The sequence below is a fragment of the Methylorubrum suomiense genome (assembly GCF_022179765.1).
Lineage (GTDB): Bacteria > Pseudomonadota > Alphaproteobacteria > Rhizobiales > Beijerinckiaceae > Methylobacterium > Methylobacterium suomiense.
Map to the genome: position 1 here is coordinate 1 of NZ_BPRE01000024.1, position 57,671 is coordinate 57,671.

A 57,671-nucleotide genomic window follows, 5' to 3' on the forward strand; every position below is an offset into this window, starting at 1 on the left:
TCTGGCGGGCAGCCACGAGGTTCTGGTGACGGTGGAGGAGGGCTCGGTCGGCGGGTTCGGGGCGATGGTCCTGCATCTCCTGGCCGAGCGGGGCGTGCTGGATGGGGGCGGTGTCCGGGTTCGGACGCTGACGCTGCCGGACAGCTACCAGGACCACGACAAGCCGGAGAAGATGTACGCCGAGGCCGGCCTCGACGCCGAAGGCATCCTCAAGGCGGTGCGCGCCGCGTTGCCGACGGGCGAGGTTGCGGCGCCCCGCGAGAGCACGGTCGTGACGCTCAAGCGCTGAGCCGCGCCGCGAACCCTCCCCCACCCAAGTCGGGCAAGCCCGACTTGAGAAAGCCCGAGATCGGAAGGGGGAGGGACGGCGTCGATCCCCTTACTTGATCACCGCGCAGGCGATGCGCGGACCCGCGCCGCCGATCGGCTGGGTGGTGTGGTCGTCCTCGTTGGCATGGACGATCAGCGCCGACCCGTCGCCGTCGCGCAGGCCGCCCTCGCCGGTCAGCGGGGTCTCGCTCGACACTTCCGCGTTCACCGAGCCGTCGGCGGCGGCGTAGACGTTGGGCAGATCGCCCTCGTCCGGACCGTCCGGATTGAGCAGGCCGTGCTTGCTCTGGTCGTGGTTCACGTGGGCCTTCGACTTCTCGAACTTCTCCGTGTCCGAGCAATCGCCGACCGCGTGGAAATGGATGCCGTGCCAGCCCGGAGGCAGGCCGCCGGCCTGGACCATCACGCGCATGACGAGGGAATTCGCCCCGTCGCGGATCATGATCTTGCCGATGGTCTCGCCCTTGCCATTGGTGATCGCGCTCTCGTAGGTCTGCGGGGCGGAGGCCTCCTCCTTAGGGGCATCCTTCGGAGCCTCCTTCGGGGCTTCCTTGGGTGCCTGCGCGAGGGCGGGCACGCACAGGGCCGCGAGCACGGAGGCGGCCAGCGGGATCCGGCGGCTGGCCCGCGCGGTGGCACACGTCTTGGGACCGCTCATCTTACCTCGCATGGGTCGTTCGTCTCCCTGGAGCGCTTTCCCACGATGGGGTCGCCGGTTTGGCGAAGGAAAGCGCGTACGATAACGATGGAGAGACGCCGATCCGAGCGTATCGGAGCCTCCCGTCGGCCGGCGCACGCGGCGCGGCCGCTTGTGACCTCGGGGGAACCGGATTATCCGGCCCCGATGCGGGCGGCGGGCCGCACCGCGTGATCGGCCCGTTCCAAGGTAAGGCGGCCGGGCCCGAGCGACAGGGGCGCGCCGACAACCGCCCTGACGATCCGCCCATCACGAAACTGCGGGGCCGCGAGAGGACGACGATGACGGGCGAACGTCTCCGCGCCGATCGGGTGCTGGTGGAGCGCGGCCATTTCCGCAGCCGGGCGCAGGCGCGGGCCGCGATCGAGGCGGGCCTCGTCTTCGTCGACGGCTGCCCGGTGACGCGCCCCTCCGCCCCGATCGGCGAGGGCGCGCGGATCGAGGCCGCTCCCGCCCACCCCTACGTCTCCCGCGGCGGCCTCAAGCTCGCCGCCGCCCTCGACGCGTTCGGGATCGACCCCGCCGGCCTGCCCTGCCTCGATGTCGGCGCCTCCACCGGCGGCTTCACCGACGTGCTGCTGCGCCGCGGCGCGGCCCATATCCATGCGGTCGATGTCGGGCGCGACCAGTTCGACGCCGCCCTGCGCGGCGATCCGCGGGTGAGCCTGCGCGAGGGGACCGACATCCGGGCGCTGGCGGCGGACGCGCTGGACCCCGCCCCGCTTCTCGCCGTCATCGACGTGAGCTTCATCGGCCTGCGCCTCGTCCTGCCGCCCGTGACCGGCCTCCTGACCGGCGCGGCGGCGCTGGTGGCGCTGATCAAGCCGCAATTCGAGGCCGGGCGCGAACGGGTCGGGCGCGGCGGCATCGTGCGCGATGCAAGCGTGCATGCGGAGGTCTGCGAGGCGGTGCGAACCACCCTCACCGATCTCGGTTTCACGATCCTCGGCCTGATCCCCTCCCCGGTCGAGGGCGGGGACGGCAACCGCGAATTTCTCATAGGCGCCCGGCGACCGCGTGATGTCTGAGACGGAAGAGACCCTGACGATCGCCCGGCTCGGTGCCCGCGGCGACGGAATCGCCGAGGACGGCCTGCTTGTGCCCGGCGCCCTGCCCGGCGAGCGGGTGCGGGTGCGCCGCGAGGCCCGGCACGGCGTCCTCGTCGCGGTCGAGACGCCCTCGCCCGACCGGATCGACCCGTTCTGCCCTTATTACGCGGCCTGCGGTGGCTGCGCCGTGCAGCATCTCGCCCCCGAGCCCTACGCGGCGTGGAAGCGCGGCATCGTCACCGGGGCGCTGGCCCAAGCACGGATCGAGACCGAGGTGGCGCCCCTGCTCGACGCCCATGGCGAGGGCCGGCGCCGGATCGTCCTGCATGTCCGCGAGATCGAGGGACGGGCGCGCGCCGGGCTGATGGCGGCCCGCAGCCACGCGCTGGTGCCCCTCGACCATTGCCCGATCACCGTGCCGGGTCTGCACCGGGCGCCCGCCGTGGCCGAAGCGCTGGCCGCGCCCCTCGGCCACGGGCGCAAGCCCCTCGACATGGCCGCCACGGCCACGGGGGCGGGGCTCGACGTGGACATCCGTGGCCACGGGCCGGTGAGCGAGGGCGTGCGCGGTGTCCTCACCCGCCTCGCGACCGAGCTCGATCTCGCCCGCCTGTCCCTCCATGGCGACGTGGTGGTGGAACGCCGCCTGCCCGCTCTCGGCGAGGGCCCCGCCCGGCGGGTGCCTCCGCCCGGCGGCTTCCTCCAGGCGACGGCGGCGGGCGAGGCGGCGCTCACCGCCCTGAGCCTCGCGCCGATGGGCAAGGCCAAGCGCGTCGCCGACCTGTTCTGCGGCAGCGGCCCCTTCGCCCTGGCGCTCGCGGCGAGCGGGCGGGAGGTCCACGCGGCCGAGGGTGAGGCGGCCTCGATCCAGGCCCTCATCCGCGCCTACCGGGCCGGGGCCGGCCTGTCGCAGATCACGGCGGAGGCCCGCGACCTGTTCCGCCGCCCCCTGCTCGGGCCGGAGCTCGACCGCCTCGACGCCATCGTGTTCGATCCGCCGCGGGCCGGGGCGGAGGCGCAGGCGAAGCGGATCGCCGAATCGAAGGTGCCGCTCGTCGTCGGCGTCGCCTGCGACGCCGGCACCTTCGCCCGCGACGCCGCCGTGCTGATCGGCGGCGGCTACCGGCTGGAGCGGGTGACGCCGGTCGATCAATTCGCCTGGTCGGGCCATGTCGAGCTGGTCGGCATCTTCCGCAAGGACGCGCGCAAGCCCCGCGGCCGGCTGCGCTGAGCGCTCAGCCGGGGGGGACAACTCGATCCGCTCGACCGTTCGAAGGTCCGCTTGGGTAGCCGCCGGACCTTAGTCTCTCGCCGCGAAGCGGACGTTCAGCCTGCGACACGATCCGGCCGTTTCAAGTTCCTGAAGGCGATGCCGCCCCAAGGGCGGACGTCGCTGCATCGGTCGCTTTTGACGCAAGCCCCATCGCAGCCCGGACTTGCTACGCGGGAAAGCAGGGTGAGGCCGGCGGTGAACAGCGAGCCCCGGATCCGCCTTTAGACCGATGGCTTCGAGGCTCGCGGCTCCTTCGCGCTCTGAGTGAGAGCGGCTCGGACCGACATACCCAAGGATTCTCCGATGCTCGCCTCCTGGTCGCTGCCGATGCTGCTTGTGCTGTTCGCGGGGGCGGCGGGCATCATCTGGTATGCCGGCATCAAGCTTTCGGACACCACCGACGTGCTGGCCAAGCGCCTCGGGCTCGGCGAGGCGCTTGGCGGGCTGATCCTGCTCGCCATCGCCACCAACCTGCCCGAGATCGCCATCACGGTGAGCGCCGCATGGCGGGGCAACCTCGGTATCGCGATCGGTAACCTGCTCGGCGGCATCGGCGTGCAAACCCTGGTGCTCGTGGCGCTCGATGCGTTCAGCGGGCGGGGCCGACGCCCACTCACCTACCGGGCCGCGAGCCTCTCGCTCGCGCTCGAAGGCACGCTGGTCGTGGCGGTGCTGATCATGGCCATCATGGCCAGCCGCCTGCCCGAGAGCTTGATCGTGCTACGGGTCGCGCCGGGCGGTCTCGCGATCGCGCTCGTATGGGTGCTGGGCATCTGGCTGATCGGGCGGACGCGCGGCGACCTCCCCTGGCATGCCCGGAATACGGCGGCGGAGGTGCAGAGCCGCCCGCAGGGCCATAGCCGAGCCCGGAAGTCGCAGCAGGCCGGAGCCGGGGGCCTGACGACGGCGCGCGCTGCCGCGGTCTTCGCGTTCGCAGCCCTGGCTACCCTGATCTGCGGCGTGGCCCTGGAGATGAGCGGTGATGCCATCGCAGACCGGATCGGGATGAGCGGCGTCCTGTTCGGCGCGACCGTGCTGGCGGCCGCGACCTCCCTGCCGGAACTCTCGACCGGACTCGCATCGGTGCGGCTCGGCGATGATAGGCTCGCGATCAGCGATATTTTCGGCGGAAACGCATTCCTGCCGGTGCTCTTCCTGCTGGCGACGGTGATCTCCGGTCGCGCCGCGCTGCCGCAGGCGCAAGACACCGACGTCTACCTCGCCGGCCTCGGCGTCTTGCTCACCTGCGTCTACATCGCCGGGCTGATCTTCCGTCCGCAGCGACGCGTGCTGGGCATGGGCATCGACTCGCTCGCGGTCCTCACCCTTTACATGATCGGCATCGCTGGCCTCTTCGCCATCGCGATGGCGCCCAGCCACTGATCACGCGCCGAGCGCGTGGAAGAGTGCATCAAGACACTGACGCTCTGGCTCGCCAGCGGCACGGAGCCTCTGCGGCGCTGATTATCGGCTCGGGTGCAAGGGTCCTTGGGCAGCGGATCGTCGCACATCCACCCGGCCCGGTCGTACATCTCCTTCCACCATTGGCCGGGACGCGGACCATCCAAACGTCCGCAACGGGTCGAAAGCGGGCCGGCGCATGGCCGAGCTGATTGGATTTCGATCTCAGGCCGGTGCCCGGCGGGCGCCCGGATCCCCCGCCTCCGCCAGGGCCGCCGCGAGATCGGCCGGATCGATCGTGAAGTCCTGCAGGAATTCCGGCGACCCGGAGGGCACCCGCGGGCCGTACACCGCGTGGTAGGCGAGCCCGTTGGCGACCGCGATCTCCCAGTAGAACGGATCCTCCCAGCCCTCCGGCACGAGGTGGATCACCGGGGTGCCCGGAGCGCAGAACACGGTGTTGGCCATGCCGGCCCCGGCGATGCCGACGACGATCTCGGCTTCGGCGAAGCGGATCGCCTGCTGGCGCGGGCTCAGCGATTCGGGGTCGATCACCGTGAAGCCGCGGCGGGCCAGCAGCGCGAGCACGCCGTCCCGCGAGACGAGCGCCCGGCCGCGACCCGGATGCCGGTCGACGAACAGACGTCGCCCAGGGGGCTGCCCGAGGCCCCGCCATCGCTGCCACAGGCGCGGCAGCAGCGTGCGGCGGCGGCCCTGCCGGCGCAGGAAGTGCAGGGAGTCCGGCGACTTGCGCTCGCAGGGCAGGGCGGAGGGCGTGGCGTGGTGGAGCCGGGCGAAATGGTAGCTCTTCGTCCAGTCGAGGAGGCGCAGGGTGAGGCCGGGCATGGTGCCGAGCACCAGCTTGACCGAGCGCGCCCGCGCGACGTCGATATGCGGCACGTAGGCGACGAGGGCGACCGTGATCGGCAGGCCGGGATGGCGCGCCCGCAGCATCGCCACGGCGCGCAGGCGCGGCACGTCGTCGATGAGCCAGTGGCCGTAATTGAACGAGCTGCCCGCGTTGAGGAGGAAGGTCAGCCCGTCCGCCCCGATGCTCTCGTCGCAGGGGTCCGCAACCGGCCCCGGCCCCGGGGCGACGTGGCGCTCCTGCGGGCGGGTGGTCTCGAACAGCACCCGCTTCCGCCCCTCTTCGAGGGTGAACAGCGCGTTGCCCGCGAGCCGGATGTCACGGGATTCCAGCAGCAGCGTCGGCGGCACCGGCGGGAAGCGCGCGGCGAGCCGCGCCCGCTGCGCCTCGCGGAAATCCGCGCCGCCGCCATGCAGGTGCGGCATGCCGGGATCGCGGGCGGGGCAGCCGGGGAACACCGTGCCGAGGACGCGGGTCCGGGCCGCGACCCGCCCCGACAGGCGCGCGAGGAGGTCCGCATCGCCGGCAAACCCGCCCTCGCCGTAGAGGAGCGAGGCATCGCAGGAGAGGACGAGATCGTCCTCGGTCAGGCCGGTCGGCGCCGCGGCCTGACCGGCCGGTTCCTCCGCCGCTCCCGTCCCCGCGATGCCCTGCATGCCGTCCCCTCGTCCGCGACGGCTCCGATAGCACGAAGCGGGACCGCGAAGCGCGTGGGGGTGGGTTGCCGGCTCAGAACAGCTCGCCCTGAACGGCCGCCGCCGGGGCGGCCGGCGCCGCGCGGCCTCGCCCGGCCGGCTCGATCAGCGCCGGGTCGTCGTGGCGGGTGCTGTTGACGCGCTCGTCCACGGGGTCGAGCCGCAGCCATTCGTCGGGGCAGGGCCGGCAGAGGCGGGCCGCCTCGGCGGCGTCGATCGCGGGGTCGAGCCAGGCATCGACCATCCCGGGCGCGAGGATCGTGGGCATGCGCTCGTGGATCGCGCTCAGGGTCCCGTTGGCCGAGCAGGTGACGATGGCCGCCGTATCGACCTCCGAGCCGTCGGCTCCGAGCCAGGGCTCCCACAAGCCGGCGAGCGCCATCGGCGCCCCGTCGGCCCGGCGCACGGCGAAAGGCTGCTTGAGCGCCTGCCGGCCGGTGCCCTCCCGGCGCCACTCGTAGAAGCCGTCGGCGAGGAAGACGCAGCGGCGATAGCGCAACGCGCCGCGAAAGGCCGGCTTCTCGCCCGCGGATTCGATGCGGGCGTTGAACAGCACCGGAAAGCCGTTGGGATCCTTGAGCCAGGACGGCCACAGCCCCCAGCGCATGAGCCGGAAATGCCGGGCACCGCGCTCGGCCAGGACCACCGGCACGGGCTGAGTCGGGGCGACGTTGAAGCGGCCGGGAAAATTCGGCGTCTCCGGATAGCCGTAGGCCGCGCGATAGACCTCCGGGGGCTGGCCGATGAAGAAGCGTCCGCACATGCGCCGATCTGGGGCGCGCAGGGGTCGCGGATCAAGGTGTGCCGCACCGTGCCTCACAGGAAGCCGCGCCGGAACCGGACCGACCATATGTCCCGTTGCGCCGCGCCGCCGCGGCGCTAGGTTGGCGGCCATGACATCCCCCGCGACGGCGACCGGCTCAGAGCCCGCCCTGCACGTGCGGGCCGTGCCGGGTCTTGCCCGGTTCGACGCCGCCGAGTGGGACGCCTGTGCCACCTCCCCCGAGACCCTCTCGGCCGGTGACGAGACCTTCAACCCGTTCGTCTCCCACGCCTTCCTCTCGGCGTTGGAGGAATCGGGCTGCGTCTCCCGCCGCACCGGCTGGCTGCCGCTGCATGTGCGCGTCGAGCGCGACGGCCGCCTCGTCGGCGCGGCGCCCTGCTATCTGAAATCCCACAGCCAGGGCGAATACGTGTTCGACCACGGCTGGGCCGACGCCTACCAGCGGGCCGGGGGCAGCTACTATCCCAAGCTCCAGGTCAGCGTGCCCTTCACCCCCGTGACCGGCCCGCGCTTCCTGATCGCGCCGGGCGAGGACCCCGATACCGCTGCCGCCGCCATCGTCGCGGGCCTGCGGGCCCTGCGCGAGGAGACGCAGGCCTCCTCGGTCCACGCCACCTTCCTGCGCGCGCGCGAATCGGAACAGGCCGAAGCTCTGGGCATGCTGCCGCGCCTCGACCAGCAGTTCCACTGGCTCAACGAGGGCTACGCGACCTTCGACGACTTCCTCTCGGCGCTGGCCTCGCGCAAGCGCAAGGCGATCAAGCGCGAGCGGCGCGACGCCCTGGCCTCCGGCATCACCATCGCGCACCGGACCGGCGCCGATATCACGGAGGCCGATTGGGACGCCTTCTACGCGTTCTACCAGGACACCGGCGCCCGCAAATGGGGCCGGCCCTATCTCAACCGGCGCTTCTTCTCGCTGATCGGCGAAAGGATGGCCGAACGCATCCTGCTCGTCATCGCCTCGCAGGGCGGGCGGCCGATCGCCGGGGCGATCAACTTCATCGGCGACACGGCCCTCTACGGGCGCAACTGGGGCTGCCTCGAGGACCATCCGTTCCTGCATTTCGAGGTCTGCTACTATCAGGCGATCGATTTCGCGCTCGCCCGCGGCCTCAAGCGGGTCGAGGCCGGCGCCCAGGGCGAGCACAAGCTCGCCCGCGGCTATCGCCCGGTGCCGATGCATTCCGCCCACGATTTCGCCGATGCGGGCCTCGGCCGCGCCGTCGGCGACTATCTGGAGCGGGAGCGCCGCGCCGTGCGCGAGGCCATCGACGAATATGCGCAGATGTCGCCGTTCCGCCGTGGCGGACCGGAGGGCGAGGACATAGGAGCATGAGCGCGGGAATGAGCCCGATCGACCGCATCCGCAGCTACGCGGACGAACTGACCGCCCTCCGGCGCGATCTCCACGCCCATCCCGAGATCGGCTTCGAGGAGGTGCGGACCTCGGGCATCGTCGCCGCGCATCTCGAACGCTTCGGCATCGAGGTCCATCGGGGCCTCGGCAAGACCGGCGTCGTCGGCATCCTTCAGGGACGGCCGGGTCCGCGCCGGATCGGGCTGCGCGCCGACATGGACGCCCTGCCGATCACCGAGGAGACCAACCTCCCCTACCGCTCGACGATCCCCGGAAAGATGCATGCCTGCGGGCATGACGGGCACACGACCATGCTGGTCGGCGCCGCCCGCTACCTCGCCGAGACCCGCGATTTCGACGGCACCGCCGTGTTCGTGTTTCAGCCGGCGGAGGAAGGTCTGGGCGGGGCCCGCGCGATGATCGCCGACGGGCTCTTCGAGAAATTCCCCGTCGACGAGATCTACGCGCTCCACAATGCGCCGCAGGGGCCGCACGGGGTGTTCCAGACCCGAACCGGGCCGATGATGGCGGCGGCCGATTTCTTCGACATCCGCATCACCGGACGCGGGGCGCATGCGGCGATGCCGCAGCAGGGCATCGACCCGATCGTCGTCGCGACCGGGCTCGCCCAGGCGATGCAGTCGATCGTCAGCCGCAACAGCGATCCGCTCAAGGCCGCGGTGGTCTCGATCACGCAGATCCATGCGGGCGCGGCCTACAATGTCATCCCCGAGAGCGCGCATCTCGCCGGCACCGTGCGCACCTTCGATGCCGGTCTGCGCAAGCTCGTGGGCCAGCGCATCCGCGAATTGGCCGAAGGATTCGCCGCCGCCTACGGCGCCACCATCGCGGTGGATCTGCGCGACGTGTTCTCCGTGCTCGACAACAGTGCCGAGCAGGCGAAGGCGGCGGCTGAGATCGCCGCCGAGCTGTTCGGCGCCGACAAGGTCGATGCCAATACGGTGCCCCGCATGGGCAGCGAGGATTTCGCCGACATGGTCGCCGCCGTGCCCGGCGCCTATGCTTGGCTCGGCGCAACCCCGGGCCCCGGCCTGCACAATGCGAGCTTCGATTTCGACGACAGCCTGATCCCGATGGGCGCGGCGTATCTGGCGCGGGTGGTGGAGCGGCGGGCGCGGCTGTGAGCCGCGCGCGCCTCGACCGAACGAGGCGCCCTTCCCCATCTTTGGGCAATCGGAGGTGGGGCGGATGAGGCGGATGGCCGTGCCTCCGCCCGTCCCTCGATCCTTTGAGCTGTCCGATCGGGAGCCGGAACGCGTGCCCTTCCCGGCTCCGTCGGAGCGATACCGGCGTCTGAAGCCGGCCGTCGCTTTCCGAGCTTGAGACGGAGGCGCCGTGCCCGGGGGGGTCAGGCCGGCACGGCCGAGCCGGGCGGAGCCGCCTCCGGGCCGGTCGGCGCGGGCGCCTTTCCTGCCACCGGCGTCACGGGATTCTTCGTCGAATCCTTGTCCGCAGTTTTGGTCGCATCCTTGTCCGCATCCGAGGGCGCCATCGTCGACGCGTGCGCCTTGCGGTCCTGGATCTCGATGAACACCCGTTTCACGTCCGGGCTCTTCGCCTTGATGCGCTGCTCCAGCCGCGCCACCGTCTGCTCGACCTCGCCCGCGGGGATCTCGTCGGCGAAATCGAGGCTGAGATTCACGAGGATGTCGGAGGGGCCGAGATGCTGCGTCAGGACTTCGTTGACGTGGCGCACCGCCCGCTCCTCGCGCACCGCCGCGTCGATGGCGCGGACCACCTCCGGGTCGGCGGCCTCGCCGATCAGCAGGCCGTGGGTTTCGAGCATCAGGAAGATCGACATGCCGATCAGCACGACGCCGATGCCGATCGAGGCCCAGCCGTCGAGCACGGGCATGTCGAGGACATGCGCGGCGACCACGCCCGCCATGGCGATGACGAGGCCGATCAAAGCCGCCACGTCCTCGACCAGGATGGTGTAGAGCGACGGGTCCTTGCTGCGCTGAATTGCGGTGATCGCGGCGCGGTTGCCCTTCTCGGCCCAGAACGCCTTCACTGCCACGAAGCAGGAATACCCCTCGGCCAGGATCGCGAAGCCGAGGATCGAGACGTTCACCCAGAAGCCCGACAGGGGAATGCCGAACAGGCTCGCATCGGCGGCGGGTTCGGGATGCTGGATCTTGTGAGCGCCCTCGTAGATCGCGAAGATGCCGCCGCCGAGGAAGATGAACAGGGCGACGATGAAGGCGTAGAAATAGACCTCGCGCCCGTAGCCGAACGGATGCTTGGCATCCGCCGGCTTGTTCGCCCGCTTGAGGCCGACCAGCAGCAGGATCTGGTTGGCGGTGTCGACCAGCGAATGCGCGCCCTCCGCCAGCATCGCGGTCGAGCCGGTGAGGAAGGCGCCGACGAATTTCGCCGCCGCGATGGCGAGGTTGGCCCCCGCCGCCGTGTAGATCGCACTCGTGCTCTCGGCCATGCTCGCGCTCCCGTTCGGCGCACCGGAAGCGTCGCCGTCGTCACGGGGCACTCAACGCGCGCATCGGCCGCAAGGTTCGCCGCACAATTTTCGGGATGATTTTTCGCAGTCGACGCAGCGGGCCCGCCCGTGCAACGTGGTCAGCGAATTAAGGCCGCGCGCGGAGCATGCCGCGCGAAGCCTCGAGCCCGCGGAGGCGGGCGCCGGCGCGGCAAGGCCCGGCACAAACCCGAGGAGCCCGATGACGCCGTCCTACGACCCCGACAACATCTTCGCCAAGATCCTGCGGGGCGAGATCCCCGCCCACAAGGTCTACGAGGACGAGCATACCCTGGCCTTCATGGACGTGATGCCCCAGGGCGAGGGTCACACCCTGGTGATCCCCAAGGCGCCGAGCCGCGGCCTGCTCGATGCCGAGCCGGCGACGCTCGCCGCGCTCATTGCGAGCGTGCAACGGGTCGGGCGCGCGGTGAAGAAGGCCTTCCAGGCCGACGGACTCACCGTGTTCCAGTACAACGAGCCGGCGGGTGGGCAGACGGTGTTCCATCTGCATGTCCACCTCATCCCGCGCCGCGAGGGCGTGCCGCTGAAGCGGCACGAGGGCGGCATGGCCGACAACGCCGTCCTGGCCGAGCATGCCGCGCGCATCCGCGCCGCTCTGGACGCGGCGGTCTGAGGCCGAGACTCTCGACCCGGCGGGGCACGCCCGAGCGGCCTGCGGCGGGGATCATCCCGGAGCCCCGCCGGGTGAGGCTTCCTCCGAACGCTTGCAGGCCGGAAAACCGGCGGTGACCGATCCGCGGCGGAAGACGTCAGGCCGCGCTGGCGGTCTGATCTCCCCCGGCCTTGGATGCGCCCACCGTCCCGAGGAGCGAGCGGAGGGTCGCGTTCTCGGATTCCAGCTCGGCGATCCGGCGCAGCAGGAGGTTGATGGAGGCGTCGGGCAGGGGAGCCGCTGCCTCGGGGGGCGCGACCGGCTTGCGCTGGTCGGCGAAGGCGATCCCCACCGAGTTGTCGCGCCGCCAGCGCAGGGTCGCGCGGAAGGTCTCTTCCTTCTGCGCGATGTAGAGGTCGAACACCTCGGGCAGGGTGCTGGTTTCGCTCAGCTCCAGCCGTGCGCCGGCCTCCGACAGGTCGCGGATCAGGCAGTCCATCGAGGCTGCGCCCTTGTTGAAGAGAATACGCCCTTTCAAGAACGTGCGCTTGCGGACGTCGTGGCGCTGTTCACTCGTCATCCTGTCGGCCTCCGGCCCCGACTGTTCCGGAGAGCGTAGTCCGGCAGCTCTTAAGGAAAGCTCGACGGAATAGGCGACTCGGGCGGGCCTCGCCGCACGGGGCCCGATGCCGGGGCAGGGGCGTCCCGCGTCAGGACGCCCGCTCGTCGAGGGACTGGAACAGGTAGAAGCCGTTGAAGCGCACGGCGGTGGCGGCGGCGCGGTCGTCGAAGCCGGGCGGGGCATCTTTTGCCGCTTCGATCTTGCCGCCGAAGGTCCAGCGGCGCCCGCCGACGAAACGCGGCACGGCATGGCTCTCCGGCACGGCGCAGCAGAGAGCCTCGCCACCCTTCCGCCGGAACACGTTGTAGCTGCGCATCGGGTGAGCCTCCGCTTCGCCGCATCGGACGGTTGCGATAGCCAGTCAATCGGACTGGTTTGTGTCCGCAATCTCACTTCGGATGCGGCGGAGACCGGTGCGTGCGCGGGCGCACGGGGCGAGCGCCCGGTGGAACCCTGTGCGGCCATCCTTTGCGCGGTGTCCGAGGAGGGGCGGGATCCATTCGGTTTCCCGCGTCCGTGTCAGGCCATGTCCGTGCCGATCAGGTCCGAGGGCGGCCTCCGTCTCACGCCGTCGGAACGTTCCGCTCCAACTCGTCGAGCCACGCCCGCGCGCTCGAATCGGAGGGCGCGCGCCAGTCGCCCCGCGGGGAGAGGGCGCCGCCCGCCGAGACCTTCGGGCCGTTGGGCAGCGCCGAGCGCTTGAACTGGCTGAAGCGGAAGAAGCGGTCGAGGAACACGCCGAGCCAGCGCCGGATCACCGGCAGGTCGTAGGCCACGCGCTTGGCCTCCGGGAAATCCGGCGGCCAGTCGCCGGCGGCGGCGTCCCCCCAGGCATGCAGCGCCAGGAAGGCGATCTTCGACGGCGCGAAACCGTGGCGCAGGGTGAACCAGAGATTGAAGTCCTGGAGCGCGTAGGGGCCGATCTTGGCTTCGGTGCTCTGGGGGCCCTCGCCTTCCGAGGCCGGCACCAGTTCCGGCGAAATCTCGGTGTCGAGCACGGCCCGCAACGTGCGGTTCTCCTCCGCGCCGAACTGGCCGGAGGCGATGACCCAGCGGATCAGGTGCTGGATCAGCGTCTTGGGCACGCCCGCATTGACGCCGTAATGGCTCATCTGGTCGCCAACGCCGTAGGTGCTCCAGCCGAGCGCCAGCTCCGACAGGTCGCCCGTGCCGATGACGATGCCGCCGTGCTGGTTGGCGAGCCGGAACAGGTAGTCGGTGCGCAGACCCGCCTGCACGTTCTCGAAGGTGACGTCGTAGACCGCTTCGCCCCGGCCGTAGGGATGGCCCATATCGGTCAGCATCTGCCGGGCGGCGGGGCGGATGTCGATTTCCGCGAAGGTCGTGCCGAGCGCCCGCATCAGGGCGAAGGCGTTGGTCTTGGTCTCGTCCGAGGTGGCGAAGCCCGGCAGCGTGTAGGCCAGGATGTTGCTCCGCGGCAGGCCGAGCCTGTCGAAGGCTTTCGCCACCACGATCAGCGCGTGGGTCGAATCGAGCCCGCCCGAGACGCCGATCACCGCCCGCTCGGTGCCCGTGGCGGCCAGCCGCTGGGCAAGGCCCGCGACCTGGATGTTGTAGGCCTCGTAGCAATCCTGGGCGAGGCGGGCCGGATCGGAGGGCACGAAGGGGAAGCGCTCGACGCGCCGCCGCAATCCGAGATCGCCCGCGGGCGGTTCGAGCCGGAATGTGACGGTGCGGAACGGCGCCTCGGCCCGCGCCCGCGCATTGTCGTCGAGGCTGCCGGCTTGGCGCCGCTCCTGGGTCAGCAGGTCGAGGTCGATATCGGCGAGCGTCGCCACGGGGCCTTCGGCGAAGCGTGCGCCTTCCGCCAGCCGCACGCCGTTCTCGTCGATGCTGGTCTGCCCGTCCCAGGACAGGTCGGTGGTCGATTCGCCCGTGCCGGCGGCGGCGTAGACGTAGGCGCACAGGCCCCGCATCGAGGCGGCACGGGTGAGAAGCTCGCGGGAATCGGCCCGGCCCACGGTGATCGGGCTGCCCGAGGGGTTGGCGATGACGGTGGCGCCCGCCAGCACCGCCTCCATTCCGGGAGTCTGCGGCACCCACAGATCCTCGCAGATCTCGATTGCCAGCCGGAAGCCCGGCACGTCCTCGGCGGAGAACAGCAGGTCGGTGCCGAACGGCGCCTCGATTCCGGCGACCGGGATCATCTCGGCCCGAAGCCCCGCGCCGGAGGCGAAGTGGCGTTTCTCGTAGAACTCCCGGTAGTTCGGCAGGTAGCTCTTCGGCACGACGCCGAGCAGCCGTCCACCATGGATCGCCAGGGCGGTATTGTAGACCCGGTGGCGCCAGCGCAGGGGCGCGCCGACCACGAGGAGCGGAGTGAGCCCGGCGCTCGCCGCGACGAGGCGCGCGATGCCCGCCTCGACCGCGTCGAGGAGGGCGGTCTGCAGGAACAGGTCCTCGATGGCGTAGGACGACACGCAGAGTTCGGGGAAGACGGCGAGCGTCGCACCGGCGTCGTGACACTCCCCCGCCAGGGCCAGGATCGCCGCGACATTGGCCGCCGGATCGCCCGGATGGCTGCGCCCGGTGCAGGCCGCGACCCGGGCGAAGCCGTGGGCGTAGAGGGAGCGGAAGGTTTTGGGCTCGGGGCTCTGGCTCACCGGATCTCGACGCTCGCCTTGGGCTAGCGTCCGCCACAGCAAAGGGCGGAACGCATGCTGAAACAGGACCTTGGCTTCGTATCCTCAACCTTGCTGACAAGGCCGGAAGGCCGAGGGGCCGGCCGGGACAGACAGGGGCAGACTTCACCGCCAAGGGGCCAACCGTCCACGAGGATATCCGGTTCGGACGCCCCGTGCACCGCGCCTGCGGGACGGTGGTCGCGCGGGGAGGGCAAGCGTTCGTTAACGACGATCCGCCTAACTGGAGCCGAACCGCTCCAGGGGGAGCCGGACCTTGTTTCGAGTCATCTCACAGATCATGCGCGCTTCGGGACGGCCTCCGTATTCCCATCGAGATCCGTCGCGGCCGAGCCGCGGCGGCGACCGCCTGGACCTGTCGGCGGGCGGCCTCGCCCACCGGCTGATGAACCTGCGGGCCAACCTCGCCCGGCGCCTCGTCGGCGCGCCGCCGGCCCCGCCGCGGGCCTTGCCGCGGGCGCTGCCGCACCCGCTCGCTCCCTCGTCCGGCTATGGCGCCGATCCGGCCCTGCCCGGCCCGGACGGGTTCGAGGCCGGGGCGATGCCGAGCTGGCTCGTGCCGCCGGGGGCGATGCTCGGCCGCGCCACCGCCGCAGCGGCTTCCCCGCAGCCCGCACGGCAACCCTGGGACCAGCAGGCTGAGGCCACTTTCGACATGTCTGCACCGGCCCATTCCTACGAGCCCGACGCGCTCCACGCCGAGCCGGCCTTCGAGAGCCGGATCGATGCCCGCGCCTCCGGACCCGGCGTCCTCGTGCGCACGCCGCGGCGCCCCGCCGCGATCGCCCCCGAGGGGGCGGCGGTGCCGGCGGTCCACGCCCTGCAGCAGGGGCTCGCCCAGGCGATGCCGCAGCTGAACCCCGAACCCGCCGTACGGTTCACCCGCACCCCCGATCCGGTCCTGATGGAGCGTCGCCGCCGGGCGATGGAGGCCGAGCGCGAGGCGCAGGCCCGCGCCCAGGCCTTGCTCGATGCCCAGATCGCCGCCCAGGAGGCCGCCGAGGCCGCGGCGCGGGAGGCCGAGCAGGCGCATCTGGCCGCCATCGAGGCCGCCGAGCGCGAGGCGGCCGAGGCCACGGCGCGGGCGGAGGAATCCGCCCGGGCGCTCGCCGCGCAGACCGTGGACGCCGCCTCGGACCTGCCGAGCTGGCGCCGCCCGTTCGTGCCGCCGCCGGGTGTGCGCTTCTTCCGCACCCCCGACCGCCGCCCCAAACCCGCCGAGCCGGTTCCCGTCGCCGCCCCGATCGAGGCCGCCGAGATCGCGCCCGAGCCGGAGCCCGTGACGATCGAGATGTCGGCCGAGATTTCGGTGCTGTCCGCCGAGACCGCCTTCGACGCGCCCTTCATCCCGCCGGTCCCGGCCGAGCCGTCCGACTGGGCGGACGTGCCCGACTGGTCGGAGCTGCACGGCTGGTTCGGTCCGGGCGAGGCGTCTACCCCCGTCCAGCACACCGCCGAGCCGCAGGTGCTCGAGATTCCGGTCGTCGCGGCTCCGGTGGACGAGACGCCCGTCTTCGCCGCCCCGGTGGCCGAGGTTGCCGCTGCGTCCGCCGAGCGGCCCGCCTTCCTGGCCGCCCCGCGCCGCCGGCTCCACGCCATGGCGGCCCGCGCCGCGATCTTCCCCGCCGACGCGTTCGAGGCCTGGAGCGGCCCCGCCTTCGTGCCGGCCGAGGCGCCCGCCGCCCTCGCTGCGACTTCGTTCGCACCCGTCTCCTATGCATCCGCCTCGGCGCCGGTTGAGGCAGCCCCCTCCCCTGCTCCGCAGCCCGCAGCGGTCGCGGCGCCCGCTCCGCAGACGCCCGTCCAGCCGGCGGCAACGCTGCCGCCCCTGACGATCCCCGCCCGCCCGGTCCTGCTGCGCAGCAAGGCCGCGCCCGTCGCCGACGAGGCCGCCGAGGAGGCCGAGGCGATCGCGGAGGCCTTCGAGGCGCCCGCTCCGGAGGCGGCCCCCGAGCCGGTCTTCGAGGCGGCGGTTCTCGCCCCCCTGCCCTCCGCCGAGGGGGAGAACCGGCCGCGGGCGATCCTGCCCGAGCGTCCGACCCTGATTCCGGCGGGCCGGCATCTGGAGATGACCTTCGTCGGCAATGCCGACTACGCCCTGCCCTCGCTGGAGCTGCTCGCCGAGCCGCCGCTTCCCGACGGCGAGGAGGTCGATGCGGACGAACTCGAACAGAACGCCCTCAACCTCCAGCAGACCGTGCAGGATTTCGGCGTCCGCGGCGACATCCTCGCCGTCCGCCCCGGCCCGGTCGTCACCCTCTACGAACTGGAGCCCGCGCCCGGCACCAAATCGAGCCGCGTCATCGGCCTGTCGGACGACATCGCCCGCTCGATGTCCGCCGTCTCCGCCCGCGTCGCCGTCGTCCCCGGCCGCAACGTGATCGGCATCGAGCTGCCGAACCAAGTGCGCGAGACCGTGTATCTCCGCGAGCTCCTGGCCTCGGTCGATTTCGTCGACACTAAGCACAAGCTCGCCCTGTGCCTGGGCAAGAACATCGGCGGCGAGCCGATCATCGCCGACCTCGCCCGCATGCCGCACCTGCTGGTGGCCGGCACCACCGGCTCGGGCAAGTCGGTGGCCATCAACACCATGATCCTGTCGCTGCTCTATCGGCTGAAGCCGGAGGAGTGCCGCCTGATCATGGTCGATCCCAAGATGCTGGAACTGTCCGTCTATGACGGCATCCCGCACCTGCTCTCCCCCGTCGTCATCGACCCGAAGAAGGCGGTCATCGCCCTCAAATGGGCCGTGCGCGAGATGGAGGAGCGCTACAAGAAAATGTCGAAGATCAGCGTGCGCAACATCGACGGGTACAATGCCCGGATGAAGGAGGCGCGCGAGCGGGGCGAGATCATCACCCGCACGGTCCAGACCGGCTTCGACCGCACCACCGGCGAGGCGGTGTTCGAGGAGCAGGAGATGGACCTCTCCGCCCTCCCCTACATCGTGATCGTGGTCGACGAGATGGCCGACCTGATGATGGTGGCGGGCAAGGACATCGAGGGGGCGATCCAGCGTCTGGCGCAGATGGCGCGGGCGGCGGGCATCCACCTGATCATGGCGACGCAGCGTCCGAGCGTGGACGTGATCACCGGCACGATCAAGGCGAACTTCCCGACCCGGATCTCCTTCCAGGTGACGAGCAAGATCGACAGCCGCACGATCCTGGGCGAGATGGGCGCGGAGCAGCTGCTGGGCCAGGGCGACATGCTGTTCATGGCCGGCGGTGGGCGCACGACCCGCGTGCACGGGCCGTTCTGCTCGGACAGCGAGGTCGAGACGGTGGTGGCGCATCTGAAGCGCCAGGGCCGGCCTTCCTACCTCGAGGCCGTCACCGCCGATGACGGCTCGTCCGACCAGCCGGAGAAGCCCGCCAAGGGCTCGAAGGCGGCCAAGGTCGAGAAGGACGATTTCGCCGAAGTCGAGGAGGCCGAGGCTCCGGTCTTCGACATCAGCGCCTTCGCGGCGAGCGCGGGGGCCGAGGGTGGCGAGCTCTACGAGCAGGCCATCGCCGTGGTCCTGCGCGACCGCAAGGCCTCGACGAGCTACATCCAGCGCCGCCTCCAGATCGGCTACAACCGCGCCGCTTCGATCATGGAGCGGATGGAGATCGAGGGGATCGTCGGGCCGGCCAACCATGCGGGCAAGCGCGAGATCCTGGTCGAGGGCCTCGCCGGGGCGCCGTCCGGCGGCTACGACGACGAGTGACATCCGACAGCCCGCCCCGGTCCGACGGTATCGGATCGGGGCGGGCTCCCGGTCTTTGACGGGCCGCGCATTCCCTCGACGCACCGGTCCCGCTTCGTCGGAATGCGCGCCTGAACCCGGCCCCCGTCGCATATTCGCCACAGGGGCCGGCTCTATCGCAGATCAGGATTTTCGGAGGCGCCGCCAGGCCGACGCCTCCGCACCGGGACGGCCCACACCGCGCGCGCCCGCAGCTTTCGGAGATGCCCACACGATGACTGGCCGACGCTTCCGCCCCGCCGCCGGTCCGCTGCTCGTGATGGCTGCTCTGGCGCTTCCGCCGCAGCCGGCCCACGCGCAGGTCTCGTCCTTCCTCGACGGCCTGTTCGGCCGCAAGGAGGAGCCGCCGGCCCCGCCCGCAGCCCCCGCACCCGAGCCGGAGCCCGCTCCCGCGGCGCCGGCCAAGAAAGCGGACAAGGCGGCCAAGCCCGCCAAGGACACCGCAAAGGACAAGGCGGCGACGACCGACAAGGCCCAGGAGAAGACCGGCAGCATCAAGGCGACGGCGACCAAGCCCGGCGCGCCCGCGGCGGCGGCGCCCGCCGGCACCCGCGTCGCGGCGGTCGGCGCGCCGAATCTCGGTGCCAGCCTGCAGGACGCCGACCCGGCCCAGATCGTGGCCGGGGCCAACGCCTACTTCAACAGCTTCCAGACGCTGACCGGCTCGTTCATCCAGATCGGCGCCGACGGGCGGCGCATCGGCGGCAAGCTCTCCCTGGTCAAGCCCGGGCGCCTGCGCTTCGAGTACGATCAGCCCTCGCCGCTCGAAGTGGTGGCCGACGGCACGTCGGTCGCGGTGCGCGATCGCAAGCTCAACACCCAGGATCTCTACTTCATCTCGCAGACGCCGCTGAAATTCCTGCTGCGCGAGAAGATGGACCTCGCCCGCGACCTCACGGTCACGGAGGTGACGAACGATCCGGGCGGCGTGCGGATCGCGCTGGAGGACCGCTCGACGCTCGGCGGCACCTCGAAGATCCAGCTCTATTTCGACGCCGAGATGAAGACCCTGTCGCAGTGGCGGATCACCGATCCGCAGGGCTACCTCACCACGGTGCAGCTTTCCAATCTTCAGAAGGGCAAATCGGTCGACCCGTCCTTGTTCTTCATCAATTACGGCCGTTCCGAAGACAAGGCGATCCAGCGTCAGATCCAGGGGCAGAATCCCTGACGATTCTGGGGCGGCCGTGGCATTGGCCGCTCATAACATGTGCTGTCTTCTATTTGGGATGTCACATAGGTTGGTTTAAAGCGCTTGCCCGCGTGCCGAAAACTTCGGATGGCGTCGCTCTCTGCTGAGTTGAAGCGCAGGACTTAACACTCCATTCGCATCTTGGCCGCCCAATGGGGTCGCCGCCCCTTCAGGCGGCCTCATCGAGATGCGATCTGGCCGCATGCCCGCTTCCTCCGCCGCGACGATTCCCGCCCTCGGTCCGTTCGAGGCGGCCCTGGCCGAGATGGCCACCCCCCTGCTCCTGCTCGACGCGGGCGGGACCGTCACCTTCGCCAATGATCACGCCGCAATCCTGTTCGCGGGCGCCGTCACGGTGGGTTCCAGCCTCGCCACTCTGCTCGCCGCGCCCGAGGTGGGGACGGATCGCGGTGCCGAACGGCTGGGGCGGAGCGCCTTGACCGAGGCCCTGACCGCCCGTCGTCCGACCCGGGAGCGACTCGCTCTCGAAGGCGGGCGCCTCGTCGAGGCGGCGCTCGCTCCCCTCTCCACCGGCGGCTTCGCCCTCACCTTCGACGACGTCACCGAGCATCTGCGCAGCGCGGCCCTGGCCCGGCTGGAGCCGCTCACCGGTCTGTGCAACCGCGTCGAGCTGCACGACCGCCTGAGCGCCGCGGTCGCGGCGGCCGAGGAGGCCGGCGCGCCGCTGGCCGTGCTGATGCTCGATCTCGATCGGTTCAAGGCGGTCAACGACACCCTCGGTCATCCGGTCGGCGACGCGCTCCTGCGCAAGGTCGCCGAGCGCCTGCGCAACGCCGCCCGCCGGGACGACGTGATCGCCCGCCTCGGCGGCGACGAATTCGCCATCCTGCAGGTCGGTCAGGTCGGGGCCGACCAGCCGCTGGCGGCCGAGGCCCTGGCCAATCGCCTCGTCGATCTCGTCGGGCGCACCTACGTCCTCGACGGTCAGATGCTCAATGTCGGCGTCAGCGTCGGCATCGCCCTGTTTCCCGACGACGGACGTCTCCCCGACGACCTCCTGAAGCATGCCGACCTCGCCCTCTACCGCGCCAAGGCGGACGGGCGCGGCACCTACCGCTTCTTCGAGCCGGCGATGAACGCGGCGGTGCAGGCGCGCCGCAGCCTGGAGATCGACCTGCGCCGGGCGCTCGCCCTCAAGCAATTCACCCTCGTCTTCCAGCCGCAGATCCGGCTGGAGACCGGCGAGGTCTCGGGCTTCGAGGCGCTGCTGCGCTGGCACCATCCGGAGCGGGGACTGATTTCGCCCGCCACCTTCATTCCGCTCGCCGAGGAGATCGGCGTCATCGTCGGCATCGGCGAATGGGCCCTGCGCACCGCCTGCCGCGAGGCGGCGCGCTGGGCGCAGCCGGCCTCGATCGCCGTCAACCTGTCCCCGATCCAGTTCCGTGGCGGCAAGCTCGTCGAGACGGTGACGCTGGTGCTCGCCCAGACCGGCCTCGACCCCGCCCGCCTCGAACTGGAGATCACCGAGGGCGCCCTCCTCGACGACACGGACGGCGTGCTGACCGTGCTGAACGGCCTGCGCCATCTCGGCGTGCGGATCTCGATGGACGATTTCGGCACCGGCTACTCGTCGCTCAGCTATCTGCAGAAATTTCCCTTCGACAAGATCAAGATCGACCAGTCCTTCGTGCGCGGCATGGCGGGCAGCGCCGAGTGCGGCGCGATCGTGCGGGCCATCGCCCGGCTGGGCGCCAGCCTCGGCATGCGCACCACCGCCGAGGGCGTCGAGACCGCCGACCAGCTCGACGCGATCCGGGCGGAGGGCTGCACCGAAGTCCAGGGCTACCTCACCGGCCGGCCGATGCCGGCCTCCGAGGCGTTCGCCCTGCTCGGCGCGGGCGCGCACGTTTCCGATCCCCCCGTTTCCGACGTCGTTCCCGCTGAGGCCCTCGTCCCTGCTGCCTGATTCCGCCCCTCCGCCGATCCGATCCCGAGCTCCGAGCCCACCATGACCGACGATCTGCGCCGCCTCGTCTATTACAGCCGCAACCGCACTTCCGGTGCGTCCGGGGGGATGGACGGCACGATCCGTTCCATCCTCGCCGCGAGCCGGGTCAACAATGCCCGCGTCGGCGTCACCGGTGCGCTGATGTTCAATGCCGGCTGCTTCGCCCAGGTGCTGGAAGGACCGAGTGCGGCGGTGGAGGCCACCTTCGAGCGCATCCAGCAGGACGAGCGCCACGGCGAGGTCTCGCTCCTGGCCTACGACGCCGTCGAGGCGCGCCTCTTCACCGAGTGGTCGATGGCCTATGTCGGCGCGTCGAAGGCCGATGCCGACCGCTACGGCGACGTCGCCGATGCCAGCGGCTTCGATCTGTCCCGCATGACCGGCGACCGGCTCTGCGCCGTGCTCCACCGCCTCGCCCTGGAAGAGGAGGCGGCCGCGGCCTGACCGCGGCGGTTCCGGATTCGCCCGGGGTCGGCTATCGGAGCGGCTCCGATCCGCTCCTCAGGCAGTCCCCGTGCGCCTCACCGTCACGACCTGGAACATCAACTCGGTGCGGCTGCGCATCGAGTCCGTGCTGCGATTCCTTAAAACGGTGCAGCCCGACGTCCTGTGCCTCCAGGAGACGAAGTGTCCGGACGAGCTGTTCCCGCTCAAGGCGTTCGAGGGCAGCGGCTACGAGAACATCGTGTATGCCGGCCAGAAGGGCTATAACGGCGTCGCCATCCTCTCGCGCTTTCCCCTGCTGACCCGCGACGTGATGAGCTTCTGCGGCAAGCCGGATGCGCGCCACATCTGTGCGGCGCTCGGACCCGAGGCGGGACCGGCGGCGGGGTTCGTGCTGCACGATTTCTACGTGCCCGCCGGGGGCGACGTCCCCCATCGCGACCTGAACCCGAAATTCGCGCACAAGCTCGACTTCCTGCAGGAGCTGCGCGCCTGGGGCGGGCGCCGGGTGTCCGGCCCCGCGATCCTGGTCGGCGACCTCAACGTCGCGCCGCTGGAGCACGACGTGTGGTCGCACAAGCAGCTCCTCGACGTGGTGAGCCACACCCCCGTCGAGACCGAGGCGCTGGAGACCCTGCGGGGCGAGGCCGGCTGGATCGACGCCGCCCGCCTCCTCACGCCGGAACCGGAGAAGATCTACACGTGGTGGAGCTACCGCTCCCCCGATTGGGCCGCGGCCAACAAGGGCCGGCGCCTCGACCATGCCTGGGTCTCCCCCGATCTCGCCGGCACGGTGCGCCAAGTCGAGGTGTTTCGCGAGGCCAGGGGCTGGGACAAGCCCTCCGACCATGCGCCGGTGACGCTGACGCTCGCATTGTGACGGGGAACGCGGGGGGCCTCTCCGGCATTGGACCTGCAACCGAACAATCCGAACGGAGACAAGCCCCGCATGCGTGGCATCCTGCGCCAGATCCTCGTCGTCTTCCTGCTGCCCAAGGCCATCGCCTGGGTTCGCCGCCGCTACGGCGGGGGCCGCCATGCGGCGGGCCCGCATCACCGCTCCTACTGAGTGTCTCCGGCCCGGATCCCGCGATCCGGGCCGTTTCGATTCCGGCTCCGGCCGTAGCCGAACCAGATCGCCAGCCCCACGGCCAGCCAGCCCGCGAGCCGCAGCCACGTGTCGCCCGGCAGGCTCGCCATCAGGGCGAGGCAAGCGACCATTCCCAGCACGGGCACGATCGCACCGCCCGGCACCCGGAACGGCCGCGGGCGTTCCGGTTCGGTGCGGCGCAGGATCAGGACGCTGGCGCAGACCAGCATGAAGGCCAGCAGCGTGCCGATGCTGACGAGTTCGCCGAGCACGTCGATCGGCACCAGCGCCGCGACCAGCGCGGTGGCGAGCCCGATCAATCCCTGCGACGCCCAAGGCGTCCGCCAACGCGGATGCACGCGGGCAAACAAGTCGGGCAGCATGCGGTCGCGGGCCATGGCGTAGAAGATGCGGGCCTGCCCGTAGAGGGCGGTGAGCGTGGCGGTGGTCAGCCCCAGCAAGGCCCCGACCTTGATGGCGAGCGCGAAGCCGGTGAGTCCGGTGGCGTCGATCGCCTTGGCGATCGGATCCGGCACCGCGAGTTCCCGGTAGGGCACGAGGCCGGTCAGCACGCCCGCGACCGCGATGTAGAGCAGGCTCGTGACGACGAGCGCGCCGATGATGCCGATGGGTGCGTCGCGCTGCGGATTGCGGGTCTCGCCCGCGGCCGTGGCGATGGTCTCGAAGCCGACATAGGCGAAGAACACCACGCCGGCCCCCCGGAACACCCCGCTCCAGCCGAAGGTGCCGAACGCGCCCTCGTTCGGCGGCACCAGCGGCGACCAGAGTTCGGGCCGCAGATGCGCTGCGCCGATCCCGACGAAGGCCAGGATGATCGCCACCTTGAGGGCGACCAGGGCCGCATTGACCCGCGACGCACCGCGGTTGCCCGCGATCAGCAGCGCGGTGAGGGCCAGCACGATGCCCGCCGCGGGCAGGTTCACGATCCCGCCCTCCCCCGGCGCGGCGGCGAGCGCCGCCGGCAGGTGCAGGCCCGCATCCGCCGTCAGGCTCTGGGCGTAGCCCGACCAGCCGACCGCGACGGTGGCGGCGGCCAGCGCGAATTCGAGCACGAGGTCCCAGCCGACGATCCAGGCCGGCAGCGCCCCGAAGGTCGCCCGCGCGTAGGAATAGCTCGACCCTGCCACCGGCATCATCGCGGCCAGTTCCGCGTAGCAGAGGCCCACGAGCCCGCTGGCGATGCCGCCGAGCACGAAGGACAGCATCAGGCCGGGTCCGGCGTAATGGGCCGCCGCCGTCCCGGTCAGCACGAAGATGCCGGCGCCCACGGTCGCACCGACGCCGATGCAGACGAGGCCGAAGGCGGTGAGATTGCGGGCGAGGTCCGGCTCCTCGGACCGCGCCGCGGCGAGATCGGCGATGCGCGCGGGCGCGGTGGTGGGGGTGTCGGCCATACGGTCCGTCTGTTCCGCCTCGATGTCCCGCCTCACCAAGCAAATTCCGCGGCAGGGCGCATCGGCCATGGCCGGAACGCCGGACGCCTCTGGCGCTTCCCACGGTTTCGTGTATGGTCCGCCCCGCCTCGACCCGGCTGACGGGCGGGGCTTGTGCCGCTTGCGGCTGACCGTGCTGGACGACATCCCGGCACCGGCCCGACCGCGAGCTTCGAGCGCCTGAGTCCGTTGCGGGCGGCGTTCCCGACCAAATCCCACCTGAAAGGCAAGCCGATGTCGATCACGGCCGAGCGCAAGACCGCGCTCATCAAGGAATACGCCCAGGGCGGCAAGGACACCGGTTCGCCGGAGGTCCAGATCGCGCTGCTCACCGAGCGGATCACCAACCTGACCGCCCACTTCAAGACCCACGGCAAGGACAACCATTCCCGCCGCGGCCTCCTGAAGCTGGTCTCGCAGCGCCGCTCGCTGCTCGACTACCTCAAGCGCAAGGAAGAGGGCCGCTACCGCTCCCTCATCGAGCGCCTCGGCATCCGCCGCTAAGAGGTTCGACCCACACCGCGCGGCCCGATCGGGCCGCGTTTCACTTGGGACCGTCCGGGCATGGGGCTCGGCCGGTCCGCAAGGGCGGCTTCGAGGCGCGAGGCGCCAGGGCAGGATCGCCGGACGCTTTTTCTTTCGAGAAGAAGCGTCTCGCCGTCTTGCCACTGGCGGCGCCGGGCCGAGCCCCGCACGCATGAAGGCAGAAGCAACCATGTTCGACGTACAACGCGAAGAGCTGATCTGGGGCGACCGCAAGCTCGTCCTCGAGACCGGCAAGACCGCCCGGCAGGCCGATGGCGCCGTGGTCGCCACCTACGGCGAGACCACCGTGCTGGCGACCGTGGTCGCCGCCAAGGAGCCCAAGGCCGGCATCGATTTCATGCCGCTCACCGTGAACTACCAGGAGCGCGCCTACGCCGCCGGCCGCATCCCGGGCGGCTACTTCAAGCGCGAGGGCCGTCCCTCCGAGAAGGAGACCCTGGTCTCCCGCCTGATCGACCGCCCGATCCGTCCCCTCTTCGTCGAGGGCTGGCGCAACGACACGCAGGTCGTCGTCACCGTCCTCTCGCACGATCTCGAGAACGATCCGGACATCGTCTCGATGGTGGCGGCCTCCGCCGCCCTGACGCTGTCGGGCGTGCCGTTCACCGGCCCGATCGGCGCCGCCCGCGTCGGTTACCTCAACGGCGGCTACAAGCTGAACCCGCTGGTGACGGAAGTCGCCGAATCGACCCTCGATCTCGTCGTCGCCGGCACGCAGGACGCGGTGCTGATGGTCGAGTCCGAGGCCAAGGAACTGTCCGAGGACGTGATGCTCGGGGCCGTGATGTTCGGCCACAAGCACTTCCAGCCGGTGATCGAGGCGATCATCCGCCTCGCCGAGAAGGCCGCCAAGGAGCCGCGCGATTTCTCCCCGCCGGAGAACGCCGACGTCGAGAAGGCGGTGCTCGACATCGCCGAGACCGAGCTGCGCGACGCCTACAAGATCACGATCAAGCAGGACCGCTACAAGGCCGTCGACGCCGTGAAGGCGAAGGTGGTCGCCGCCCTCTGCCCGGCCGAGGGTGAGCAGAAGTTCTCCCCCGAGAAGGTCAAGGCCGCCTTCAAGGAAGCCCAGTCGAAGGTGGTCCGCTGGAACATCCTCGACACCGGCTCGCGCATCGACGGCCGCGACGTGAAGACCGTCCGCTCGATCGTCTCGGAAGTCGGCGTGCTGCCCCGCGCCCACGGCTCGGCGATGTTCACCCGCGGCGAGACGCAGGCCCTGGTGGTCGCGACGCTGGGCACCGGCGAGGACGAGCAGTTCATCGACGCCCTGGAAGGGACCTACAAGGAGCGCTTCCTGCTCCACTACAACTTCCCTCCCTATTCCGTCGGCGAGACCGGCCGCATGGGCTCGCCCGGCCGCCGCGAGATCGGCCACGGCAAGCTCGCCTGGCGCGCGATCCGTCCGGTTCTGCCGCCGGCCCACGAGTTCCCGTACACGATCCGCGTCGTGTCCGAGATCACCGAGTCGAACGGCTCCTCGTCGATGGCCTCCGTCTGCGGCGGCTCGCTGTCGCTGATGGATGCGGGCGTGCCCCTGCGCCGCCCGGTCGCCGGCATCGCCATGGGCCTCATCCTCGAGGGTGAGCGCTTCGCGGTCCTGTCCGACATCCTCGGCGACGAGGATCACCTCGGCGACATGGACTTCAAGGTGGCCGGCACGGACGAGGGCATCACCTCGCTCCAGATGGACATCAAGATCGCCGGTATCACCGAGGAGATCATGAAGATCGCCCTCGCCCAGGCGAAGGACGGCCGCGCCCACATCCTCGGCGAGATGGCCAACGCCCTCACCGCGGCCCGTCCGGAGCTCGGCGAGTACGCGCCGCGCATCGAGACGATGCAGATCCCCACCGACAAGATCCGCGACGTGATCGGCACCGGCGGCAAGATCATCCGCGAGATCGTCGAGAAGACCGGCGCCAAGATCAACATCGAGGATACCGGCGTCGTGAAGATCGCCTCCTCCGACGGCAAGGCGATCAAGGCGGCCTATAACTGGATCCGCTCCATCGTCGCCGAGCCGGAGGCCGGCACGATCTACGATGGCACGATCGTCAAGATCATGGAGTTCGGCGCCTTCGTGAACTTCTTCGGTGCCAAGGACGGCCTCGTCCACATCTCCGAGCTGGCCCCCCAGCGGGTCGCCAAGGTCGGCGACGTGGTCAAGGAAGGCCAGAAGGTCAAGGTGAAGTTCCTCGGCGCCGACGAGCGCGGCAAGATCCGCCTGTCGATGAAGGTCGTCGACCAGGAGACCGGCGAGGACATCACCGAGAAGCTGAAGGCCGAGCGCGCGGAGCGCGGCGAGCCGGAGCGCGAGGAGCGGGGCGACCGGGGTGATCGCGGCGACCGCGGCCCCCGCCGCGACCGCGGCGAGCGCCGCCGCGAGGCGGGCGAATAAGTCTCGCCCTACGCTACGCCAAACCATGAAGAAGGGCGCAGCCTCTCCCGAGGCTGCGCCCTTCTTCGTTTGCCGGGGCGCGTCAACAGCTACTCTCTCCGCGAGGTCCGTTGCGCCGACGCCTGGAAGTCGCCCTGCCATTGTCCGGTGAAGGTCGTGGGCGAGGTGAAGGCGACGGAAAACGTGCCCCTGCCCTTGAGGCCGGCGAAATCGCCCGTCGCCTTCGTCGTCGTGAAGGCCCCCTCGGCGGTCACCCGCCCCGATGCGTCCGTGGCCACGCGGCCGGTATAGGGACTCGTCGTGGAGCCGCTCGGCGTCACGAAGGTGATCGTGCCCTTGAGCGTGCCTTGGCCGTCCTTGAGAACGGCGACATCGCTGAAGCGCACCGTCGCACCGTCGAGCGGCGTGCCGGGACCGGTATTGGTCCCCGTGGCGGTCTTCGTGAGGCGGATCTGACCGCCCCTGCCGATCGGCTGGGCGGATTGGCCGTCGACTTGGGCCGTGAGGCTGCCCCCCATGGGCATGGCCTGTGCGGCCGGAATCGACGTGGCGGCAATGGCGGCGGCGAGGGCCGCACGGATCGTGTAGGACATCGGATGGAGCCTCCCTCTGGAATTTGCCTCGATCTCGGGGCGACGACGGCGCGGGTCCGTCGGTGCTCGTTTCGATACGATGCAGCTCAATCCCAGGTCTTGAAGCGCCGCTGAGCGGTTCTGAAGATTTTCCGAAATTTTCTGATATCGTCGCAAGGTCAGCTTCGGAGCGAATTCTTAGGACGATGGATCGCATCGACCTCGCCGACCTCGTTGTGGATTTTCGGCGGGAGCAGGTCGTCGCGCGGGACGGGCGGCGGTTGGGCCTGCGACCGCGCAGTTTCGCGGTGCTCCGTCACCTCGCGACCCGGGTGGGCGAGCTGGTCACCAAGGACGATCTGCTCGCGGCCTGCTGGCCGAACGTGGTGGTGACGGAGGATTCCCTCACACAATGCATCTCCGAGATCCGGCGGCTGCTGGGCGAGCAGGGCCGCGACCTCATCCGCACGGTCCCGCGCCGCGGCTATGTCCTCGCGCTTCCCGAGGCCGCCGCATCCGTTTCCACCGCCGGTCCGATCGATCCGGCCGGTCCGCCCCGGATGCGGGGGCTGTTCTGGCAGCCGATCGCCGTGCTGCCCTTCGACGAGTTCGGCACCCTCCACCCGGACTTCGCCGGGCTCGGGGCGGGCTTCGCCGAGGATCTGACCACGGAGCTTGCCCGTAACCGGCATATCGGCGTGGTCGCGCGGCAGAATGCCTTCGCGGTCCGCGCCCTCGCCGAGACCTCCGCCGAAATCGCCCTTATGCTCGGGGTCCGCTACGTCGTGGAGGGCAGCATCCGGCAGGCCGGAACGAACCTCATCGTCAACGTACAGCTCATCGATGGCCGCGACAGTCGGCATGTCTGGGCGGAGCGCTGCGTCGCTCCCACCGCGAGCTTCTTCGCGATGCAGGACGATCTGCTCGCACGCCTCGTCACCGGGCTGTTCGACGGCCTCTGCCAAGCCGAGCAGATCGCGCGGCTCGCCTGCGAGGCCTCCCCGTCGAATGCCTATGAACTCACGATGCAGGCCATCGCCCATCTCAATCAGTTCGGCCGCCGCGATCTCCTTCTGGCCCATGCTGCGCTGGAGCGCGCCCTCGAACTCGATCCCGCTTTCGCGACGGCCTACGGCCTGAAGGGCCTCGCGGCGGCGACCGATGCCGGCTTGGCGATTTCCGGCTCCTATGGTCCCGACGCGCTGCCGCAGGCCGAGGCGACGATCCGCAGGGGATTGGAGTTGAACCCGGCGAGCCCGGTGGGCTACCGCGCCCTGAGCTACGCCCTCGCCCTGCGGGGGGCCTACGAGGAGGGTTTGGCAGCGGCCGAGCACGGCCTCGCCCTAGCGCCCCACGACGCGGGCAGCCTCGCCTTCCTCTCCATGGCGCAGACGGCGGCGGCCCGTTACGGGCCCGCCCTGGCGAATGCCGAGCGGGCACGCGCGCAGAGCTCCGTTCCGCCCGCGACCTACGCCGCCGCCTCTGCGGCCGCGCTCTACGCCCTGAGTCGCTACGAAGAGGCGAGGCAGCGCGCCACGCTGGCGACGGAGCGCAGCCCCGGTTACACGATCGCCCACGCGATCGGCGCTGCCGCTGACATGGCCTGCGGCCGCTCCAACGAGGCCGAGGCGCGCATCCGGACGATCCTGCGCCTCAGTCCCGGCTTCGGTCTGCGTGCCCCGCGGGTACGGACGATCTACGGCAGCGACCGCGACCTGAGCGGTCGCTTCATCGAGGCGCTCGAAGGCTGCGGCCTGCCGGACCATGCGGACTCCGCTGCCGTCCTGCTCCTCGACGGGCTATGATGGTCCACGCCCGTGATCCGAGGCGCGGCGCAGAACAGCCTGCGTGAGGGACGCCCCGATGACCGATGAACTCGTGTTCTACACCGCGCCGATGTCCCGCGGCCGGATCGTGCGCTGGATGCTGGAGGAGGTGGGCGCGCCCTACCGCACCGAACTCGTCGGCTTTGGTCCGGCGATGAAGGGCGAAGGCTATCGGGCGATCAATCCGATGGGGAAGGTGCCGGCGCTCCGCCACGGCGGGACGGTGGTGACCGAATGTGCGGCGATCCTGGCCTATCTCGCCGATGCCTTTCCCGAGGCCGGGCTCGCGCCGGCGCCGACGACGTTGGCGCGGGGCGCCTATTACCGCTGGCTGTTCTTCTGCGCCGGCCCGGTCGAGGCGGCGACCACCAATACGGTGCTGGGCGTCACCGTGCCGGACGACCCGAGGATGCGCGGCATGGTCGGCTACGGCAGTCTGGATTCGGTGCTCGACACCCTCGAAGGCGCCGTGTCCGGCCGGGACTTCGTGGCGGGGGATCGCTTCAGCGCCGCCGACCTGTATCTCGCTGCCCATCTCGGCTGGGGCATGCAGTTCCGCACGATCCCGCGGCGCCCGGCCTTCGAAGCCTACGCCTCCCGCCACGCCGCCCGGCCCGCGGCCGTGCGGGCCCGGGAGATCGACGACGGGCTTCTCGCCCGGCAACAGGCCGCGTCATAGCAGTCCTGCCGGAACGCCCGCGCCTGCGCCGCGTTCGCCCCGCGAATCTGAGCCCATCGCAAGGACGCGGACCCACGATGAACGAGATGATCGAAGACATTTTCGGCGGCACGCAGAACCTGACCATGACCGAGCGGGCGGTCTCCGTCGCGCTCGGGCTCGGCATCGCGGCGGCGGCCGCCCAGCCGCGCCCGAACAAGCTCCTGAGCCTGGCCGCCCTGGTCGTCGGCGTCGGCCTCGCGGTGCGCGGCGCCACCGGCCATTGTGCCGTCAAGGCGCTCACCCAGAGCGATCACGACCGCCTCGCCTGATCCTCTATCCACACGGCGCAACGAGAAAGGGGCGCTCCTCGCGGAGCGCCCCTTTCTCGTTGTCGACGCTCGGGGGATCAGAGCGACGTGGTGCGGCTGCGGCCGGCGACGAAGCCGTAGATCGCCAGCACGACGCAGGCGCCGACGATGGAGGCGATGAAACCGGCCCCCTGGTTCGGCCCGTACCAGCCCAGCGCCTGGCCGAGGAAGGTGGCCACGAACGCGCCGACGATGCCGAGGATCGTGGTGAGGATGAAGCCGGACGGCTCGTTGTTGCCCGGCATGATGAACTTCGCGATCACGCCGGCGACGAAGCCGATGATGATGGTCCAGATGATGCCCATGTGCGACCTCTAAGAGCTTAGACGGCTTGCCGAATCGGGATTGAAGAGAGGCTCGGACGCGTTCCGCCCGAGCCTTGGCCGTTGTCGGTTGACAAACGCGCGAGCGAACCGCCCGGTTGCCTCCGCTGGGACGCGCAGGCGCGAAATTTGCCACGCGCCGTCCGGTCGTTGTCGGCTCTTTACGAGGAACCGTTCCCGGCGGCAGAAGGGTCCGGGCATTCCTCAACGTGCCCCCTTGCAGAGGCCATCATCGACCCATGACCATCGAGCGCTACGAGACCGGACCCCGCATGTGCCAGGCGGCCGCCCATGGCAGCCTCGTCTTCCTCGCGGGCCAAGTGGCCGCCGACCCGGTCGGCAACGGCGTCACCGTTCAGACCCAGGCCGTGCTGGAGCAGATCGACCGGCTGCTGGCGCAGGCCGGAAGCCACAAGTCCCGCATCCTGTCGACGACGATCTATCTCGCCGACATCTCCACCTTCGCCGAGATGAACTCCGCCTGGGATGCCTGGGTCGATCGCGAGAACCCGCCGGCCCGTGCCACCGTCGAGGCGAAGCTCGCCGCACCCGAATATCTCGTCGAAGTCGTGGTGGTGGCCGCACGGGGCGAGCCGTGATCCGCAGGGCGCTGCTGGCGGCGCTCGCCGCCCTTCCCCTGCTCGGCGCCCTCCCCGGTTTCGCCGCGGCCGAGGAGCGCGTCGTCAACGTCTACAACTGGTCGGACTATATCGACCCCAAGGTGCTCGAAGACTTTACCAAGGAGACGGGCATCAAGGTCGTCTACGACACCTACGACAACAACGAGGTGTTGGAGACCAAGCTCCTTGCCGGCAAATCCGGCTACGACGTGGTGGTCCCGTCCGGGCCGTTTCTCCAGCGGCTCATCAAGGCCGGTGTCTTCCTGCCCCTCGACAAGGCGAAGATCCCGAACCTGAAGAACGTATGGCCCGAGATCGCCAACCGGCTCCAGGCCTATGATCCGGGCAACACCTTCGCCGTCGATTACATGTGGGGCACGACCGGCCTCGGCGTGAACGTGTCCGCTGTCCGCGAGCGGCTGGGTCAGGGCCGGGCGCTCAACAGCTGGAGCCTCGTGCTCGATCCGGCCACGATGGCCAAGCTCAAGGATTGCGGGGTGATGCTCCTCGATTCCCCGGAGGATCTGATCCCGTCGGTCCTGCCCTTCTACGGCTACAAGGTCGATTCCAAGCGCTGGGACGACATCACGACGGTCACCGACGCCCTCTACAAGGTCCGCGGCGCGGTCCGGAAGTTCCACTCGTCCGAATACATCAACGGATTGGCCAACGGAGACCTCTGCCTCGCGGTCGGCTATTCCGGCGACGTGCTCCAGGCCAAGAAGCGGGCGGAGGAATCGAAGAACGGCGTCGAGATCGCCTACGTGATCCCGAAAGAGGGCACGCAGATGTGGTTCGACACCTTCGCGATCCCGAAGGATGCGGCGCATCCGGCGGAGGCCTATGCCTTCATCGATTATATGATGCGGCCCGAGGTGGCGGCGGCCAATACCAACTTCGTGTCCTACGCGAACGGCAACCTGCCCTCACAGAAATTCGTGAAGCCGGAGATCCTGAAGGACGCGAGCATCTATCCGGACGAGGCGACGATGCAGCGGCTCGGCGTCAACACCGCCTGGAACGACACGACCCAACGCTTCGTCACGCGCAGCTGGACGCGGGTTCGCACGGGGCGCTGAGCGCGGCTCGGATGTCCCACCCCTCCCCCTCATCCTGAGGTGGCGTCGCTCCGCATCCCAGGATGAGGGGGATGTTGGGGTCGGGGCGGCTTTCCCAAATGAAAGGCCCCCGGCTCGCGAGAGCCGGGGGCCTTTTGTTGTGTGTGATGCTCCCGAAGGGGCGGGCCGATTACTCGGCCGCCGCCGGGGGCAGTTCGCTGAGTTCGGCGGCGTTGGCCGCGTTCTCGGACGAGCGCTGCTGCAGGATCAGGCTGTCGCGGCGGCGTGCGATGGAACGGATGTCCGCCGCGAGTGAGCCGGTGCCGGCCGGGATGAGCGAGCCGACGATGACGTTCTCCTTGAGGCCTTCCAGGGTGTCGACCTTGCCGTTGACCGCCGCCTCGGTGAGGACGCGGGTGGTCTCCTGGAACGAGGCCGCCGAGATGAACGACTTCGTCTGCAAGCTGGCCTTGGTGATGCCGAGCAGGACCGGAACGCCCTGGATCGGCTTCTTGCCCTCGGCGAGCAGCTTCTCGTTGAAGTCGGCCAGCTCCGTACGGTCGATCTGGTCGCCCGTCAGGATGTCCGAATCGCCGCCATCGGTGATCTCGACCTTCTGCAGCATCTGGCGAACGATCACCTCGATGTGCTTGTCGTTGATCGACACGCCCTGGAGCCGGTAGACCTCCTGGATCTCGTTGACGAGGTAGGCCGCGAGTTCCTCCACGCCCTTGATCGCCAGGATGTCGTGCGGCGCCGGGTTGCCGTCGACGATGTAGTCGCCGAGCTCGACCACGTCCCCGTCCTGAAGGTGGATGTGCTTGCCCTTCGGGATCAGGTACTCGACCGCGTCCGAACCGTCATGCGGCGTCAGCGTGAGACGACGCTTGTTCTTGTAGTCGCGCCCGAAGGCGATGGTGCCGGACTTCTCGGCGATGATCGCCGCGTCCTTCGGACGACGCGCCTCGAACAGCTCCGCCACCCGCGGCAGACCGCCGGTGATGTCGCGGGTCTTGGCCGAGTCGGTCGAGACACGGGCGAGCACGTCGCCGGCCTTCACCTTCGCACCCGGATCGAGGCCGATGATGGCATCGACGGGCAGGAAGTAGCGGGCATCCGAGCCACGGGGCAGCTTGATCGGCTTGCCGTCGCGGTCGAGCACGAGCATCGCCGGCTTGAGGTCGGACGTGCGCGAGGAGCCGCGCCAGTCGATGACCACGCGCTTGGCGATGCCGGTCGACTCGTCGGTCGTCTCGGTGATCGACTGGCCGTCGTTCAGGTCCTCGTAGCCGACGATGCCGTCGACCTCGGCGACGATCGGACGGGTGTAGGGATCCCACTCGGCGATCCGCTGCCCGCGCTTGATCGTGTCGCCCTCGTCGACCCGCACCTTGGCGCCGTATTGCAGGCGGTGAACCGCCCGCTCGGCCCCGTCCGGACCGACGATCACCACGGCGACCGAGCGCCCGGTGGCGATGAGATCGCCGTCCGAGTTCTTGGCCAGCGACCGGTTGCGGATCTTGATCGTGCCCTCGAAGCTCGACTCGACGAAAGACGAATCCGCGATCTGCGCCGCACCACCGATGTGGAAGGTGCGCATGGTGAGCTGGGTGCCCGGCTCGCCGATCGACTGCGCCGCGATGACGCCGACGGCCTCGCCCATGTTGACGGGCGTGCCGCGGGCGAGGTCGCGCCCGTAGCAGGTGGCGCAGACGCCGCTCTTGGTCTGGCACACCAGCACCGAGCGGATCTTCACCTCCTGGATGCCCGCCGCCGCGATGGCCGGCAGGTGCTTCTCCTCGATCGTCTCGTTCGTCTTGACGATGATCGTGCCGTCCTGCGCGACCAGATCCTCGGCCGTGGCGCGGCCCAGGATGCGGATGGCGAGCGGGGCGACGACCTGGCCGGCATCGATGATGGCGCGCATCTTGATGCCGTTGGTGGTGCCGCAATCCGTCTCCCGGATGACGGCATCCTGCGCCACGTCGACGAGGCGGCGGGTGAGGTAACCCGAGTTCGCGGTCTTCAACGCCGTGTCCGCGAGGCCCTTACGAGCACCGTGGGTGGAGTTGAAGTACTCGAGAACGTCGAGGCCTTCCTTGAAGTTCGAGATGATCGGGGTCTCGATGATCTCGCCCGACGGCTTGGCCATGAGGCCGCGCATCGCCGCGAGCTGCTTCATCTGCGCGGGCGAACCACGGGCGCCCGAGTGGCTCATCATGTAGATCGAGTTGACCTGCTTGTCCGCGCCCTTCTCGTCCTTACGGACGGCGGAGATGCGGCCCATCATCTCGGCGGCGAGCTTGTCCGAGCACTTGGCCCAGGCATCGACCACCTTGTTGTACTTCTCGCCCTGCGTGATCAGGCCGTCGTTGTACTGCTGCTCGTAGTCCTTCACCAGCGTGCGGGTGTCGTCCACGATCTGCCACTTGTTCTCCGGCACGACCATGTCGTCCTTGCCGAACGAGATGCCGGCGCGGAAGGCGTGGCTGAAGCCGAGCGCCATGATGCGGTCGCAGAAGATCACCGACTCCTTCTGACCGCAATGGCGGTAGACGGTGTCGATCATCGCCGAGATTTCCTTCTTGGTCATCAGCTTGTTGACGACGTCGAAGGGCACCTTCGGGTGCATCGGCAGCACGCCGGACAGGATCACGCGGCCCGGCGTGGTGTCGTAGATCCGCGAGACGGGCTCGCCGTCCGGCCCGAGGCCGCGCCAGCGCCACTTGATCTTCGAGTGCAGCGACACGGACTTGGCCGCGAGCGCGTGCTCGAGCTGACCGATATCCCCGAACACACCCTGCATCGGGTTGGTCTTGTCGTCGGGGATATGCGCGCCGACCGCGCCGTCGGCGACGATCGACAGGTAGTACAGGCCGAGCACGATGTCCTGCGACGGCACGATGATCGGCTGACCATTGGCCGGGTGCAGGATGTTGTTGGTCGACATCATGAGGACGCGCGCTTCCAGCTGCGCCTCGAGGCTCAGCGGGACGTGCACGGCCATCTGGTCGCCGTCGAAGTCGGCGTTGAACGCGGCGCAGACCAGCGGGTGGAGCTGGATGGCCTTGCCCTCGATCAGCTTCGGCTCGAAGGCCTGAATGCCGAGGCGGTGGAGCGTCGGCGCGCGGTTCAGCATCACCGGGTGCTCGCGGATCACCTCATCGAGGATGTCCCAAACCTCCGGCTTCTCCTTCTCGACGAGCTTCTTCGCCTGCTTGACGGTGGCGGAGAAGCCCTTGGCGTCGAGACGCGCGTAGATGAACGGCTTGAACAGCTCGAGCGCCATCTTCTTCGGCAGGCCGCACTGGTGCAGCTTCAGCTCCGGACCGACCACGATGACCGAGCGGCCCGAATAGTCGACGCGCTTGCCGAGCAGGTTCTGGCGGAACCGGCCCTGCTTGCCCTTCAGCATGTCGGCGAGCGACTTCAGCGGGCGCTTGTTGGCGCCCGTGATGACGCGGCCGCGGCGGCCGTTATCGAACAGCGCATCGACCGCTTCCTGAAGCATACGCTTCTCGTTGCGGATGATGATGTCCGGCGCGCGCAGCTCGATCAGCCGCTTGAGGCGGTTGTTGCGGTTGATGACGCGGCGGTACAGGTCGTTCAGGTCGGAGGTCGCGAAGCGGCCGCCGTCCAGGGGGACCAGCGGGCGCAGGTCCGGCGGGATCACCGGCACGACCGTCAGGATCATCCACTCGGGACGGTTGCCCGATTGCTGGAACGCCTCAATGATCTTGAGGCGCTTCATCAGCTTTTTGGGCTTCAGCTCGGAGGTCGTCGTCGCGATCTCCTCCTTGAGCGAAGTCGCGATGCCTTCGAGATCGAGCTCCTGCAGGATGCGCCGGATCGCCTCGGCGCCGATCATCGCCGTGAAGCTGTCCTCGCCATACTCTTCCTGCGCGCGCAGATACTCTTCCTCCGACAGGAGCTGACGCTCCTTCAGGGGGGTGAGACCCGGCTCGATGACGACGTAGGACTCGAAATACAGGATCCGCTCGAGGTCCTTGAGGGCCATGTCGAGCAGGAGGCCGATGCGCGAGGGCAGCGACTTCAGGAACCAGATATGGGCGACGGGGGCGGCCAGCTCGATATGGCCCATGCGATCGCGGCGCACGCGCGCGAGGGTCACCTCGACGCCGCACTTCTCGCAGATGACGCCCTTGTACTTCATGCGCTTGTACTTGCCGCACAAGCACTCGTAATCCTTGATCGGCCCGAAGATCCGCGCGCAGAACAGGCCGTCACGCTCCGGCTTGAAGGTCCGGTAGTTGATCGTCTCGGGCTTCTTGATCTCGCCGTAGGACCAGGACAGGATCTTCTCCGGAGAGGAGATCGAGATCTTGATCTGGTCGAAACTCTGCGGCTGAGCCTGCTGATTGAAAAGGTTCATGACCTCTTGGTTCATGATCCGCTCCTTGCTGACGTGATGCCCCGCGCCTGGGCTCTCACGTGCTGAACCTCAAATCCGGCGTCGCGCCTCTCGGGAAGCGCCGCTCGCCGTCGTTCCGTCCCGGGAAGCCCTGCCCCTCCCCGCTCGACCGCGGCGGCATCGCAGGATGCCGCCGCGGGAGGTCGTCTTCGCGGTTACTCGGCCGCCTCGGCCGGCGGCTCGATCTGGTCGTTGCTGGCGTCCTTCTTCGAGGAGGTGAGCTCGACGTTGAGGCCGAGCGAGCGCATCTCCTTGACGAGCACGTTGAACGACTCCGGGATACCGGCCTCGAAGGTGTCGTCGCCGCGCACGATCGCCTCGTAGACCTTGGTGCGGCCGGCCACGTCGTCCGACTTCACCGTCAGCATCTCCTGCAGCGTGTAGGCCGCGCCGTAGGCCTCCAGCGCCCAGACCTCCATCTCGCCGAAGCGCTGGCCGCCGAACTGCGCCTTTCCGCCCAGCGGCTGCTGGGTGACGAGCGAGTAGGGGCCGATCGAGCGGGCGTGGATCTTGTCGTCCACGAGGTGGTGGAGCTTCAGCATGTAGATGTAGCCCATGGTGACCTTGCGGTCGAAGGGCTCGCCGGTCCGCCCGTCGTAGAGCGTCGACTGCGCCGAGCGGTCGAGCCCGGCCATCTCCAGCATCGTCTCGATGTCGGCTTCCTTGGCTCCGTTGAACACCGGGGTAGCCATCGGGACGCCACGGCGCACGTTGTTGCCGGCCTCCGCCAGATCCTCGTCGGAGAGACCCTCCAACTCGGCCGGGGAGTAGATCGCCTCCATCTCCGTCCGCAGCGGCGCGATGTCCTGATTTCTCAGATAGGCATCCACCGCCTTCGACACCTTGCGACCCAGGCCCGCAGCCGCCCAACCCAGATGGGTTTCCAGGATCTGGCCCACATTCATGCGCGAGGGCACGCCGAGCGGGTTGAGCACGATGTCGGCATGCGTCCCGTCCTCGAGGAACGGCATGTCCTCGATCGGCACGATGCGCGACACGACACCCTTGTTGCCGTGGCGGCCGGCCATCTTGTCGCCCGGCTGGATCTTGCGCTTCACCGCCACGAAGACCTTGACCATCTTCATGACGCCGGGCGGAAGCTCGTCGCCGCGCTGCAGCTTCTCGACCTTGTCGAGGAAGCGCTGCTCGAGGCGCTTCTTCGACTCGTCGTACTGCTTCTGCATCGCCTCGATTTCCGTCATCAGACGGTCCTCGACGACGGCGAACTGCCACCATTGCGAGCGGGGATAATCGTTGATGATCTCCCGCGTCAGGGTGGTGTCCTTGCGGAAGCCCTTCGGGCCGGCGACCGGGGTCTGACCGATCAGCACGTCGGCGAGGCGCGCGTAGGTGTTGCGGTCGAGGATGGTCTGCTCGTCGTCGCGGTCCTTGGCGAGACGCTCGATCTCCTCGCGCTCGATGGCCTGCGCGCGCTCGTCCTTGTCGACGCCGTGGCGGTTGAACACCCGGACCTCGACGATCGTGCCGGTGACGCCCGGCGGCACCCGCAAGCTGGTATCGCGGACATCCGAGGCCTTCTCGCCGAAGATGGCGCGGAGGAGCTTCTCCTCCGGCGTCATCGGGCTCTCGCCCTTCGGCGTGATCTTGCCGACGAGGATGTCGCCCGCGTGGACCTCGGCGCCGATATAGACGATGCCGGCCTCGTCGAGGTTCTTGAGCGCCTCTTCCGAGACGTTCGGGATGTCGCGGGTGATCTCCTCCGGACCCAGCTTGGTGTCGCGGGCCATCACCTCGAATTCCTCGATGTGGATCGAGGTGAACACGTCATCCTTCACGATCCGCTCGGAGAGCAGGATCGAATCCTCGAAGTTGTAGCCGTTCCACGGCATGAACGCGACGAGCACGTTGCGGCCGAGCGCCAGTTCGCCGAACTCGGTTGAGGGACCGTCGGCGATGATCTCGCCCTTCTTCACCTGCTCGCCGACGCGCACCAGCGGCTTCTGCGTGATGCAGGTCGACTGGTTGGAGCGCTGGAACTTCTGCAGGCGATAGATGTCGACGCCGGGCTTGGTCGGGTCAGTCTCCTCGTTGGCGCGGATGACGATACGGGTGGCATCGACCTGATCGATGATGCCCGAGCGCCGCGCCGCGATGGCCGCGCCGGAGTCGCGGGCGACCACGGCCTCCATGCCGGTGCCGACGAAGGGCGCGTCGGCGCGAACCAGCGGCACCGCCTGGCGCTGCATGTTCGAGCCCATCAGCGCGCGGTTGGCGTCGTCGTTCTCGAGGAACGGGATCAGCGCCGCGGCGACCGAGACCAGCTGCTTCGGCGACACGTCCATGAGATCGACCCGCTCGGGGCCGACGACGATGACTTCACCCGCGCGGCGGCAGACGACGAGCTCCTCGGTGAGGCGCTTGTCGGCATCCATCTGCGCGTTGGCCTGGGCGACGTAGTACTTCGCCTCCTCCATCGCCGAGAGATACGACACGTCGTTGGTCACGACGCCGTCCTTCACCTTGCGGAACGGCGTCTCGATGAAGCCGTACTTGTTCACGCGGGCGAAGGTCGCCAGCGAGTTGATCAGGCCGATATTCGGGCCTTCCGGCGTCTCGATCGGGCAGATGCGGCCGTAATGGGTCGGGTGCACGTCGCGCACCTCGAAGCCGGCGCGCTCGCGGGTCAGACCGCCCGGGCCAAGCGCCGAGAGGCGGCGCTTGTGCGTCACCTCGGAGAGCGGGTTGGTCTGGTCCATGAACTGCGACAGCTGCGACGAGCCGAAGAACTCGCGCACGGCGGCGGCCGCCGGCTTCGCGTTGATCAGATCCTGCGGCATCACCGTGTCGATATCGACCGACGACATGCGCTCCTTGATGGCGCGCTCCATGCGCAGGAGGCCCAGGCGATACTGGTTCTCCATCAGCTCACCGACCGAGCGGACGCGGCGGTTGCCCAGGTGATCGATGTCGTCGATCTCGCCCTTGCCGTCGCGGAGGTCCACCAGCGCCTTGACGACCGCCAGCATGTCCTCCTTGCGGAGCGTGCGCACGGTGTCGGCGGCGTCGAGGTCAAGGCGCATGTTCATCTTCACGCGACCGACCGCCGAGAGGTCGTAGCGCTCGGCATCGAAGAACAGCGAGTGGAACATCGCCTCGGCGGTGTCGAGCGTCGGCGGCTCGCCGGGACGCATCACCCGGTAGATGTCGAACAGCGCGCCTTCGCGGCCGGAATTCTTGTCCACGGCCAGCGTGTTGCGGATGTAGGGGCCGACATTGACGTGATCGATGTCGAGCACCGGCAGCTCGCTGATGCCGACCTCGTCGAGGCTCTTGAGGAGCTTCTCGGAGATCTCGTCGCCGGCCTCGGCCCAGATCTCACCGGTCTGCATGTTGACGAGGTCCTCGGCGATGTACTGGCCGACGAGATCCTCGTCGGTCGCCTTGAGGAACTTGGTGCCCTTCTCGCCGATGAGACGGGCGTTGCGGGCGTTGAGCTTCTTGCCGGCTTCCAGCACCACCTCGCCGGAATCGGCGTCGATGAGGTCGACCGAGGCCTTGAAGCCCTTCAGGCGCTCGGCATCGAACGGCACGCGCCAATCGGCGCCGTCGCGGACATATTCCACGCGGTTGTAGAAGGTCGACAGGATCTCCTCGCCGTCCAGCCCCAGGGCGAACAGCAGCGAGGTCACCGGCAGCTTGCGCTTCCGGTCGATGCGCACGTGCACGATGTCCTTGGCGTCGAACTCGACGTCGAGCCAGGAGCCCCGATAGGGGATGATGCGGGCCGCGAACAGCAGCTTGCCCGAGGAGTGCGTCTTGCCCTTGTCGTGGTCGAAGAACACGCCCGGCGAGCGGTGCATCTGCGAGACGATGACGCGCTCGGTGCCGTTGACGATGAAGGTGCCGTTGTCCGTCATGAGCGGCATGTCGCCCATGTAGACGTCCTGCTCCTTGATGTCCTTGACGGACTTGGCGCCGGTATCTGGGTCCACATCGAACACGATGAGCCGCAGCGTCACCTTGAGCGGGGCCGCGAAGGTGATGCCGCGCTGGCGGCACTCGTCGACGTCGTATTTCGGCTGCTCGAAGGTGTAGCGCACGAACTCGAGCAGAGCGGTCGAGGCGAAGTCGGAGATCGGGAAGACCGACTTGAAGACGCTCTGCAGGCCCTCGTCGCCGCGACCGCCTTCCGGCTCGTCCACCATCAGGAACTGGTCGTACGACGCCTTCTGAACCTCGATGAGGTTCGGCATCTCGGCGACTTCCCGGATCTTACCGAAGAACTTGCGAATGCGCTTGCGACCGACCAGCGTATTGGCCATGAGACCTCGCTCCACCATTCCCGCGTCCTGGTTGCCCGGGGAAAGCTTCCGCTTCCCGCGCCGGGCTGGCAGACGCGTCCCGCCGGACCGCCTGCCCCGTATTGGAATTCCCACCCTCGCACGGACCTGATCCGGGGTCCGCCGGTCGCTGCCGTAGAAGCGACCTTAGCCCGCGGGCGAGGCACCCGCGGGCTCCGGTCACGGAAGGCTCCAGCGAGCCTCCCGTGCGGTGATGGGCCGGAGGCGGCCCATCGTGGACTTACTTGAGCTCGACCTTGGCGCCGGCCTTCTCGAGCTGGGCCTTGAGCTTCTCGGCCTCGTCCTTGGCAACGCCTTCCTTGACCGGCTTGGGCGCCCCCTCGACGAGGTCCTTGGCTTCCTTGAGGCCGAGGCCGGTGATCGCGCGGACCTCCTTGATGACCTCGATCTTCTTGTCGCCGGCCGAGGCCAGGACGACGGTGAACTCGGTCTGCTCTTCGGCGGCCGGGGCAGCGGCGCCACCAGCGGCCGGGCCGGCAACGGCGACGGCGGCAGCGGCGGAGACGCCCCACTTCTCCTCGAGGAGCTTGGCGAGCTCGGCGGCCTCGAGAACGGTCAGCGAGGAGAGGTCCTCGACGATCTTGGCGAGATCAGCCATGTGCGTATTCCTTCAGGTATATCGGTTCGAACGGATGATTTTGCGAGGGGATGAAACGGCTCAGGCCGCCTCGTCCTTCTTGGCATAGGCCCCGAACACGCGGGCGAGCTTGGCCGCCGGCGCGTTGACGACCTGGGCGATCTTGGTCGCGGGAGCCTGGATGAGGCCCACGAGCTTGCCGCGCAGTTCGTCGAGGGACGGCAGGGTGGCCAGAGCCTTCACGCCGTCGGGGTTCAGGGCAGTCGTTCCCATGGCGCCGCCGAGAATCACGAGCTTGTCGTTCGTCTTGGCGAAGTCCACCGCAACCTTGGCGGCCGCGACCGGATCGCTCGAATAGGCGAGCAGGGTCGGGCCCTTCAGGAGGGGCTTGATGGAGGCGACGTCCGTGCCATCGAGAGCGATGCTGGCGAGCCGGTTCTTGGCGACCTTCACGGTGGCGCCGGCCTGCTTCATCTGCGAGCGCAGCTTCTGCATGTCGGCGACCGTGAGGCCCTTGTAGTGGGCCACGACGACGACGGCGTTCGTGGTGAACACGCCGTTGAGCGTCGAGACGAGATCAGCTTTAGCTGTCCTGTCCACTGGTGCTCTCTCCGGTTGGCGGAACCTGGAGCGGGTCCGCCGGTTGCACATGCCGCCCGGGACGGATCTGGCGCGAAGCCGGATCCGTCGGGCGACGTCTCACGGCCCTGTCCCCTTGAAGCGCCGAAAGCCCTTCGCAGGTGAGATTGGTTCAAACCGATCCCTCCCCGTGCCGCCTTCCGGCGACCCGACGAGGTCTTAAAAGAGTTCGGTCTTCCCCGTCTGTGCAGGCTGTCGCCGATTAAGCCGGTCGCCCGGCGCCTGCAGTCTCGGACAGGACATGGCCGGACGAAGGCTCCGAAGCATGCTTGCCCCGAAACCCTGCCGGCCATCGCCGCCCGGTTGCCCGGACGGCATCTCGAATGGAAACCGACCGATTGGCCGATCCCTTATCCATGGGTGAATTCTAGGAGCGCGGTCTATAGCGGCGTGCAAGCCCCCTGCCAAGTCCCGGTCCGCGACTTTTCCGTCGCAGGCAAGCCGGATCGGCTCGACCGAGGCGCTGCGGCATCGCCGCGCTTTTCCTCCGGGCATGCCGCAGACTACGCTCGTCGGATGACGCCCGCCACCGTCGCCATCGTCATCGCCACGCCCGCCGGCCTGCGCCACCTCGCCAGCCCGAGCGAGCGCGCCGCGGCGGGACCGGCGGAAGAGGTTCTGCGCGGGCTTGGGTCGGCCGTGCGCGGCGCGAGCTTTTGGGTGCAATGTGCCGATCCGGCCGCACGGGCACGGCTGACGAGTTATTTATGGGGCGTGAAGGCTGAGATCCTGGCTGAGAAAGCCGAGTAGGGAACGTCTCCCCGTTCAGGGGAGAGTTCCTATCGAATCCGTGGCCTTCCGCTCCCTTACGCCGCCTCCCGCTCCGGGGTGAACCGGCGCCTCGTGTTCTCCCACCAGCTGCGGTCGCGGGCGGCTTCCTGCTCGGCGGCCTTGGCGGCGTAGAACGAGGCGTTGTGCTCGCCGCGGAGAGCCTCGCGGGTGAAGCGGATCAGGTGATGGGCGACGAAGCCCATGTTGAACACCGCCTCGATCTGGCCCTTGCGCAGGGCATGGCCCGCCGCTCGCCAGAACGGCCGGCGGTAATCCGAGAACAATCCGACGCGGGTGATGATGTTGAAGCCGAGGATCAGGCCGCGGCGGAGATTGGTGAAGGTCAGCTTGCCCGCGGTGGGGGTGACGATACGGTTGCCGTAGGTCACGTCGCACTGGTGCTTGAAGCGCTCGAACAGGTTCTCGGGGCTGTAAGCATGGGCGATGGCCCGGCGCCAGGAACTCACCACGGTGTCGTGGGGGCGCTTGAACAGCACGTTCGATTCGAGGCTCGCATCGTGCAGGAGGCGGCCTTCCCGCTCCAGCCGGTCCCACAGAGGGGTCTTGGGCAGGGCCTGGAGCAGGTTGATCGTGAGCACCGGGATGGCCGACTTGTCGATGAAGTCGATCAGGTTCTGCTCCGACTTGTCGGTGTCGGAATCGAGCCCGAGGATGATGCCCGAGGTCACCTCGAGCCCGTAGGAATTCAACGTCGCGATCGCCTCGTACATCGGCACGGCGGCGTTGTGGGTCTTGTCGATGCCCTTGAGCGCGTCCGCCTCCGGCGTCTCGATGCCGACGAACACGGTCATGAAATTGGCCTGCCGCATCAGCTCGAGGATCTCGGGCTGCTTGGCCATGTTCAGTGTCGCCTCGCAGGCGAACTGGAGCGGGTAGTTGTTCTTCTTCTGCCATTCCACGAGATGCGGCAGCATCTCGCGGGTCGCCTTGCGGTTGGCGATGAAGTTGTCGTCGACGAAGTAGACCACCGCCGGATGTCCGGGCTGGCTGATGATGGCGTCGAGTTCGGCGCACATCTGCTCCGGCGACTTCAGCCGCGGCTGACGTCCGTAGAGCTGCGGGATGTCGCAGAACTCGCAGCGATAGGGGCAGCCCGACGAGAATTGCAGCGAGCCGATCAGGTAGCGCTTGAGCGGCGCCGACTCGTAGGCCGGTGCCGGGAAGTCGGACAGGGCCAGCCGGTCCTTGGTGTCGAGCACCACCTGGGCGTCGGGCCGCGACAGGTCGCGGTCGAGAATCTCGATCAGGCGGTCGGTGGCGTCGCCGATCTCGCCGACATGGAGATAATCGAAATCCGGATATTTCTCCGGCGCACCGGAGACGGAGGGGCCGCCGAGCACCGCGACCTTACCGGCGGCATGGGCCCGACGACCGATATCGTGGATCTGGCCTTCCTGGATGTGCATGCCGGAGACGAACACCGCATCCGCCCAGGCGAATTCCTCCGCCGAGGCCGGCTTGATGTTCTCGTCGACGAAGCGGCACTCCCAGGTCTCGGGCATGTAGGCCGCGATGACGAGGAGGCCTTGCGGCGGCATGAACGCCTTCACGCCGCCCATCAATGGGTAGGCGTGTGAGAACGTCCCGAAGGACGGCGTGTAGGCAGGGAAGACGCAGAGAATGCGCCGGCGGGACGAGACGGGGATGGTGCAACGCATGGCGCCTATCTAGCACAGCCGCGGGCGTTGGCCTCCCCCTCTGACATCAGGTTCCCGTGCGACGCGATGCGCCTTCGAAGGCGATCGGCTGCGCGGCCTCGCGCTCCAAGGGAACGTCGATGACGCAGCGCAGGCCGGCGGGCGCGAAATCCAGCTGCACCTCGCCGTCGAGTTCGCGGGCGATGCCGCCGGTGATCAGGCGACTGCCGAAGCCCCGACGCCGGGGCGGCGCGACCGCGGGACCACCAGTCTCGGACCATTCGATCCGCAGCCGCTCGCGGCCCGACTCGCTCCGTTTGACCCGCCACGCGACGTTGACCCGGCCCTCCTCCGTCGAGAGCGCACCGTACTTGGCCGCGTTGGTGGTCAGCTCATGGGCGGTCATGCCCAGAGCCAGCACGTAGCGCGGGGGCAGCTCCACTTCTTCGCCCGAGAGGATCACGTGCCCCTCCCCGGAGCGGTAGGGCGACAGCTCGTTCTCCAGGACCTGATGCAGGGGCGCGCGGGTCCAGTCGCGGCGGGTGAGGAGATCGTGAGTCTTGGAGAGCGCCAGGATGCGGTTCTCGAGCTGCTCCACCTGCTCCTCGCCCCCGCGGGACTGGCGCGCGAGGGACTGGACGGTGGCGAGCGTGTTCTTCACCCGGTGGTTCAGCTCGTGCAGCATGGTCACCTGCTGCTCCTGCAGCGCATGGCTGCGGGAGAGTTCGGCCTTCAGGCTCTCCTCGTGGCGCTGAAGATCGGCGGCCATCCGGTCGAAGGCACGGCCGAGCTTGCCGAATTCGGAAGTGCCGCTGAGGCCCGAGCGGATCCCGAGATCGCCCGCGCTCCAGGCGCCCGCCGCGTCGAGGAGCTGGCGCACGGGACGGCGGATGAAGCGGCGTCCGCCCCAGAGCGCCGCCAGCACGGCGAGCAACGTCCCCAGGGCGATCAGGATGGCACCGCGCCGAGTGGCCGCGTCGATATCCGCGAAGGCGATCTCGCGGCTCAGGCCGACCATCACCGTGATGCCGTCGAGAGGTCCGCCCGGACGCACCACCCCGGCGATGCGCATATTCCCGCGCAGGCCCTCCATCTCGGTCACACCGCCCTCCGCGACAGCGCGGCCGAGACCGGTGGTGAAGGTCTCCGGCACCGGGCGTCCGAGCCACTCTCCGGAATCCGGCAGGCGCACCAGCACGATGCCGTTGCGATCGGTGACCGTGATCGTCGCGTCGTGGGGCAGGCCGGCATTGCCGAGGCGGCGTCCGAGCCATTCGGGATCGAAGCCGAGATTGATCAGGCCGTCGATCGCACCCGACGCATCGTGCAGCGGGTGGGCGAACTGGATCGTGGGGCGGCCGGTGCCGCGACCGATCACGTACTCGCCGACGGCCGAACTGCCCGTTGCCATCACGCGCTGGAAATAGCCGCGGTCGCCCAGCGAGTAGGCGCCGGGCGCCGCGCCGCGACTGTTGCAGACGAGGGTGCCCTCGCGATCGGTCACGACGATGACCTGCGAACCTGAGATCCGGCCGGCGACCGCGCCGAGGAAGGTGCTGCAGGCAGAAGCCTCGCGATTCCGGATCACGGGCTCCTCGGCCAGGATATCGAGGGTCTGGCGGGCACCGTCGGCGAAGTCGGCGAGGTCGGCGGCCACGGCCTGCGCGCCGCGCAGGGCCGCGGCCCGGACCGCGGCGGAGCGGGAATCCCGCAGGGCGTGCTCGTTATAGATCTGCACGGCGACGGCGGGGGCGAGCGCCAGCAGCACGAGGAGCAGGATGCGTCCCGTCAGGGTCACGGCGTGAGCCCTCCGGCAGGCGGCATCCCGAGCGTTCCTGCCCGTCCCATGATCGGTCGCTCCGCCGGTCGACCGGCGACCGTCCCGCATGCGGGCGGATGCCCGAATGCCCAACTTATCAAATCATGGGTTAGCAAACCACGGGCTCGGGGCAAGCCGGAGACCGTTCAAAAGGAAGAGGGCGCCCGGCCTGCCGGCCGGACGCCCTCTCTCAGACGCATCCGCAGAGCGGATCGATCAGGCGGTCAAGACGGTCGAGGGCTCGACCTTGACACCCGGGCCCATCGTCGAGGTGACGGCGATGCGCTGGATGTAGGTGCCCTTGGCGCCCGTGGGCTTGGCCTTGGCGACCGCGTCGGCGAAGGCCTTGATGTTCTCCACGAGCTTCTGCTCGTCGAAGGACACCTTGCCGACGCCGGCATGGATGATGCCGGCCTTCTCGACGCGGAACTCCACCGCGCCGCCCTTGGCGGCGGCGACGGCGCCCTTCACGTCCATGGTGACGGTGCCGACCTTCGGGTTCGGCATCAGGCCGCGCGGGCCCAGCACCTTACCGAGGCGACCGACGAGCGGCATCAGGTCCGGGGTCGCGATGCAGCGATCGAACTCGATCTTGCCGCTCTGGACGATCTCCAGGAGATCCTCGGCGCCGACGATGTCGGCACCCGCGGCCTTGGCGTCGTCCGCCTTGGCGCCGCGGGCGAAGACCGCCACGCGCACCGTCCGGCCGGAGCCGTTCGGCAGATTGCAGACGCCGCGGACCATCTGGTCGGCGTGGCGGGGATCGACGCCGAGATTCATCGAGATCTCGACGGTCTCGTCGAACTTGGCGTTGGCCTTGGCCTTCACCAGCTTGATCGCCTCGTCGATGGCGTAGAGCTTGGTCGGCTCCAGACCCTCGCGGGCGGCGCGGATGCGCTTTCCTTCGCGTGCCATGATGCCCTCCCTTACGCGACGACTTCGAGACCCATGGCCCGCGCGGAGCCACGGATCATCGCGACCGCCGAATCGACGCTGTCGCAGTTGAGGTCGGGCATCTTCTTCTCAGCGATCTCGCGGAGCTGCGCTTCCGTGATCTTGCCGACGGTCGGGCCCTTGCCGGGAGTCTTGGAGCCGGAGGCCGGCTTCTTGCCGAGCTTCAGGCCGACCGCCTTCTTGAGGAAGTAGGTGACCGGCGGCTGCTTCATCTCGAAGGTGAAGGAACGGTCCTGATACGCGGTGATGATCACCGGGATCGGGGTGCCCTTCTCCATCTGCGCGGTCTTCGCGTTGAAGGCCTTGCAGAATTCCATGATGTTGAGGCCGCGCTGACCGAGCGCGGGGCCGATCGGCGGCGACGGGTTGGCGGCGCCGGCCGGGACCTGAAGCTTCACGTAGCCCGTGATCTTCTTCGCCATGGGACTGCTCCCAAAGTGTGCGCGTCCCCGCGCTGCCTAGGCACGGTCGGACGGGCGGTTGCAGGTCGCGGTGCGATCCGAACGATCCCGGGGGCGAAGCCGGGCGGATCTCCCGCGGATGACGACGGGCCGAGCGGCGCCGTCGGTTTCCGGTGCGTGAACGCGACCGAAAGGGATGGAGGCCGATCCAACGCGATCGGCCTCGAAACTTGTGGAAATCAGGCCTTCTCGACCTGCCCGTATTCGAGCTCGACCGGGGTGGCGCGGCCGAAGATCGAGACCGCCACCTTGAGGCGGGAGCGGGCCTCGTCGATCTCCTCCACCGTGCCGTTGAAGGAGGCGAAGGGACCGTCGGCGACGCGCACCGTCTCGCCGATCTCGAAGGAGACCGTGTGCTTCGGACGATCCACGCCCTCCTGCACCTGTCCCTTGATCCGCTCGGCCTCGGCGTCGGGGATCGGCACCGGCTTGGCCTTGTCGGCTCCGAGGAAGCCGGTGACCTTCGGGGTGTTCTTGATGAGGTGGTAGACCTCGTCGGTCAGGTCGCACTTCACCAGCACGTAGCCGGGGAAGAACTTGCGCTCCGCATCGACCTTGCGGCCGCGGCGCACCTCGGTGACCTTCTCGGTCGGAACCATGACCTCGTCGAACAGCTCGGTCAGCCCGCGCTGAGCCGCCTGATCCTTGATGGACTGGGCGACCTTGTTCTCGAAGTTCGAGTAGGCGTGGACGATGTACCAGCGCTTCGACACGGGTCTTCTCAACTCCCTGAGGCTTCCGGGAAGCCTCGAAAAATCAGGCGCCGATGCCCAGGATCAGGCCGACGCCGACGCGCAGCACCTGATCGACGGCGACGAAGAACAGGCTCGCGATCACCACCATGATGAACACCATCATCGTCGTGATGGTGGTCTCCTTGCGGGTCGGCCACGTGACCTTGCGGGCCTCGTCGCGCACCTCGCCGAAGAATTCGAGCGGGCCGGTGCGCTTGGGCGCCGGGCGCGCGGGCGGCGTCGGGCGCTGCGGCGACGTCGAGGACGTCCCACGGGCGGGGCCGCGGGCCGCGTCGGCTTTCTTGGTCGCTTCGTTCGATGCCATGGCGCACTTGAGACCGAAAAGGCTCCGGGAACCGCCGATCGCGGTGCGAGGACCTTGGGGGTCCGGCACCGACGGCATCTGACGATCTCGGAATGGGCCCGCTCTAGCGCAAGAGATGCGGCTTGTCGATGGGCCGGGATGTCGGTGGAATGGGTGGAGGGCGCCCGTGGCAGGAGTGGAGGGACTCGAACCCCCAACCCCCGGTTTTGGAGACCGGTGCTCTGACCAGTTGAGCTACACTCCTACGGCGCCGGGGCGCGGCTCGCGTCATGCCGTAACATGCGGCGCGACGCAAGAGTCTCGAGGCAACAGACTTGAGACCGGAGCCAATAGACTTGCCGACGCTTCGTGCGCAGCGGTCTGCCTGGACGGGCCGGACCTATTCCTGACCGAATCAGCCGGCGTCGCTGGCGCCCTCGCCCGCGAGCTGCGGGTTGCGGGTGGCCGGGCGCACGGGGCTGTCGGTGACGGGCTTGCCGTCGAGGGCCTTGTGGACCAGCGGGTCGAGCCGCTCGCCGGCCTCCTCGGCATAGCCCTCGATGTCGCGGCGCATCTTCGGCGTCCAGAAGGCGACGATGTGGTTGTGAATGCCCGCCACCGCCTCGTTCTCCGGATAGGACCGGAAGAACAGGGCGATCTGGTTGGCCATGCGGACCAGCTTGTCGTTGGGATGTGTCGCGCTCATCGCCTGCTCGGGCTCTGGATGGATGGGACCGCAGGCCATCCCTCGCCCTCATCCTGAGGTGCTGAGCGCGAGCTCAGCCTCGAAGGAGGGCTCCAGGGATCGCTCAGCGAACGGGAGCCCTCCTTCGAGGCCTCCGCTTCGCTCCGGCACCTCAGGATGAGGGGGGTGGGTAGGAGAGGCGAAAATCGCCTCTCCCGAGGGCTTACTCCGCCGCCTCGGCGATACGGGTCAGCGAGAAATCTTCCTCGAAGAACTTCGCTTGCCAGTCGGAAGGCCGGTTGGTGCGCCGGACCTGCACCGCCGTCACCTTGTATTCGGGGCAGTTGGTGGCCCAGTCCGAATAGTCGGTGGTGATGACGTTGGCGCCGGTCTTGGCGTGGTGGAAGGTCGTGTAGACGATCCCCGGCTGCATCCGCTCGGTCACCTTGGCCTTCAGGGCGATGTCGCCGGACCGGCTCTCCAACGCCACCAGGTCGCCGTCGACGATGCCGCGCAGCTCGGCGTCGAAGGGGTGGATCTCCAGCACATCCTCCTCGTGCCAGCGCGAATTCTCGGTGCGCCGGGTCTGGGCGCCGACATTGTACTGCGACAGGATGCGGCCGGTGGTGAGGATCAGCGGGAACTTGCCCGTCGTCCGCTCGTCGGTGGCCACGTATTCCGTGATCATGAAGCGGCCCTTGCCGCGCACGAACCGGTCCACATGCATCATCGGGGTGCCGAGCGGCGCCTTCTCGTTGCACGGCCACTGGATCGAGCCCAACTCCTCCAGCTTGGCGTAGGACACGCCCGCGAAGCTCGGGGTGAGCGCCGCGATCTCGTCCATGATCTCGCTGGGATGGGTGTAGTCCATCCGGTAGCCCAGCGCGTTGGCGAGCAGCACCGTGCCCTCCCAATCGCCGTAGCCGCCCATCGGGGCCATCACCTTGCGCACGCGGGAGATGCGGCGCTCGGCATTGGTGAAGGTGCCGTCCTTCTCCAGGAACGAGGCGCCCGGCAGGAAGACGTGAGCGTATTTCGCGGTCTCGTTCAGGAACAGATCCTGGACCACGATGCACTCCATGGCCCGGAGACCGGAGGTCACGTGATGGGTGTCGGGGTCAGACTGCGCGATGTCCTCGCCCTGGATGTACATGCCCTTGAAGGTGCCGGAGACGGCCTCGTCCAGCATGTTGGTGATGCGCAGGCCCGGCGCGTTGTCGAGCTTGGCCCCCCAGATCGCCTCGAAGCTCTCGCGGGTGGCGTCGTCCGAGACGTGGCGGTAGCCCGGCAGCTCGTGCGGGAACGAGCCCATGTCGCAGGAGCCCTGCACGTTGTTCTGGCCGCGCAGCGGATTCACGCCCGCGCCCACCATGCCGATATTGCCGGTGGCCATGGCAAGGTTGGCCATGCCCATGACCATGGTCGAGCCCTGGCTGTGCTCGGTGACGCCCAGACCATAGTAGATCGCGGCCCGGCCGCCGGTGGCGTAGAGGCGGGCGGCCTCCCGGATCGCCTGCGGATCGACGCCGGTGATGGCCTGCGCGGCCTCCGGCGAATTGCGCTCCTCGGCGATGAAGCAGGCCCAGGATTCGAACTCGGCCAGATCGCAGCGCTCGCGAACGTAATCCTCGGCGATCAGCCCCTCGGTCACGATGACGTGGGCGAAGGCGTTGACGAAGGCGACGTTGGAGCCGGGCTTGAGCGGCAGGTGGTAATCGGCCTGGACGTGGGGCGACTTCACCAGATCGATCTTGCGCGGATCGGCGACGATGAGCTTGGCGCCCTCGCGGATGCGCTTCTTCATGCGCGAGCCGAAGACCGGGTGGCCGTCGGTCGGGTTGGCGCCGATGACGAGGATCACGTCGGATTCCTCGACCGACTTGAAGTCCTGCGTGCCGGCGGAGGTGCCGAGCGTGGACATCAGGCCGTAGCCGGTCGGCGAGTGGCAGACGCGGGCGCAGGTGTCGACGTTGTTGTTGCCGAAGGCGGCGCGCACGAGCTTCTGGACGAGATAGGCTTCCTCGTTGGTGCAGCGCGAGGATGTGATGCCGCCGACCGAGTCGCGGCCGTATTGGGCCTGGATGCGCTTGAACTCGGAAGCGGCGTGATGGATCGCCTCCTCCCAGGAGACTTCGCGCCACGGATCCGTGATCTTCTCGCGGATCATCGGCTTGGTGATGCGGTCCTTGTGGGTGGCGTAGCCGTAGGCGAAGCGGCCCTTGACGCAGCTATGGCCCTCGTTGGCCTTGCCGCCCTTGTAGGGCACCATGCGGATGACCTTGTCGCCCTGCATCTCGGCCTTGAAGGCGCAGCCGACGCCGCAATAGGCGCAGGTCGTCACCGCCGAATGGTCGGGCTGGCCGTATTGGTGGACCGTCTTCTCCTGCAGGGTCGCGGTCGGGCAGGCCTGGACGCAGGCGCCGCAGGAGACGCATTCGGACTGCATGAAGTTGGTCGGGCCGGCCGCCACGCGCGAGTCGAAGCCGCGGCCCTCGATGGTGAGCGCGAAGGTGCCTTGCGTCTCCTCGCAGGCGCGGACGCAGCGGTTGCAGACGATGCATTTCGACGGGTCGTAGGTGAAGTAGGGGTTCGACTCGTCCTTCGGCAGGTAGCGCTCGGAGGTCGGCTTGACGTGATTGTCGCCCTCGTAGCCGTAGCGCACGTCGCGCAGGCCCACTTGGCCGGCGGTGTCCTGCAGCTCGCAATCGCCGTTGGCCGCGCAGGTCAGGCAGTCGAGGGGGTGGTCGGAGATGTAGAGCTCCATCACGCCCTTGCGCAGGCGATGCAGCTTGTCGTTCTGCGTGTGCACGACCATGCCGTTCTCGGCCGGCGTGGTGCAGGAGGCGGGCGTGCCGCGCCGTCCCTCGATCTCGACGAGGCACATCCGGCAGGAGCCGAACGGCTCCAGCGAATCGGTGGCGCAGAGCTTCGGGATCTTGGTGCCCATCTGCATCGCGGCGGCCATCACGGAGGTGCCCGCCGGCACCGTCACGCTCTCGCCGTCGATGGTCAGCGTCACCGTCTGTTCGGAGAGCCGGATCGGGGTGCCGTAGTCGATTTCCTTGATGAGGGTCATCGTTGGGGCCTCCTCACTCGGCCGCGACGGGCAGATCGCCCATGCGCCGGAAGTCGTCGGGGAAATTCGTGATCGCGCTCATGACGGGCATCGGCGTCAGGCCGCCCATGGCGCAGAGCGAGCCGTCGGTCATGACCTCGCAGAGATCCTCGACGAGCTTGAGGTTGGCCTCCGGGCGGATGCCCGCGATGACCTTGTCCATGGTCTCGACGCCGCGCGTCGCGCCGATGCGGCAGGGGGTGCACTTGCCGCAGGATTCGGTGGCGCAGAACTCGAAGGCGAAGCGGGCCTGGCGCGCCATGTCGACGGTGTCGTCGAACACGACGATGCCGCCATGGCCGACGAGGCCCTTCTTGGCCGCCATCGCCTCGTAATCGAGCGGCGTGTCGAGGAGATCGTCGGGGAAATAGGCGCCGAGCGGACCGCCGACCTGCACCGCCCGCACCGGCCGGCCCGAGGCCGTGCCGCCGCCGAACTCCTCGATGACCTGACGGATGGTGATGCCGAAGGCGTACTCGATCAGGCCGCCATGCTTGATGTTGCCGGCGAGCTGGATCGGCAGGGTGCCCAGCGAGCGGCCCATGCCGTACTCGGCATAGGCCTTGGCGCCGTGCTCCAGGATGTAGGGCACGGCCGTGAAGGTCATGACGTTGTTGACGAGAGTCGGCTTGCCGAGAAACCCCTTCAGGGCCGGGATCGGGGGCTTGGCCCGGACGATGCCGCGCTTGCCTTCCAAGCTCTCCAAGAGCGAGGTCTCCTCGCCGCAGATATAGGCGCCGGCCCCGAGGCGGACTTCGAGGTGGAAGGCCTTGCCGGAGCCCAGGATGTCGTCGCCGAGCATTCCGGCCTTCACGCCGTTGGCGATGGCGGTGCGCAGCGTCTTGAAGGCCTGCGGGTATTCGGAGCGGCAGTAGATGTAGCCCCGCGTCGCTCCGGTGGCGACGGCCGCGATGGTCATGCCCTCGATCAGGTTGAAGGGGTCGCCCTCCATCATGATCCGGTCGGCGAAGGTGCCGGAATCGCCCTCGTCGGCATTGCAGACCACGTATTTCTGGTCCGACTGGGCCAGCATCACCGTGTTCCACTTGATGCCCGCCGGGAAGCCGGCGCCGCCGCGCCCGCGCAGACCCGACTCGCGCACCTGGGCGACGACGCCCTCGGCGTCGAGCTTCAGCGCGGCTTCGAGGCCGCGATAGCCGCCATGGGCCCGGTAATCCTCGACCGAGACCGGATCGACCACGCCGCAGCGGTGGAAGGTCAGCCGATGCTGGCGCGCCAGGAACGGAATCTTCTCCGGGTCTCCGAGGCGGAGCGCGTGCTCGCCGCCCTCGAGGAATCCTGCGTCGAGCAGACCCTCGACATCGGCCGGGCTCACCGGACCGTAGGCGATGCGGCCCTCGGGCGTGGCCACTTCGACCATCGGCTCCAGCCATAGCAGGCCGCGGGTGCCGGTGCGGACGATGCGGACATCGAGGCCGCGGGCTTCCGCGCCCGTGAAGATCGCGCGGGCGACGCGGTTGGCGCCGAGCCCCAGGGCGACGGCGTCCTGCGGGACGGTGATCGTGATGCTCACGCCCGGGCCTCCTTCAGCGCGGCGTCGAGGGAATCGGCGGTGAGGCGGGCGAGCGGCTCGTCGTCGACGAGGGCCGCCGGGGCGTTGGCGCACAGGCCGAGGCAGTAGACCGGCTCGACGGTGACGCCGTCGGCGCTGGTGCCGTGCCAATCGCAGCCCATGCGGGAGAGGATCTCGCCGTGGAGCTGGTCGGAGCCCATCGCCTGGCAGGCCTCGGCCCGGCACAGCTTGACGTGGCGATGCCCCGCCGGGGGCTCGCGACGGAAGTCGTGGTAGAAGGTCAGGCAGCCGTGGACCTCGGCGCGCGACAGGTTCAGCGCGTCGGCAATCATCGGAACGGCGTCGGCGTCGACGTAACCGAAGGTTTCCTGGAGCGCGTGCAAGATCGGGAGCGTCGCGCCCTCGAGCAATTTCAGCTCTCCGACGATTCCGGCCGCCCGCGTGGCGTTCCAAGGCTCAAGACTGGCCATCGATCTCCTGCCCAGATTGGTCTTGTTCTAGGAACTGATCCAACCAAGGCAGGCACTAAAGTTCAATCAAGCAGTCTCGTGGTTTGACAAAAATCTTCGATCAAAATCGCGTCGTTGCAATGCGAAACTCGATCAACTCCGGGCAAATATTTTTCAAATCGTTCTAGAATGCCCCGCAGCGGACGGTTTGGAGCCCGTCCTTCCGCTTCCTTCCGCCGAGGCTGCGGCGCTCGCGGCGCCGCATCCGGAAGGATCTTGCAGGCGTCAATCCACCAAGGCGGCGTAGGTCAGCACGCGCAGCTCGCGCCGCAGGGGCAAGGCGGAGGAGGGGACGAGCTGCGCCAGGAGCACGACGGCCATGTCCTCGGCGGGGTCGATCCAGAACGAGGTGCTGGCCACCCCGCCCCAGGCGATTTCGCCGGGCGTGCCGATGATCTGCGCGGCGGCGGGGTCCAGCATCACCGAGAAGCCGAGGCCGAAGCCGATTCCGGCATACGAGGATTCGGCGAAGCGCGGCTGGCCCATGGCGGCGAGATCGCCGGGGAGGTGATTCATCAGCATGAGGTCGACGGTCTTGCGCCCCAGGAGCCGCACGCCGTCGAGCGCCCCCCGGTTGAGGATCAGGCGGCAGAAGCGAAGGTAGTCGCCCGCCGTCGAGACCAGCCCGCCGCCGCCCGAGGCCAGCGGCGGGGTCCTTAGGAACTTGCTGTCGACGCTGTCGTCGTAGAGCCTGAGCGCCCCCTCCCGGTCGAAGGCGTAATTGGCGGCGAAGCGCGGCTGCTTGTCTTCCGGCACCGAGAAATCGGTGTCGTGCATGGCGAGCGGGCGCAGGATGCGACGGCGCATGAACTCGGCGAAGTCGAGGCCCGACACCACCGCGACGAGGTGGCCGAGGACGTCGGTGGCCACGGAATAGTTCCACTCCGCGCCGGGCTGCGCCAGCAGCGGCTGCTGCGCCAGCTTGCCGACGAGTTCGCCGAGGCTGAGCTTCGAGGTCTGGAAGTCGATCGCCTCGGCGCGGTAGAGCGCGTCGACCAGCGTCGCCTCCATGAAGCCGTAGGTCAGGCCGCTGGTATGGGTGAGGAGATCGCGGATCGTGATCGGGCGCAACGCCGGCACGGTCTCGAGCTTGGCCCGGTTGCCGCCGACCATCACCCGCATCTCGGCGAATTCCGTCAGGAAGCGCGCGACCGGATCGTCGAGCTGGAACCGGCCCTCCTCGTAGAGCATCAGCACCGCCAGCGAGGTCAGCGGCTTCGTCATCGAGTAGATGCGGGTGATGGTGTCGGCCGCGAACGGTTTCTGCCGCGCGAGGTCGGCATGGCCGTGGGCGCGGAAGAAGGCGGTCTTGCCGCCGCGCATCACGGCGACCGACAATCCGGCGAGCCGTCCGCTATCGACATAGCCGCGCATCCAGGAATCGACACGCTCCAGCCGGTCCGGGCAGAGGCCGACGGCGCGGGGTTGGGTCTCGACCTGCATGCGGGCTCCTCGCTCTCGCGTCTCCGGGGGCGGTGTAGCGGCCTCACGCCGAGCGGCGCCAGTCCGGATCCGTCACCATCCCATCGTACCGGGCCCGCCCTTGAACGGCCCGACGAGGCCGGGCGTGATCCAGCCGCCATAGAAGCCGCCGGGCTGCGGCTCGACCCGCTGGTCGCCGACGAGACAGGCATCCATCGGCCCGGCATAGAAGGCCACGTAGCCGGCGATGGGCCGGAAGCCCGGCGTCGGGTCCGGATAGGCCCAGGCCGCGCCCGGGGCCTGGCGTCCGCCGCCGGTCACGTCGAACAGAACCGCCCGCCCCTTCCACTCGCAGATTCCGGCCCGGCGCGGAGGCCCGAGCACCCCCTCGACGATGTCGGCGGGCGGAACGTAGTAGGTCGGCGGATGGCTCGTCTCGAGCACACGGAAGCCGGCCGTCGTCGCGGCGATGGTTTGCCCGCCCAGGATCACCGTCAACCGCTCGGGCACCGGCTCCAGCCGGGGCGGGCGGGGATAGTCCCAGACGCTTTCCTGCCCCGGGCCGGGGCGGACGGGGATGGGTCGCACGGGCGCCTCCGTCG

Annotated in this window: 46 protein-coding genes and 1 tRNA gene; 20 read left to right on the top strand and 27 right to left on the bottom strand. The window is 69.0% G+C overall.

Translation table 11 applies throughout. The annotated features are described in order from the left end of the window. A partial coding sequence (locus tag MFF26_RS24875; RefSeq protein WP_283207425.1) for a transketolase C-terminal domain-containing protein occupies positions 1-289 on the top strand: 289 nt, incomplete at its 5' end. 90 nt (positions 290-379) lie between these two features. On the opposite strand, the gene MFF26_RS24880 is transcribed toward MFF26_RS24875, so the two are convergent. After that, complete coding sequence (locus tag MFF26_RS24880) at positions 380-988, bottom strand: superoxide dismutase family protein (protein ID WP_137830032.1); 609 nt, start codon at positions 986-988, stop codon at positions 380-382. Between the two features lie 320 nt (positions 989-1,308). Between MFF26_RS24880 and MFF26_RS24885 the strand changes: the two genes are divergently transcribed. From MFF26_RS24885 to MFF26_RS24895, 3 genes are all read left to right on the top strand, one after another. Then, the gene (locus MFF26_RS24885; RefSeq protein ID WP_137830031.1) at positions 1,309-2,055 is read left to right on the top strand and encodes a TlyA family RNA methyltransferase; all 747 of its coding nucleotides are present in this window, start codon (positions 1,309-1,311) and stop codon (positions 2,053-2,055) included. Then, positions 2,048-3,307 carry a class I SAM-dependent RNA methyltransferase gene (locus tag MFF26_RS24890; RefSeq protein WP_137830030.1) on the top strand — a complete coding sequence of 420 codons (1,260 nt, stop codon included), beginning with the start codon at positions 2,048-2,050 and terminating at the stop codon, positions 3,305-3,307. The genes MFF26_RS24885 and MFF26_RS24890 overlap by 8 nt, the downstream gene beginning before the upstream one ends. A gap of 345 nt (positions 3,308-3,652) precedes the next feature. Then, on the top strand, positions 3,653-4,732 hold the full coding sequence (locus MFF26_RS24895) for a sodium:calcium antiporter (protein ID WP_137830029.1): 1,080 nt from the start codon (positions 3,653-3,655) through the stop codon (positions 4,730-4,732). 243 nt (positions 4,733-4,975) lie between these two features. Here MFF26_RS24895 and MFF26_RS24900 read toward each other — a convergent pair whose 3' ends face one another. Continuing rightward, positions 4,976-6,274 (bottom strand): glycosyltransferase family 61 protein, encoded by a 1,299-nt coding sequence (locus MFF26_RS24900; protein ID WP_137830028.1) that lies wholly within the window; start codon positions 6,272-6,274, stop codon positions 4,976-4,978. A gap of 73 nt (positions 6,275-6,347) precedes the next feature. Continuing rightward, on the bottom strand, positions 6,348-7,076 hold the full coding sequence (locus MFF26_RS24905) for an SOS response-associated peptidase (protein ID WP_137830027.1): 729 nt from the start codon (positions 7,074-7,076) through the stop codon (positions 6,348-6,350). A gap of 130 nt (positions 7,077-7,206) precedes the next feature. Here MFF26_RS24905 and MFF26_RS24910 point away from each other — a divergent pair, with 130 nt between their 5' ends. Both MFF26_RS24910 and MFF26_RS24915 read left to right on the top strand, forming a co-directional pair. Continuing rightward, a complete protein-coding gene (locus MFF26_RS24910) occupies positions 7,207-8,436 on the top strand; it encodes a GNAT family N-acetyltransferase (RefSeq protein WP_137830026.1) in 1,230 nt (409 codons plus the stop codon). Positions 8,437-8,444: 8 nt separating this feature from the next. After that, on the top strand, positions 8,445-9,602 hold the full coding sequence (locus MFF26_RS24915) for a M20 aminoacylase family protein (RefSeq protein ID WP_137830025.1): 1,158 nt from the start codon (positions 8,445-8,447) through the stop codon (positions 9,600-9,602). A 224-nt stretch (positions 9,603-9,826) separates the two neighbouring features. Here MFF26_RS24915 and MFF26_RS24920 read toward each other — a convergent pair whose 3' ends face one another. Beyond that, a complete protein-coding gene (locus MFF26_RS24920) occupies positions 9,827-10,915 on the bottom strand; it encodes a cation diffusion facilitator family transporter (protein WP_137830024.1) in 1,089 nt (362 codons plus the stop codon). Between the two features lie 241 nt (positions 10,916-11,156). Between MFF26_RS24920 and MFF26_RS24925 the strand changes: the two genes are divergently transcribed. Next, the gene (locus MFF26_RS24925; RefSeq protein WP_137830023.1) at positions 11,157-11,591 is read left to right on the top strand and encodes an HIT family protein; all 435 of its coding nucleotides are present in this window, start codon (positions 11,157-11,159) and stop codon (positions 11,589-11,591) included. 136 nt (positions 11,592-11,727) lie between these two features. Here MFF26_RS24925 and MFF26_RS24930 read toward each other — a convergent pair whose 3' ends face one another. The 3 genes from MFF26_RS24930 to MFF26_RS24940 all read right to left on the bottom strand — a co-directional run bounded on the left by MFF26_RS24930 (position 11,728) and on the right by MFF26_RS24940 (position 14,816). Beyond that, the gene (locus MFF26_RS24930; protein WP_137830022.1) at positions 11,728-12,150 is read right to left on the bottom strand and encodes a PilZ domain-containing protein; all 423 of its coding nucleotides are present in this window, start codon (positions 12,148-12,150) and stop codon (positions 11,728-11,730) included. Positions 12,151-12,280: 130 nt separating this feature from the next. Next, positions 12,281-12,508 carry a hypothetical protein gene (locus MFF26_RS24935; RefSeq protein ID WP_137830021.1) on the bottom strand — a complete coding sequence of 76 codons (228 nt, stop codon included), beginning with the start codon at positions 12,506-12,508 and terminating at the stop codon, positions 12,281-12,283. Between the two features lie 247 nt (positions 12,509-12,755). Continuing rightward, positions 12,756-14,816 carry an NAD(+) synthase gene (locus MFF26_RS24940; protein ID WP_171015485.1) on the bottom strand — a complete coding sequence of 687 codons (2,061 nt, stop codon included), beginning with the start codon at positions 14,814-14,816 and terminating at the stop codon, positions 12,756-12,758. A gap of 424 nt (positions 14,817-15,240) precedes the next feature. Between MFF26_RS24940 and MFF26_RS24945 the strand changes: the two genes are divergently transcribed. From MFF26_RS24945 to xth, 5 genes are all read left to right on the top strand, one after another. Next, positions 15,241-18,564 (top strand): DNA translocase FtsK, encoded by a 3,324-nt coding sequence (locus tag MFF26_RS24945; protein ID WP_238308803.1) that lies wholly within the window; start codon positions 15,241-15,243, stop codon positions 18,562-18,564. A gap of 253 nt (positions 18,565-18,817) precedes the next feature. Further along, positions 18,818-19,774, top strand: a complete 957-nt coding sequence (locus MFF26_RS24950; protein ID WP_137830020.1) for a LolA family protein — start codon at positions 18,818-18,820, stop codon at positions 19,772-19,774. A 223-nt stretch (positions 19,775-19,997) separates the two neighbouring features. After that, positions 19,998-21,725 (top strand): putative bifunctional diguanylate cyclase/phosphodiesterase, encoded by a 1,728-nt coding sequence (locus tag MFF26_RS24955; RefSeq protein WP_137830019.1) that lies wholly within the window; start codon positions 19,998-20,000, stop codon positions 21,723-21,725. Between the two features lie 42 nt (positions 21,726-21,767). Then, entirely contained in the window at positions 21,768-22,211 is a 444-nt protein-coding gene (locus tag MFF26_RS24960) for a BLUF domain-containing protein (protein WP_137830018.1), read from the top strand. A gap of 70 nt (positions 22,212-22,281) precedes the next feature. After that, positions 22,282-23,091 (top strand): exodeoxyribonuclease III, encoded by an 810-nt coding sequence (xth, locus tag MFF26_RS24965; RefSeq protein WP_137830017.1) that lies wholly within the window; start codon positions 22,282-22,284, stop codon positions 23,089-23,091. Positions 23,092-23,273: 182 nt separating this feature from the next. On the opposite strand, the gene MFF26_RS24970 is transcribed toward xth, so the two are convergent. Continuing rightward, positions 23,274-24,716, bottom strand: a complete 1,443-nt coding sequence (locus MFF26_RS24970) for an amino acid permease (protein WP_137830016.1) — start codon at positions 24,714-24,716, stop codon at positions 23,274-23,276. Positions 24,717-24,989: 273 nt separating this feature from the next. Between MFF26_RS24970 and rpsO the strand changes: the two genes are divergently transcribed. Continuing rightward, the gene (gene rpsO, locus MFF26_RS24975) at positions 24,990-25,259 is read left to right on the top strand and encodes a 30S ribosomal protein S15 (protein ID WP_137830033.1); all 270 of its coding nucleotides are present in this window, start codon (positions 24,990-24,992) and stop codon (positions 25,257-25,259) included. Between the two features lie 211 nt (positions 25,260-25,470). Continuing rightward, complete coding sequence (gene pnp, locus MFF26_RS24980) at positions 25,471-27,705, top strand: polyribonucleotide nucleotidyltransferase (RefSeq protein WP_137830015.1); 2,235 nt, start codon at positions 25,471-25,473, stop codon at positions 27,703-27,705. A gap of 89 nt (positions 27,706-27,794) precedes the next feature. Here the strand turns inward: pnp and MFF26_RS24985 are convergent, their stop codons facing one another. Beyond that, entirely contained in the window at positions 27,795-28,298 is a 504-nt protein-coding gene (locus MFF26_RS24985) for a hypothetical protein (protein WP_137830014.1), read from the bottom strand. A 185-nt stretch (positions 28,299-28,483) separates the two neighbouring features. Here MFF26_RS24985 and MFF26_RS24990 point away from each other — a divergent pair, with 185 nt between their 5' ends. The 3 genes from MFF26_RS24990 to MFF26_RS25000 all read left to right on the top strand — a co-directional run bounded on the left by MFF26_RS24990 (position 28,484) and on the right by MFF26_RS25000 (position 31,093). After that, entirely contained in the window at positions 28,484-30,082 is a 1,599-nt protein-coding gene (locus tag MFF26_RS24990) for a winged helix-turn-helix domain-containing protein (RefSeq protein ID WP_137830013.1), read from the top strand. Between the two features lie 58 nt (positions 30,083-30,140). Continuing rightward, positions 30,141-30,782, top strand: coding sequence for a glutathione S-transferase family protein (locus tag MFF26_RS24995; protein ID WP_137830012.1), 642 nt, complete (start codon positions 30,141-30,143; stop codon positions 30,780-30,782). Between the two features lie 77 nt (positions 30,783-30,859). Next, positions 30,860-31,093, top strand: coding sequence for a YgaP-like transmembrane domain (locus MFF26_RS25000; RefSeq protein WP_137830011.1), 234 nt, complete (start codon positions 30,860-30,862; stop codon positions 31,091-31,093). Positions 31,094-31,170: 77 nt separating this feature from the next. Here the strand turns inward: MFF26_RS25000 and MFF26_RS25005 are convergent, their stop codons facing one another. Beyond that, positions 31,171-31,437: a GlsB/YeaQ/YmgE family stress response membrane protein gene (locus MFF26_RS25005; protein WP_137830010.1), complete on the bottom strand. Its 267-nt coding sequence runs from the start codon at positions 31,435-31,437 to the stop codon at positions 31,171-31,173. A gap of 257 nt (positions 31,438-31,694) precedes the next feature. On the opposite strand from MFF26_RS25005, the gene MFF26_RS25010 reads away from it, so the two are divergent. Together MFF26_RS25010 and MFF26_RS25015 are read left to right on the top strand one after the other, a co-directional pair. Then, the gene (locus tag MFF26_RS25010; RefSeq protein ID WP_238308796.1) at positions 31,695-32,054 is read left to right on the top strand and encodes a RidA family protein; all 360 of its coding nucleotides are present in this window, start codon (positions 31,695-31,697) and stop codon (positions 32,052-32,054) included. Further along, positions 32,051-33,154 carry a polyamine ABC transporter substrate-binding protein gene (locus MFF26_RS25015; protein WP_137830008.1) on the top strand — a complete coding sequence of 368 codons (1,104 nt, stop codon included), beginning with the start codon at positions 32,051-32,053 and terminating at the stop codon, positions 33,152-33,154. The genes MFF26_RS25010 and MFF26_RS25015 overlap by 4 nt, the downstream gene beginning before the upstream one ends. 169 nt (positions 33,155-33,323) lie before the next feature. Here MFF26_RS25015 and rpoC read toward each other — a convergent pair whose 3' ends face one another. The 4 genes from rpoC to rplJ all read right to left on the bottom strand — a co-directional run bounded on the left by rpoC (position 33,324) and on the right by rplJ (position 43,064). Next, entirely contained in the window at positions 33,324-37,541 is a 4,218-nt protein-coding gene (rpoC, locus tag MFF26_RS25020; protein ID WP_137830007.1) for a DNA-directed RNA polymerase subunit beta', read from the bottom strand. Positions 37,542-37,720: 179 nt separating this feature from the next. Next, positions 37,721-41,848 carry a DNA-directed RNA polymerase subunit beta gene (gene rpoB, locus MFF26_RS25025; RefSeq protein WP_137830006.1) on the bottom strand — a complete coding sequence of 1,376 codons (4,128 nt, stop codon included), beginning with the start codon at positions 41,846-41,848 and terminating at the stop codon, positions 37,721-37,723. Positions 41,849-42,107: 259 nt separating this feature from the next. Beyond that, on the bottom strand, positions 42,108-42,485 hold the full coding sequence (gene rplL, locus MFF26_RS25030; protein ID WP_137830005.1) for a 50S ribosomal protein L7/L12: 378 nt from the start codon (positions 42,483-42,485) through the stop codon (positions 42,108-42,110). A 60-nt stretch (positions 42,486-42,545) separates the two neighbouring features. Beyond that, positions 42,546-43,064 (bottom strand): 50S ribosomal protein L10, encoded by a 519-nt coding sequence (gene rplJ / locus MFF26_RS25035; protein ID WP_238308797.1) that lies wholly within the window; start codon positions 43,062-43,064, stop codon positions 42,546-42,548. A gap of 555 nt (positions 43,065-43,619) precedes the next feature. Between rplJ and MFF26_RS25040 the strand changes: the two genes are divergently transcribed. Then, on the top strand, positions 43,620-43,853 hold the full coding sequence (locus tag MFF26_RS25040; protein WP_137830003.1) for a hypothetical protein: 234 nt from the start codon (positions 43,620-43,622) through the stop codon (positions 43,851-43,853). Positions 43,854-43,909: 56 nt separating this feature from the next. Here the strand turns inward: MFF26_RS25040 and MFF26_RS25045 are convergent, their stop codons facing one another. The 13 genes from MFF26_RS25045 to MFF26_RS25105 all read right to left on the bottom strand — a co-directional run bounded on the left by MFF26_RS25045 (position 43,910) and on the right by MFF26_RS25105 (position 57,657). Next, a complete protein-coding gene (locus tag MFF26_RS25045; RefSeq protein WP_137830002.1) occupies positions 43,910-45,553 on the bottom strand; it encodes a B12-binding domain-containing radical SAM protein in 1,644 nt (547 codons plus the stop codon). Positions 45,554-45,599: 46 nt separating this feature from the next. Next, complete coding sequence (locus tag MFF26_RS25050) at positions 45,600-47,330, bottom strand: sensor histidine kinase (RefSeq protein ID WP_137830001.1); 1,731 nt, start codon at positions 47,328-47,330, stop codon at positions 45,600-45,602. Positions 47,331-47,567: 237 nt separating this feature from the next. Then, positions 47,568-48,266, bottom strand: coding sequence for a 50S ribosomal protein L1 (gene rplA, locus MFF26_RS25055; protein ID WP_137830000.1), 699 nt, complete (start codon positions 48,264-48,266; stop codon positions 47,568-47,570). Positions 48,267-48,277: 11 nt separating this feature from the next. Further along, the gene (rplK, locus tag MFF26_RS25060) at positions 48,278-48,727 is read right to left on the bottom strand and encodes a 50S ribosomal protein L11 (RefSeq protein ID WP_137829999.1); all 450 of its coding nucleotides are present in this window, start codon (positions 48,725-48,727) and stop codon (positions 48,278-48,280) included. A gap of 218 nt (positions 48,728-48,945) precedes the next feature. Next, positions 48,946-49,479, bottom strand: coding sequence for a transcription termination/antitermination protein NusG (nusG, locus tag MFF26_RS25065; RefSeq protein WP_137829998.1), 534 nt, complete (start codon positions 49,477-49,479; stop codon positions 48,946-48,948). 43 nt (positions 49,480-49,522) lie between these two features. Further along, positions 49,523-49,825, bottom strand: a complete 303-nt coding sequence (gene secE / locus MFF26_RS25070; protein WP_137829997.1) for a preprotein translocase subunit SecE — start codon at positions 49,823-49,825, stop codon at positions 49,523-49,525. Between the two features lie 167 nt (positions 49,826-49,992). Then, positions 49,993-50,069 (bottom strand) — tRNA-Trp (locus tag MFF26_RS25075). Between the two features lie 150 nt (positions 50,070-50,219). Further along, on the bottom strand, positions 50,220-50,510 hold the full coding sequence (locus tag MFF26_RS25080) for a formate dehydrogenase subunit delta (RefSeq protein ID WP_137829996.1): 291 nt from the start codon (positions 50,508-50,510) through the stop codon (positions 50,220-50,222). A 202-nt stretch (positions 50,511-50,712) separates the two neighbouring features. Beyond that, a complete protein-coding gene (gene fdhF / locus MFF26_RS25085) occupies positions 50,713-53,565 on the bottom strand; it encodes a formate dehydrogenase subunit alpha (RefSeq protein WP_137829995.1) in 2,853 nt (950 codons plus the stop codon). Positions 53,566-53,578: 13 nt separating this feature from the next. Then, positions 53,579-55,138 (bottom strand): formate dehydrogenase beta subunit, encoded by a 1,560-nt coding sequence (locus tag MFF26_RS25090; RefSeq protein ID WP_137829994.1) that lies wholly within the window; start codon positions 55,136-55,138, stop codon positions 53,579-53,581. Then, positions 55,135-55,608, bottom strand: a complete 474-nt coding sequence (locus MFF26_RS25095; protein WP_137829993.1) for a formate dehydrogenase subunit gamma — start codon at positions 55,606-55,608, stop codon at positions 55,135-55,137. The genes MFF26_RS25090 and MFF26_RS25095 overlap by 4 nt, the downstream gene beginning before the upstream one ends. Before the next feature lie 264 nt (positions 55,609-55,872). Beyond that, positions 55,873-57,090 carry a serine hydrolase domain-containing protein gene (locus MFF26_RS25100; protein WP_238308799.1) on the bottom strand — a complete coding sequence of 406 codons (1,218 nt, stop codon included), beginning with the start codon at positions 57,088-57,090 and terminating at the stop codon, positions 55,873-55,875. Between the two features lie 72 nt (positions 57,091-57,162). Further along, complete coding sequence (locus MFF26_RS25105) at positions 57,163-57,657, bottom strand: DUF427 domain-containing protein (protein WP_137829991.1); 495 nt, start codon at positions 57,655-57,657, stop codon at positions 57,163-57,165. Between the last annotated feature and the right edge of the window lie 14 nt (positions 57,658-57,671).

What these genes read in the sequence shown, in the direction of transcription:
- MFF26_RS24880 (WP_137830032.1), bottom strand. Translation starts at nt 988, where the DNA reads ATGAGCGGTCCCAAGACGTGTGCCACCGCGCGGGCCAGCCGCCGGATC.
- MFF26_RS24885 (WP_137830031.1), top strand. Translation starts at nt 1,309, where the DNA reads ATGACGGGCGAACGTCTCCGCGCCGATCGGGTGCTGGTGGAGCGCGGC.
- MFF26_RS24890 (WP_137830030.1), top strand. Translation starts at nt 2,048, where the DNA reads ATGTCTGAGACGGAAGAGACCCTGACGATCGCCCGGCTCGGTGCCCGC.
- MFF26_RS24895 (WP_137830029.1), top strand. Translation starts at nt 3,653, where the DNA reads ATGCTCGCCTCCTGGTCGCTGCCGATGCTGCTTGTGCTGTTCGCGGGG.
- MFF26_RS24900 (WP_137830028.1), bottom strand. Translation starts at nt 6,274, where the DNA reads ATGCAGGGCATCGCGGGGACGGGAGCGGCGGAGGAACCGGCCGGTCAG.
- MFF26_RS24905 (WP_137830027.1), bottom strand. Translation starts at nt 7,076, where the DNA reads ATGTGCGGACGCTTCTTCATCGGCCAGCCCCCGGAGGTCTATCGCGCG.
- MFF26_RS24910 (WP_137830026.1), top strand. Translation starts at nt 7,207, where the DNA reads ATGACATCCCCCGCGACGGCGACCGGCTCAGAGCCCGCCCTGCACGTG.
- MFF26_RS24915 (WP_137830025.1), top strand. Translation starts at nt 8,445, where the DNA reads ATGAGCCCGATCGACCGCATCCGCAGCTACGCGGACGAACTGACCGCC.
- MFF26_RS24920 (WP_137830024.1), bottom strand. Translation starts at nt 10,915, where the DNA reads ATGGCCGAGAGCACGAGTGCGATCTACACGGCGGCGGGGGCCAACCTC.
- MFF26_RS24925 (WP_137830023.1), top strand. Translation starts at nt 11,157, where the DNA reads ATGACGCCGTCCTACGACCCCGACAACATCTTCGCCAAGATCCTGCGG.
- MFF26_RS24930 (WP_137830022.1), bottom strand. Translation starts at nt 12,150, where the DNA reads ATGACGAGTGAACAGCGCCACGACGTCCGCAAGCGCACGTTCTTGAAA.
- MFF26_RS24935 (WP_137830021.1), bottom strand. Translation starts at nt 12,508, where the DNA reads ATGCGCAGCTACAACGTGTTCCGGCGGAAGGGTGGCGAGGCTCTCTGC.
- MFF26_RS24945 (WP_238308803.1), top strand. Translation starts at nt 15,241, where the DNA reads ATGAACCTGCGGGCCAACCTCGCCCGGCGCCTCGTCGGCGCGCCGCCG.
- MFF26_RS24950 (WP_137830020.1), top strand. Translation starts at nt 18,818, where the DNA reads ATGACTGGCCGACGCTTCCGCCCCGCCGCCGGTCCGCTGCTCGTGATG.
- MFF26_RS24955 (WP_137830019.1), top strand. Translation starts at nt 19,998, where the DNA reads ATGCCCGCTTCCTCCGCCGCGACGATTCCCGCCCTCGGTCCGTTCGAG.
- MFF26_RS24960 (WP_137830018.1), top strand. Translation starts at nt 21,768, where the DNA reads ATGACCGACGATCTGCGCCGCCTCGTCTATTACAGCCGCAACCGCACT.
- MFF26_RS24970 (WP_137830016.1), bottom strand. Translation starts at nt 24,716, where the DNA reads ATGGCCGACACCCCCACCACCGCGCCCGCGCGCATCGCCGATCTCGCC.
- rpsO (WP_137830033.1), top strand. Translation starts at nt 24,990, where the DNA reads ATGTCGATCACGGCCGAGCGCAAGACCGCGCTCATCAAGGAATACGCC.
- pnp (WP_137830015.1), top strand. Translation starts at nt 25,471, where the DNA reads ATGTTCGACGTACAACGCGAAGAGCTGATCTGGGGCGACCGCAAGCTC.
- MFF26_RS24985 (WP_137830014.1), bottom strand. Translation starts at nt 28,298, where the DNA reads ATGTCCTACACGATCCGTGCGGCCCTCGCCGCCGCCATTGCCGCCACG.
- MFF26_RS24990 (WP_137830013.1), top strand. Translation starts at nt 28,484, where the DNA reads ATGGATCGCATCGACCTCGCCGACCTCGTTGTGGATTTTCGGCGGGAG.
- MFF26_RS24995 (WP_137830012.1), top strand. Translation starts at nt 30,141, where the DNA reads ATGACCGATGAACTCGTGTTCTACACCGCGCCGATGTCCCGCGGCCGG.
- MFF26_RS25000 (WP_137830011.1), top strand. Translation starts at nt 30,860, where the DNA reads ATGAACGAGATGATCGAAGACATTTTCGGCGGCACGCAGAACCTGACC.
- MFF26_RS25005 (WP_137830010.1), bottom strand. Translation starts at nt 31,437, where the DNA reads ATGGGCATCATCTGGACCATCATCATCGGCTTCGTCGCCGGCGTGATC.
- MFF26_RS25010 (WP_238308796.1), top strand. Translation starts at nt 31,695, where the DNA reads ATGACCATCGAGCGCTACGAGACCGGACCCCGCATGTGCCAGGCGGCC.
- rpoC (WP_137830007.1), bottom strand. Translation starts at nt 37,541, where the DNA reads ATGAACCAAGAGGTCATGAACCTTTTCAATCAGCAGGCTCAGCCGCAG.
- rpoB (WP_137830006.1), bottom strand. Translation starts at nt 41,848, where the DNA reads ATGGCCAATACGCTGGTCGGTCGCAAGCGCATTCGCAAGTTCTTCGGT.
- rplL (WP_137830005.1), bottom strand. Translation starts at nt 42,485, where the DNA reads ATGGCTGATCTCGCCAAGATCGTCGAGGACCTCTCCTCGCTGACCGTT.
- MFF26_RS25040 (WP_137830003.1), top strand. Translation starts at nt 43,620, where the DNA reads ATGACGCCCGCCACCGTCGCCATCGTCATCGCCACGCCCGCCGGCCTG.
- MFF26_RS25045 (WP_137830002.1), bottom strand. Translation starts at nt 45,553, where the DNA reads ATGCGTTGCACCATCCCCGTCTCGTCCCGCCGGCGCATTCTCTGCGTC.
- rplA (WP_137830000.1), bottom strand. Translation starts at nt 48,266, where the DNA reads ATGGCACGCGAAGGAAAGCGCATCCGCGCCGCCCGCGAGGGTCTGGAG.
- rplK (WP_137829999.1), bottom strand. Translation starts at nt 48,727, where the DNA reads ATGGCGAAGAAGATCACGGGCTACGTGAAGCTTCAGGTCCCGGCCGGC.
- secE (WP_137829997.1), bottom strand. Translation starts at nt 49,825, where the DNA reads ATGGCATCGAACGAAGCGACCAAGAAAGCCGACGCGGCCCGCGGCCCC.
- MFF26_RS25080 (WP_137829996.1), bottom strand. Translation starts at nt 50,510, where the DNA reads ATGAGCGCGACACATCCCAACGACAAGCTGGTCCGCATGGCCAACCAG.
- fdhF (WP_137829995.1), bottom strand. Translation starts at nt 53,565, where the DNA reads ATGACCCTCATCAAGGAAATCGACTACGGCACCCCGATCCGGCTCTCC.
- MFF26_RS25095 (WP_137829993.1), bottom strand. Translation starts at nt 55,608, where the DNA reads ATGGCCAGTCTTGAGCCTTGGAACGCCACGCGGGCGGCCGGAATCGTC.
- MFF26_RS25100 (WP_238308799.1), bottom strand. Translation starts at nt 57,090, where the DNA reads ATGCAGGTCGAGACCCAACCCCGCGCCGTCGGCCTCTGCCCGGACCGG.